We start from the raw sequence: 57,671 nt of genomic DNA, 5'->3' as shown, positions 1-57,671 counted from the left end.
CATCCGTGGCAATGAAGCCAAGCGTGGTACCCATATTGGGATGAATCATACCTGAGCCCTTGGCAAAACCAGTTATCGTGACTGTTTTTCCGTCAATGGTTAACGCATGACAAGTCTTTTTACTATGGGTATCAGTGGTAAGAATGGCTTCGGGGAGCTGCGATTGGGACGTTAGTGTGAGTTTTGCAAGGCCATCCTTAAACTTATCCATCGGCATTTGCTTACCAATAACACCAGTTGAGGCAACTCCCACTAAATCAGAACTGATATTGAGTTTTTCAGCGACTAAGTGACCACTTTGAGCCGCATTATCTAAACCAGGTTGCCCAGTAAAAGAATTAGCATTACCACTATTAATCACAAGAGCTTGTAAAGTTTGTCCTTTTTGAATCAGGCTCCTAGTATATTGAGTGGGTGCTGCTTGAAATTGGTTTTTAGTGTATACGCCAGCGGCGACTGCTGGGACATCAGAAACCAGCCAGCCAAAATCCAGTTGTTGGTCAGCTTTAAAGCCAGCATGGGTGGCACCAGATTGAAAGCCTTGTGGCCAAGTAAATTTAATTTCCATAATGTTTCTCCTAAAAAGTATTGGGATGGAGCGGTAATCCGCTTGTATCATTTAAATGAAAGAATTGGTTCATATTTTGAATAGCTTGGCCGGCGGCACCTTTGAGCATGTTATCAATGACTGAAACGGTTAAGAGGTAGCCGGTTTTTTCATTAAAAGCAAGGCCGATATTACAATTATTACTGCCAACCACGCTCTTAATATCTGGTAAATCTTCATCTAAAAGATTAATAAAAGGCGCTGCTTGATACTGCTTTTGATAGGCTTGCTGAATGTCTGCTTGGCCAATTCCGGGTTTTACCTTGGTATAAATTGAAGCCATAATGCCACGGTCAATGGGGATTAGGGAGGTCATAAATTGTAGGTGGGGAATTGTTGGATTCCAGGCTTGTAGTTGCGCTAAAATTTCAGGAATATGCTGGTGTTGATTAGCTTTATAGACCTGCATATTTTCATTGGCCCGCAAATAATGGGATGAAGTGCTTAAACTTTTACCAGCACCGGATAAGCCAGATTTAGCATCAACGATAATGCTATCGGGATAGATTAAATCGGCTTGGACCAAGGGGGCTAAGCCTAATAAAGTAGCTGTGGCATAGCAACCAGGATTAGCGATGTAGTGCTGTTGATGATTTTGATTTAAATCAGCCAAGCCGTAGTAGGAATGGGCCAAATTTTGGCTGGTTGGGCCGGTTTTGTGATACCACTTTTGATAAGTTTCAGGCTCTTTCAAACGAAAATCGCCGGATAGATCAATTACCGGAAAATCTTGGTCTAAAAAGGGCTGCGCTAATTGGGTGGCAATCCCGGCACTTGTTGCTAAAAATAGCACGTCATTATCAGCCATAATCTGCTGACTATCATAGGGGAGGGCCATAGCTAGGTGCTGGTGATCTAACCGATTGTTTACCTGCCACAGGGGTGTTTTTTGTGATAAGTCATGCTGATAAATGTTAATTTGGGTCACATTCGGATGATTTTGTAATAATTGGTAAAGTTGCATCCCGGCGTAGCCGGTGATGCCAACGAGGGCGATTTTCATCATGAGCTCCTTGTTTTATATGGATTAGTAGATTGTTTGTATATTGTTAAGTTATATCGGGGAAGCCCCGTCGTCGTTTGCTATACATCATGGATCCTTCGCTTTCTGAAAATAAAAAACGCCCTCTTGGATAATTCAATCCAAGAGGACGTCGATAACGTGGTACCACCTCAATTTCTAAAAGTAATCACACTTTTAGCTTATAAAGTTAAAAAACTTTTAGCATAACGGGCTAGTCACCGGAACCCCCTAATCGTTTCAGGGGTCAACTCATGGGCACGATCTAGTTAATTTGTTTGGCCGGTTCTCACGAGTTAACATCCAGCTTTTCTGTGAAAACAAATTTAACTAAAATTTCCAATCATAGTTTTTCATATTAAAAAAATCTAATATTTATTAGCTATTATGTTATGGTACAGATTTATTTTTGTCAAGTAAAATAACAATAAAATTAAAATATCATTAGTATTCCTTTATAGAACCCAATATACTATAATCTAATTATCTCATAAAACTCGTTTTCGATGGAGTAAGAGGACGATATGGTTGATAATTTAATTGTCAGAATACAAGCAAGAGGATAGAAAGATGCTAGGAGAAATTGGAAAGCTAATTTTAAATCAAGACTTAGAGGCGACCATGATGGATGTGCGAATGGGCCTGGAAGTCGAAATGCATCGGGTGGAAAAAGATGGGCGTCTAACAACCCATGATTTTCCAGAAGAACTGGGGGACCAAAAGCAAAACCGACATATTAAAAACGATTTTTTGAATAGTCAAAGTGAGTTGATTACCCCAACAGCGGATAATTCAGCTGAAGCGGTACGTGATTTGACGGCTTTAAATCATACTTTACGGGCTTCGTTGAGTCAAGATGATGACTTGCTTTGGCCGCTATCAATGCCACCGATTTTGCCCGAAGATTTAAGTACTTTGGAGATTTCACACGTTACCCCTGAAAAAGCCGAGTACTATCGGAACTGGTTGAGTCGTCATGATATCCGTCGTTCCGTACCGACTGGGGTACACATTAATCTAAGTTTTGATGATGCGCTGACCGAGTCTTTGTTTGCCTATTTGAAAGACGAATACGATACACCGGCTAAATTCAAAAATGCCATGTTTGATAAGGTGGTCCACGGCTTTGTCCAGTATCGTTGGCTATTGACCTATTTGTTTGGGGCCGCACCCATCACCGAAAAAAACTACTATACTGACACTCGACCGGATCATCCAGTCCGCTCTTTACGTTCCTCGCGTGATTTTGGCCTTTTTAGTGAATTTCGAGGCGATTATACCAGTGTCGCTGCTTATGAAAAGGCGATTTTGGCTGCGATTGAATCAGGACAGATTCAAGGGGAATCGGAATTTCATGGTCCGATTCGTTTAAAATCTGTTGGTGGACTAGCAGGAATGGCTGAGCGGGGCTTGGATTATTTGGAGCTAAGAATGTTGGATCTGGATCCAACTTCTTCAATTGGCATTCGTGATTCGACGATTCGTTTCGTACGGTTATTGGTGATGTACTTTATGATGACGGAAAGCACCTGGGATGCCCATTCTCAGCAATTAGCTGAAGAAATGAATGAACAAGTCGCTTTGGAACCTGCCACTTCGATGACTAGCTATCAGACCCAAGCCTTAGATTTCATGGATAAACTTCAAGAGTTTGTGGCCGATGTGGGGCTATCGGTTAATGTGCAAAGAACGTTAAAAGAGTTGTATCAGCGGGTTGTCAATCCAGCAACAACCCTTTCAGCTCAATTAGAGGCGATGATTGTCGATGATTCATTGGTTGATTATGCGATTCGACAGGCTCAAATGTATCAAGATGCTGCCATTAAAGAAATTCAAAGTCGTCGTATTTATAAATTATCTGTTGATGGTCAACATGTCTCAGATCAAAAATTACGGGAAATTCTTTTCGATCAACCTTGGCATCACGTTGAATATCCAGCTGAAATTCGATAATACTCGTAAAAACCAGGAATATTTTCCTGGTTTTTTTATGACCGATATTTGTTATTTTTGTAGCAAATATGCGTTATATTTGTAGCATAGTTGCGTTATAAAGGAAACTTCGGTAAGTTTAATTAGTCGGCATGTTTTCATACATAACGATAAATACTGTCTATGACACGAGGAGAGAAACAAATGACACAAACAGCAACATTGATCAGTATGGGCCTGGCAGAGCCAGATAACATTGTTTACACCAAGGATTTAGCCGAGCGTATGGGCGTTGATCCTAAGTGGGCAGAACGAGTTACTGGTATCCATTCACGGCGTCATACAACCGTGGAAGGGGTGAATGATGAAGGAATTCGCCTTGCCAAAGCCTCTTTAGATCAAGCGCTACAACGTGCTGATCTTAAGATTACTGACTTAGACGTTATTATCTGTGCTTCAGCGGTGCCTAGCCAAGCTATTCCGGCGACAGCACCGTTATTACAAGCAGCTTATGGAGAGGAAGCTGCTGGTATTCCAGCCTTTGATATTAACGCAACTTGCATTAGCTTTGTTACAGCTTTTGATTTGATGGCCAATATGATTAGTTTAGGTAAGTATCAACGAGTTGGTATCGTCAGCACCGATTTGCCCTCACTGTCATTAAATTTTGATGAACCTAAGAATGCTTTGCTATTTGGTGATGGTTCAGCGGCTGCTATTTTGGGCGTGGATGATCATCAGGCAGTTCATGTATTAGCCAATAAAATGGCAACTTATGGTAGCGGTGCCCACGACACTGAAATTCGTGGTGGTGGTAGTGCTATTCCACCTAAGGTTTATGCACAACAACCTAAGACTGATTTTATGTTCCACATGGATGGGCAAGCTACTTTCCGCTTAGCAATGCGTAAAGTGCCTGATTTTGTGGATGAATTACTTCAAGAAGCTGGCTTGGACTTAAAGGACATCGACATGGTTGTTCCTCATCAAGCAAGTGGTTTAGCCATGAAAATTATGAAAAAGCACCTTGGGATTCCAGACGATAAATTTTATTCAATTATTGAAGATCATGGAAATATGGTTTCCGCTTCAATTCCAACTACTTTAGCTACAGCCATTGACCGTGGTGATATCAAACGTGGGGATAAGGTTTTGTTGATTGGAACGGCTGCTGGTTTGACCATGCAAGGGTTAATTTTTGAGTACTAATATGAAAAAAATTCTACTAACAGGCGTAACTGGTTTATTAGGACGTCAATTTGTTGCCGATTTAGCACAAAAATATGAAATCTATGGAATTGGTCGAAACCAGACGATAGGGCAGCAATTAGTGGAGCAGTACGGGATTACTTTTTTACCAATGGATTTGGCGCAATTATCTTCAGCCCAAATTCAAACTTTGGTGGATATAGCGCCAGATGCCATCGTACATGGTGCGGCCCGCTCAGAATATTGGGGTCCCAAAGAATGGTTCTATGAAGCTAATGTGGTCGGGACGGCTAACATGTTGATGGTAGCTGATTTAGCTCAGGTTAAACGCTTTATCCAAATTTCATCGCCTTCAGTTTATTTTCATTACGAAACCGCTCATATGATTACTGAAGATTATCCCTTGCCTAAAAAGTTTGCGAATTACTATGCCCAAACTAAGGCCGAGGCCGACCAATTAGTCATGGCAAACCCCATCCCTTATATTATTATTCGTCCTCGAGCTATTTTCGGACCAAATGATGAGACGATTTTAAAGCCTCTTTTGGATCGTAATGCCCAGGGGGGAATTCCTTTACCCAACTATGGTAAGTCGCAATGGATTGATGTTACCAATGTTTCGAATGTGGTTGAATCGATTCGATTAGCCTTAGAAACCAATAATCCGGCCGCTTTAAATCAGATTTATAATATTACGGATGGTCAACCACGTAATATGCATGAAATATTAGTTTACTTAACTAACCGCTTGAATGTGCCCTTAAAAATTAAACCGATTCCCTTTGGTCTGCTTTTTACCGCTGGAGCGCTTGATGAAGCTATCCACCGGATGATTGCCACCCGAAAAGCGCCACAGATTACGCGGTATGTGGCCAGTGTTTTAGGCCATACGCAAACTTTGTCAATTAATAAGGCTCAAGAATTATTGAACTATCAGCCGATTAAGACAACTAATCAAGGAATTCAGGAGTTTGTCGATGCCCAGCAAAGTTAAATTAGTAGCTATTTTAGATACCGGTTTTACGATTGCTCCTAGTTTTGTGATTAACCGGCATCATAAAAGTTTAAAAATCAAAAAAATTCCAGCCTTAGCTTTTTTACTCCATCATGATGATTTGGGTTATATCATGGTTGATACCGGTTATAGTAAGGAATTTTTGACAGCAACACGGCATTTTCCAGCTCGTTTTTATCGGTGGGTTACGCCAGTGAAAATGCAAGAGAAGCAGAGTGTGATTGCTCAACTAAAAGAACATGGTATTGAACCGACTGATATTAAAATTATTATTTTGTCACATTTGCATGCCGATCATGTTGGTGATTTGCGAGCCTTTTCGCAGAGTCAAATTTTAATTGAACCAGCCGAATTGGATTACGCTCAAAAGCTCAAGGGGGCTACCCAAGTTCGTCACGGATACTTGAAGTATCTTCTGGAACCGGTTACTAAGCTTGGTGAAGCTATTCAAGTAGCTGCACCAGCCGGACTATTGGGACCCGATAGTTTGGAATTAGTTGAATTATCTGGTCATAGTCGGGCTATGTTTGGCTTGAAATTTAAGGATCAACAATCCCAACAGGAGATTTTACTAGCCGCTGATGCTGCATGGAGTCAAGCTGAGGTCCAAGACCCAGATAATGGCCCAGCTAAATTAGCACACATGATGATGTATTCATGGCCACTGTATCAAAAAAGTATTCAAAAGGTGCATGATTATCATCAGCAGGGGGTTAAAGTTTTATTAGCGCATGAAAGTAGGGAGAGTCAATGGTTTTAATTTTTGATTTTTTGGGTTCTTATACTAAAACGCGCTGGGATATGAAACATTTGCGTTCTCGAGCTCAACTAGAGAAGGTGCAACAGCGTCGTTTGCAACGTTTATTAAAGTGGTTACCTGCTGATCATTACTATTCGGCTTATAAAAATGGCCCCTGGTCACAAATTCCAATTAGTGATAAAGCGCATTGGATGGGCAACTTTAATCAAGTGAACACGCTGGGGTTGGATTTTGATCAGACTCGTAATTTTGCCCGCCATCAAGAAGATACGCGGCAGTTTGACGATGAAATCAGACCCGGGATTAGTGTCGGCTTGTCGACTGGGACCTCAGGTAATCAAGGCGTTTTTATTACTAGTCAACGGGAACGCGGACTGTGGGCCGGGGCTATTATTGGTAAATTGCTGCCTAAAATACCAAAGCAACAAGAGCGAGTAGCCTTTTTTATGCGGGCTAATAATAATTTATATGAGTCTACTGGTTCCCGTTTTTTAAAATTCAAATTTTTTGATTTAATGCGTGATCCACAAAAAAACTTGGTCGACTTAGTTCCTTTTGATGCCACGATCTTAATAGCGCCACCAACGATGTTGTTAGAAATTGTTCGTTACTATCAAGAGCACAAGCTTGACTTTAGCTTTAAAAAGATTATTTCAATTGCCGAAACCTTGGAACCAGAAGATAAAAACTGGTTGGAAAAAGAAACCGGTCAAATCATTCATCAAGTTTACCAAGCCACTGAGGGATTTTTAGGCGCAACCTGTCCTTATGGAACTTTGCATCTTAATGAAGATAATTTATTAGTTGAAAAAGATGTCATTGATGAAGAGCAGCATTTGTTTGCTCCAATCATTACTGATTTTTATCGACATTCACAACCTTTAATTCGTTACCGTTTAAATGATGTTTTACAAGAAAAAGTGACGCCCTGTCCTTGTGGATCGCCTTACTTAGCGCTAGAACGGATTATTGGGCGTGAAGATGATTTGTTGATTTTTGCTCAAGAAAATAGTCAAGGAAGCCAAAAAGTTTTTCCAGATTTCTTGCGAAAGGTTGTTTTGGAGGCTAATGCCAATATTCAAAACTATCAAATTATCCAGCAAGATCCACACCATTTAACAATTGCCCTTGAAGATGAAGCCTATCAAAAAGCAGTTATGGATAATTTGATTAAATTCTTGCAAACACATCATTTAGAGGTGCCGGCAGTGAATTTTGTCGCTTATCATTATGATTTTAAAAATGGTAAACGGCGTAAAATTATTCGGGAAAAACAGAAAGGGAAGGTGTAATGCGGGTCCAAGGATCACGAGTATTAGTAACGGGTGCGCGGGCGCCAATTGCGGTAGCCTTGATGGACCAATTGGTAGAAGCTGGTTTTAAGGTTTGGGCTACTGATAGTGTTGATTTTGCCTTAGGTCGTCATTTTCAAAAATTAGAAGGCTTTGAAACCACCGCACCTTGTCGCTTCCAAACTGATCAATATATTGCTGATATTAATGCGATTGTTAAAAAACATGATATTGATTGGATTTTACCTAGTAATGAAGAAACTTTTTGGCTTAGTCGCCAGCGCCAAGAGTTGATTGTGCCATTGTTTGCTGGTGATTTTTCCATTATTAGTCAATTACACCACAAACGTAAATATGGTGAATTATTACAGGAAGCAGGTTTACGGGTTCCTAAAAGTTTTAACGAACCAGGACCGAATCGAATTATTAAAAATGATTATTCACGATTTACCGGTGTTGGTGAAGCAGATCAAGCACAGCCTTATTTTTACCAGGAAAAAATTACGGGTAAGGAATGGTGTATAACTGTTGTCGCTCAAGATGGGGAAATCCAAGCGGGCATCGTCTACGATAAGGCCTTTAATTTCCGGGGATCATCCAGTGTCTATTTTGCTGACCAGCAACGGCCGGATATTCTAGCTGAATTTGCTAAATTAATGCGGTCAACTAATTATACGGGGTTGATTGGTGCTGATCTTATTGAAAGTGATGCAGATCAAGGATTATATTTCATTGACATTAATCCCCGCGGAACCAGTGGTTTAGTGCTGTTAAATGCCAATTTTTGGCGTGGAGAAGGGGTTTCTTTGAAATCTGATCGTCGCGCTAGCTTGGCCTTACTACCGCTGTTTTGGCGCCACCCAATTTTAACGAGGCGTGCTTTTAGCCGTTCTAAAGATATTTTTAATGGCATGGCAATTGCCCATCCTTATTATTTACAGTTTGTTCAGATGTATGATTGGTGGCGTTATGCCCACCATCAAGGTATTAATTTACGACAAGCGACGGTCTATGATATTGAATGGGACGGTCAATAGTAAAAAGTCAGGAATTTTTCCTGGCTTTTTTTACTAGAATCAGTTTGGTAAAGTTAACCTGTGAATAAGATTTTTTCAATACGTATCATAAGCTATCGGGCTTGAAAATTTAATTAAGTTCGATGACCAGGTAGTTACTGTACGATTTTTGACAGGTAATTGAGGCATAAGAATGGATAAAACAATTTATGGTTTAGATTTAGATCAACAGGGACGCTGTCACCATTATCATCAGGCTAATGATATTGCGGCTTTAAAATGTACGCAGTGTCAACAATATTATGCCTGCTATCAATGCCACAATGCCTTAGCAGATCATTTATTTGTTGCTTGTGATCCTAACGATTTACCAGTGTTATGCGGTGTTTGTCAGCAATTAATGAATTATAACCAATATGTCACTGGGGTTTGTCCGTCTTGTCAGAGCGCTTTTAATCCTAAATGTAGTTTACATCGCGATATTTATTTTAAGGAGTCAGCATGCAATTAAGTCATATTCAAAAGTTTGTTCATCAAAAAATGGATGGAGATGTTACGGGGCATGATTATTGGCATGCTCAGCGGGTGGTCAATTTGGCCCTTAGGCTATATCAACAAGAACAAACTCAAGACCAAGTAGATAATCGGGAAATACTAATTTTGGCGGCTTATTTGCATGATACTATCGATGATAAATTAGTCGTTGATCCAAATCAGGCTATTGTAGAAGTGAAAAGTTTACTGGATCAAGAGGGAATTAGCGAGGTAAACCAAGCTGAAATTTTATACATCATTGAGCACATGTCATTTTCGGCCAATCTAGGACAAAAGCAGCCCCTTTCTTTAATTGGACAATGTGTGCAGGATGCTGATCGATTAGATGCCATCGGAGCAATTGGGATTGCGCGCGCTTTTGCTTATGGTGGGGCGCATCAGCAAGTAATTTATGACCCTGAAATTTCCCCGATTGAGATTCAAGATAAAGCGGCTTATCGTAACCATCCCAGTACCAGTATTAATCACTTTTATGAAAAGCTTTTAAAATTAAAGGATTTGATGAATACGAAAGCTGGTTACCAAGAAGCCATCCGCCGGACTGATTACATGCAAAAATTTTTGCAAGAATTTAGAGATGAAATTGTATAATAATTACCATTTTAGTTGATTTATAATAGATTTATTAGAATTAAATTTTACTTTGTTCTAAGTCTGCTATAATTGATTTTAAAATGTGTGTTGGAGTAAGGAGAAAAATTACATATGAAACATTCAAAAAATACAAAGTGGCATTTAGCTAAAGCTGGAAAATACTTAGTTAATATCGGAGCAGCCTTCTCCGTCTTAGCTGCTGTAGCACCTTTAGGGGCCAATGTGGCCCAGGCGACCACTAAAGACAATCATGGGGAAGCTATGGTTAATAACCAATTTTGGCATGTTAATTCTACTGAGCAAATTCAAACGAGTATTGATGCTCAGGGGATGCGCCATGACATGGACCATTATGTGGTACAGTGGGGCGATACACTCAATGCCATTGCTTTGGCCTATGGAGTTGATACCAACACCTTAGTTACTCGCTATCACTTGACTAATCCAGATTTAATCTTTGCTGGTTATACTTTAGGACAACAGGCAGCCTTTCAAGCTAAGTTGACGCATACTAGTATGACAGTGGCAAATGCTACTAAGCCAGGGACTACTGTGGCGGTAGCATTACCACGGACAGTTGCTAATACTGGTAATCATGTGATGGGCAATACGGTTGTACCAACTGCCGACACGGTTAGCCCCCAAACAACCGTAAATAGCCAAGCTACCCAGCCTCAAGTAGAGTCGCAATCAACCACGACGAATACTAATAGTGTTCAAACATCAACTAGCGCACAGAGTGAAAGTACTCAGAGTAATCAATCTTCAACCAAGTCGCAAGAGTCTGTTAGTCAATCCTTAAAACCAGCGCAACCTGACCATTCTACAGAAAGCACACAGACATCAACTCAACCATCACAGGTTGTTTCAGATTCTTCTACTAAGGTTGATTCAAAATCACAAAGTACCGGTATTGTTGATTCCAATAGTCAAGCAGCCAATTCTCAAAGCGCTGCTGCTAGCCAACAGGCTTCTGAAAAGCAAACTCAAGCTGATTCAATGAACCAAAGTACTGCTGCTAGCCAACAGGCTTCTGAAAAGCAAACTCAAACTGATTCAATGAACCAGAGTGCTGCTGCTAGTCAACAGGCTTCTGAAAAGCAGACTCAAGCTGATTCAATGAATCAGAGTGCTGCTGCCAGCCAACAGGCTTCTGAAAAGCAAACTCAAGCTGATTCAATGAACCAAAGTACTGCTGCTAGTCAACAAGCCTCATTGAGTGTTAGTCAAAGTGCTAGCCAGCAACAATCACAATTAGATTCAATCAGTCAAAGTCAAGCTGATGTTAAGTGGGCTTCGCAAAAGAGTTCTGAAAGTACTAGTCTTAGTGCTGCTGATCAACAAAAGCATCAACAGGAATCCCAAGCAGCGGTCAATGATTATCGTAGTTCTGTTTCAGCCTCATTAGCTGATATTAAAAATCACCGTTCAACACCAGCCATTGATGTTGTTGATATTTCCTCCCATAACGGACATTTGAGTGTGCAAGACTTTACTCGAATGAAAGAGCAAGGGGTTAAGGCGGTCATTGTTAAGCTAACGGAAAGTACCAATTATCAAAATCCATATGCCCAAGAGCAAATTCAGAATGCCCAAGCTGCTGGTTTAGCAGTAGGGGCTTACCATTATTCGCATTACAATAGTGGTCAAATGGCTCACAATGAAGCCAGTTACTTTGCCGATGCAGCTGATAAATACGGTTTGAACAAAGACACCTTGATGATTAATGACTTGGAAGAAAATGACACTAAATCATCAACTGTGACAGCTGATGCTGCTAACTTTAACCAAACATTAAAGGACCGTGGCTATCACAATACCGCCATTTATCTAAATCCAACTTACCAAAAGGAAACGGGCATTAACTTGAGTTTCGTTGGTAATGACCGAGTATGGATGGCACAATACCCATACTATCCAAGCTCATCTGATTTACGTCATGGTGAAAACGGCATGTGGCAATGGACTAGTTCAGCCACTTTTGCCGGTGTAACTGGTCAATTTGACGGTTCAATTCTTTATAATCCGTCTCTCTTTAATGGTAGTGGCATTTCGACAACTGGTGGGAACTTGCACAAGGCAGTAACTACTAGCATTGAGAAATTCCAAGAGGCAGGCAATCACTATGTTTTGGAAGGAACTATGACTGTCAATGAAGTGCAAAATGTCAATGGACTGCAACAGGTTCGGATTAGTGAATTGACTGCCGATCCATTTGACTGGACTGACAATGGTATTCCAACCGTACTTTTGGAAAACACCAATGGTTCCAATAGTTTCAAGGTTGGTGATCAGGTTAAGTTTAAGGCTCAATATCAGCGTGGCAATATTATTAAGTATGACACCGCTAGCAATGCCATCGGGATTGACTACCCTCAAGGAGTGGGGATTGTCTGGTTTGATGCTAATAAAGCTTGGAATCACGCCTAAATTTTAAGAAACCCTTTTAGGGTTTTTTATTATGAAAATAAACTCATAAGTTTCTAAGTTATTTGAGTAAAATACCTGATTTTAAAGATGAAATTTAGTAGAATAAAACCATATGTAAATTAATAATTTAATCGTTATGGTATCAGTCATATCACAGGATTTGATTGACCTGACGCAATGGAGAACTAATGACAAAAAAACCGATGGGGTTAACCCAAGCAGAAGTACAGGCCCAGTTTGATGCAGGCCACCATAATTTACCTTTAAAACCGTTAACTCGGACAGTACGACAGATTATTCAAGATAATACTTTGACCTTGTTTAACGTCGTCAATTTTGTCATTGGTATTTTAATTATTACCACCGGACGTTTAAGTAATTTATTGTTTTTGTTCATTGCGGTAATTAATACTGTCATCGGTACTTTCCAAGAAATACGTAGTAAACACCAAATTGATAAGCTATCCTTAGTAGCGACAGCTAAAACCAAGGTTATCCGTGATGGTCAAGAAGATGAAATTGATCAATCACAAATTGTTTTAGGTGATGTGATTGTTCTCCGCCGAGGCGACCAGGTTCCAGTCGACGGAAAAATCACAATTACTGATGGCTTAAGCTGTGATGAAAGCCAGTTAACTGGTGAATCAATTCCAATTGAAAAAGGAGACGGTGACCAGGTATTTTCAGGTTCCTTTATCCTATCTGGAAAAGCTTTTATGGAAGTTACTGCGGTTGGAAAAGATACGTCGGTTTCTAAAATTGCGCTTTCCGTTAAAAAAGAGAAGAAAAACAATAGTCAATTACTCAAAACGATTAATCGGATTATCCAAGTATTAACCTATATTTTGATTCCTTTAGGAATTACGCTCTTTATGGTTTCGATGCTTAAACGGGGAGACTATAACCGTGCAATTTTGAGTGCCAGTGCCGCCATGTTAGGGATGATTCCCGAGGGATTGGTCCTATTGACCAATGTAGCTTTAGCAGTTTCTGCACGGAATTTAGCGCAAAAGCGGGTACTCGTTCGTTCGCTGCCAGCGATTGAATCCTTGGCCCGAGTAGATGTTTTGTGTCTAGATAAAACAGGAACCATTACCAGTGGTAAATTAAAATTGGCCGATATTATCACTGCTGATTCATTCACCAAAGATCAAGTTAAACAGGCTGCTGCGCAGATTGTTTATGCCCTAAACGATGATAATGAAACTGCGCTAGCTTTAAAAGATGCCGTACCTGATTTTAAAAGTCAACCGGTAGAAGCTTCATTTCCCTTTGATTCAGCCTATAAATGGTCTGGTATTGTCGTTGGCGGTCAGGGACTTGTTCTGGGAGCCCCAGAATTTGTTTTCCCAGATGGTTTGCCAGACCAGTTGGCCAAGCAGGCTGAAAATTATACTCACCAGGGTTATCGAGTTTTGGTAATTGCCAAAAGTGCAGCGGGATTGAGTCATCCTTTGCCAGCAATGACTTTAATGGGTTTGGTCTTAATTACTGATGAATTACGTCCCCGAGCCGTCGATACCTTTGCCTTTTTCAAGGATCAAGATGTAACCCTAAAAGTGATTTCTGGTGATAATCCAGCCACAGTTGCTAGTATTGCGCAACGAGCTAAAATTAAGAATGCTGATAGCTATGTCGATATGAGTAAAGTTGGCGAAAATGCTGATTTTGTCGCCTTAACTCGTGAAAACACTGTTTTTGGCCGAGTGACACCCGAGCAAAAGAAGCATTTGATTATGGCATTACAAGAGCAACACCACACGGTAGCCATGACCGGGGATGGGGTTAATGATGTGCCGGCGCTACGGCAAGCTGATTGTAGTGTGGCCATGGCTAGTGGTTCTGAAGCCGCTAGTTCGATTGCTGAGTTCGTCTTGTTAGATTCTAATTTTGAAGCAATGACTGGGGTTCTTAATGAAGGACGTCGGGTTATCAATAATATTCAGCGGGTTGCTTCGATGTACTTGGTTAAAACGATTTATTCGGTTTTGCTTTCCATCATCTATTTGTGTTTAATGTTGGATTACCCAATTATTCCAATTAATTTAACACCAATTTCGGCGGTCTTAGTTGCGATTCCATCGTTCTTCTTAGCTTTGGAACCTAATTTTCAACGGGTAAGTGGTAACTTTATGCACTCAACTTTGTCGGTGGCTGCGCCAGCAGCTATTAGTGTTGTTTTGTATAACCTCTTTTTGACGTTACTTTCAAAGTTAATGGGGTTAGACTATAACACTACTGCTACCATGTCCTCGATTCTGATTGCTGTGGTTTCCTTTAATGTCTTGTTATCGGTATCAAAACCATACAATTCATATAAAATTTTCATGTTGGCTGCCTGTGCGGTAGCGACTGTGGTGGTCTTCACGGTTTTGCATCGACCATTCTCATTTGTGAATATCTTCGATTGGCACTTGGCGTTAATTTACTGCCCACTGATTTTATCGACTTTCCCAGTTTATTGGTTAGTTGGCAAAACTGTACAAAGATTCTTACTATGGAATGAACACAGAAAACAAAATGGCTAAGTTGTTTTTTCACATAAAATAAATAAGCGGTTCGGTAGTGAATGCCGGGCTTTTTATTTGATAAAAAATATAAATTTAATGTTAAATAGTTGCTCTTATGATATTTTAATTGGTTTATCTTTGATTTTGGTTTAATATTGTTATGTTTTACTAGAAAGGAAACTGCATAATGAAAATCTTAAAGAAAATAGGAATTGGTATAGGGGCTTTAGTAGCTCTATTGATTATTCTTATTTTGCTTATGGCTGCTATATGCAGGCTAATTACTATCGAATTGCCGATCATAAACAGTTAACGGTTCATAACAATCAAAGTAGCCAGCTACAACTAGGAAAACAGTATACGGCTACAACTTATAATGTTGGCTTTGGTGCCTATAATCATGATTTTGATTTCTTCATGGATACAGGTGAGTTAAAAGATGGTACCAAAGTCAAGGGACATCGAGGAACCGCTATTTCTAAGCAGGCGGTCTTAGATTCGACCAATGGTGTTATTGATACCATGAAGGCGCAAAATGCAGATTTCATGTTTTTCCAGGAGATTGATACAAATTCAACTCGTAGTAAGCATGTCCCCCAGGTCAGCATGTTGGAACAGGCATTTAATCATTATGCCAGTACTTTTGCGGTGAACTTCCATACCGCCTTTATTGCGGTACCAATATACGATCCCCATGGGATTGCCAATTCTGGTTTACTTAGCCTGAGCCGTTATCAAATTGATAATGCTGAGCGACGTAAGTATCCGGTTAGCAGTTCATTTATTTCAAAGTTTGTTGATTTAGATCGCTGTTTTTCCGTAATGCGCATGCCAGTTAAAGATGGAAAAGATTTGGTCATGATCAACAGTCATATGTCGGCCTATGATAAGGGTGGCAAAATGCGTAAGGCTCAGATGAAGCTATTAAATGGCATCATGGAAAAAGAGTATCAAGCTGGTAATTATGTGATTGTGGGTGGTGATTTCAATTTTGCCCTTGGTCAAGATATGATTATGCATTTTGCTAACGGTGAAAAACGTCCCGAATGGGTTTCAGATATTGATCAGAGCATGTTACCAGAAGGCATTACCATGGTTAAAGCACAAAACCGCGAAACGGTACCAACCGTTCGTGGCGCTGAAATGAAGTATGATCCCAAGGTTAACTATATGACGATTTGTGATGGCTTCTTTGTTTCCAATAACGTTAAAGCAACGGCGACTGACATTGATACGGATTTCCGGTATGCTGATCATAATCCAGTTAAATTAGAATTTACTCTGGAATAAAAATGAATGCACGCTTTTTATTCAAAAGTATTTTGAACTTTGATTCGATCCCGATTGCTTTTACCTTTGTTAGTGGGTAATTGTTGGTACTTGGTTAAATGGGGTTGCTCGTCATAGGGGACAATCGAGTAGGTCAATAGTCGTTCGGGCGTTTGCTCGTCATTGATGGCAATCGTGACTTCAATTAGACTGGGATTCATAGCTGAAATTTTATAGTTCTTAAAGGTAATGCTGTCAATATCCTGAAAAGTATCAGCAACATTTGTGACGATTTGGTTTTCATAACGACCGGTATCGGGTTGATATTTAGCCTGCTTGGGCTCAGTAGAATGAACAAAAAGTCCCGTTAGAATAATGGTTATTAGAGCAATTAATATTAAGATGATTTTGAAAAAATATTTGTTTTTATATTTCATATAATTTTTGATAGGTACTTGTAGTATCATTTTGCTAGAGTTACTCGCAATTGGCGATATTTCCATTTTACAATGATTCAAAAGGACATGAAATCAAAATTAATAGATTCTCATTTTAACCTTTTTAATTATGTATTTATGGGGAATGCCAGCTAAAAACTTTCAAAAAATTTACATGATACGTCCAAACATGATCGACGTTAAAAGCTGACAAAGGAGCCTTCTTTTGATTGAATCATATCGGAGATTTTGGCAGAATATTTTGAACTTTTCGGGCACTGCATCCCGGAGTGATTTCTGGTGGCCTACCATTATTAACTATTTCCTCGGTGGTCTTTTAATCAGTATTGTCACGAAGACCTCTGGTCACTCCATTGAAACCATCTATAATTTGACTGATTTAAGTGTCAATTTAGTCGCCAAGGTAATTGCCCTAGTAGTTTGGTTGGGTAACTTATCGGTAATGGTCCGTCGTTTGCACGATTCTGATCATTCTGGCTGGTGGATTTTCATTCAATTCTTACCAATTTTTGGTGAAATTTGGTTGATTATATTGTTCTTGTTCTCATCCAAGCGTAATCGCTGGCAGTAAAAAATAGGGAGACTAGGTGTGCTAGTTTTCCTATTTTTATTTTCTTAAAAATTAATACTGCATCGTCTTAATTTTTAGCTATAATAAACACTAATGATTTTGAAGGGAAAATCCCCTCAATACCGTCCGTTGCTTCCGAACACGGGACGATAAAAACAATAAGGAGAAAATCATGTATAACACGAAATTTAAGCGAATTGCCGAGTCAAAATGGTTCGACTTGGTTGGAATTTTGATTATCCTAACAACAGTTGGGGTGATGGGCTACTATCGCACGCCACTCAGTGCTTCCTGGGTTTTTAAAGGGCAAACAGCCTGGTGGTATCAGCTCCCACTAATCGGGATTGTTTCAACTTGTTCATCAATTGCTTCAGTTATGTCGACCCGGCTGGTTGCCAAGGTTAATAATACTGGTAACCTGGTGGGTTGGATTAACACTATTTTTTCCGGGTTAATTGATTTTCTTTTAGGAAATGTTGGTGCGATTATTACCTATCCAGTCTCTGTTTACCTTAATTGGCAGGCGGGCCAGAATTGGGCTAAGAAGTATCAGGGAAGCTTTGGCCATCGAAAAAATTTTGGTGCCTTCTTGTTTGGCTTGATTTTAGCAGCCTTTGTGACGGGTTTTGGCTTAAATTGGATCGCCTATGTATGGTTGGCTCATTGACCGTTAAATCTTTTGTACTATTTTGCTTCAGTCACCTTTTCATTATCATTAGTGGCTAATGTTTTAAATGTACTTAAATTACCATCGCAATGGTCGTTTTGGGCCATTTATAATTTGGCACAATTGGGCAAAGCAATTACCCTTAAAAATTGGGCTAATGTGGCGAAATATGTCTACTACATTATTAACTCAGTGGTAGCGGGGATTTCCTGGCTCAGTCAAAAGCATTTACAATCTTCAGTCAATGAAAAATCAAAGCTAGCTAACTAACAGAGGGAAACGATGCGAATTTTAAAGGATAAAACTGTTTATCAAGGAGCAGTCTTTGAAGTTAAGGACCAAGTCATTGATTTAGAAAATCAGCGCGAACCAATTAAACGACAGAGTATTATTACTAGTGATTCAATTACTATCGCCTTAATTAATGAAGCTCGGCAAGTGCTAATTGTAAATGAATTCCGAGCGCCGATTGCCAGTTTTTCTTGGTCCTTACCGGCTGGTCGGGTGAATAGTCAAGAAGCGCCTGCCGTTACGGCTCAACGAGAATTAGCCGAAGAAACTGGTTATTTAATTGAATCAGAATTTTTGCATAGTGTTGACCGAGTAAGTTTGTCTAACGGCATCCTATCTGAATTTAGCAATATCTACCTAGCCCATTTGGTTGACGGACATTATCAACTGGTGGATCGGCACTTTGATCATGATGAAGATATCCGTGATCAAAAGTGGGTTAGCATTGATGATGCCCTAACGCGAACCGATGGGGCTGCATCTCATTTGGCCTTACTCTATTTAAAATTAGTATAAACGTTGAGAGACCCTGAATGAAGTTTTAGGGTCTCTTTTTATCTAAAAATAAGACTAGACCAATCTGATAAAATGATTAACTTTATGTGTGAATTACGAGTATAATTATTAGATAATTTAACATTGTGGAGATATGATTATGAATGAGCAGCGAACAGAAGTAAATCAGAAAACCTTTCTAGGACAGCCTTGGGGATTAAAGAATTTATTTCAAACTGAAATGTGGGAGCGTTTTAGTTACTACGGTATGCGGGCAATTTTGCTCTTTTACCTCTGGCATTTGATGGATACGGGCCAATTAGCGATTGATAAACCAACGGCTGCTTCGATCATGGCCATTTATGCCTCGTTAGTTTATCTTTCCTCAGTTGCCGGAGGCTTTATTGCTGATCGCTTTTTGGGTGAGTATCGAACGGTACTAATTGGTGGCGTGGCCATTATGGTGGGGCATATTTGCCTATCATTACCGGCTGGAGCTCTAGGATTATTTGGCTCGATGATTTTCATTATTGCCGGAACGGGCTTGTTAAAACCGAACGTTTCTTCGATGGTTGGTTCTTTGTATGCTAAAGATGATTCGCGGCGTGATGCTGGTTTTTCAATTTTTGTCTTCGGGATTAATCTAGGGGCTTTTATCGCACCAATTTTGGTCGGCTGGACGCAAAATCAATATGGTTTCCATTTGGCCTTTTCATTAGCAGCAATTGGTATGTTTGTTGGATTGGTGCAACTAGTTTTGGGGCACAAGAATTTAGCTCAGATATCAGATATTGCTCCTGATCCAGTGAAACCTGAAGAGGTTAAGCCCTTGGCGCTAAAAATTAGTGCTGGTGTGGCTGTGACGATTATGGTTGTCGTCTTGATGATTGTCAATAAGATGGATTCAATTACTGATTTTATTAATTTATTAACCTTGGTTAGCGTCTTGCTACCAATTTCGTATTTTGTTTGGATGATTACTAGTGCTAAGGTATCCAAAATTGAGCGGTCCCGAGTAATTGCCTACATTCCGCTGTTCATTGCGGCGACGCTCTTTTGGGCGATTGAAGAGCAGGGGTCAATTATTTTAGCAACCTTTGCAGCTGATCGAATTGATTATAGTCATACTTTTAGCCTGGTGACACCGGCGATGTTTCAATCCTTAAATCCTTTGTTTATTATGCTTTATAGTGCGCCCTTTGCCATTTTGTGGCAACGTTGGGGTAAAAAACAGCCCTCAACGCCGACTAAATTTTCGGTGGGATTGGTTTTTGCGGGCTTGTCATTTTTGTTAATGGCCCTGCCAGGGACTTTATATGGTACCGCCGTCAAAGTATCACCATTGTGGTTAATTGGCTCATGGGCTTTGGTCATTATCGGCGAGATGCTGATTTCTCCAGTTGGCTTGTCAGTGACAACAAAACTGGCACCTAAAGCCTTCATGGCACAAATGATGGCCATGTGGTTTTTGAGCAGTACCGCTGGTTCAGCCCTAAATGCCCAGTTTGTTAAACTGTACAGTCCACAACATGAGGTTGCTTACTTTAGTAGTTTTGGTGGATTATGTGTCCTACTAGCTGTTATCCTAGCGCTATTTATCCCTAAGATTAAGCAGTTAATGCTAGATGTGAATTGATTGAATAAAAAAAGTCGTGGTTAATTAACTGCGACTTTTTAGTTGCTTATGAATGAGGAAGAGGCCGACACTAACCTCAATAATTATATGAATCAGGGACCTAGTGATTCTAAAGGAATCATTTCCATTGTGATGATCGGATTACCAGAATCTAAGCTATCAAATTTTGAAATTAGGCCAAGATAGGCATCAATGAAAAAATGGTAGTATATTGCTAGAAAATATTATGGGTTCTAAGGTAGATAAAATCCAATAAAAATCCGATACCTGATACGGACGTGACTTGAAATAATGTTGATAGTGGATCTTGCCGGCTTAAATTCATAAAATGTGATAGTCCAAAAATTAGTGAGGAAATAATGATGGGCCACAGCAATTGCGCTTTTGGGTTGGAACTGTTTTTAAATAAAATTAATAGGGTAGCCAAAACAATACCACGGTCAAGTAGTTCCTCATTAATACCGGCATCTAGTGATTATAGATAAATTAAAAATAATGGTTGCTGACGGGGAATGGTCAACAAAATCAGGATAGCTGTTATTCTCCAAAGTTGTTTGCGGTATTATTTACCGTTAAAAACTATACCACATTGTGAGGAATAGAACTTGAAAAATAAATGGGTTGTATTTTGACTATTTTGCAATTTGATTTCCTTATTATTTTTTAGGTTGTTTTAAAACAATACTTAATATCGAAAAAATGATTGCCACGGTTAATGACCAACCCAATAGTCCTTGTGGACTGTTGTAAGCATAAATAGGCAATAAAGATAGTAGGTTATCTGTCAAGTATGCCTGGATTAGTGTAAACGAAGCCAATAACCAAGATGTAATAGCTAAAATGATGGTAATCTTTTTTATGATGATTCTCCAATTAGCGTGCTGTTTTATACTTTAATTATATCGTAGAATCATATTCTCAATAAAAAACGCTAGTCGTGTGTGACTAACGTTTCTCGTAATTAATGTTTATTTTTCTTAATACCAAAGAACAGGGCGGCATTAACTCCAGCTAGGGCTAACAAACCAGCAGTGTTAGTTGTTGAAGAAGGTTGACTTGTTTTAGGTAAAGCTGATTTAGTTTGGTTTGCTGAATTAACGGAACTATACTCAGTGTTGCTGCGCTGAGTTGAAGGCTTAGTAGCAGTACCAGTTGCTGACATGCTAGTTGAAATACTACCGGATGTGTCATCAGTTGAATCGGTATCTGGTCGATTTTTGCTAGGTGTCGAAGTTGCTGACTGGCTGGTAGCAGAGTGACTTTCAGATGCTGTGCTGGTTGAGTTACTACCTGATTGAGAATCAGTTGAATCGGCATCCGGACGAGCTTTATGAGATGTTGAACCGGTCGATTGACTAGTCGTGGAAGTGCTTGTCGAGCTGTTATTAGATGTGGAATCAGTTGAATCAGCATCTGGTCGATTTTTATTAGAAGTAGAATTGGTTGACTTACTAGTGGAAGTACTATCTGGTGTTGCACTAGTCGATTCGCTTTTAGTAGAAGTGCTGTCTGGTGCTGCACTAGTTGATTCGCTCTTAGTGGAAGTACTGTCCGGCGTCACACTAGACGATTCACTCTTAGTTGAAGTACTGTCCGGCGTCACACTAGACGATTCACTCTTAGTTGAAGTGCTGTTCGGCGTTACGCTGGTTGACTGACTTTTAGTCGAAGTACTATCTGGTGTTGCACTAGTCGATTCGCTCTTAGTTGAAGTACTGTCCGGCGTCACACTAGACGATTCACTCTTAGTTGAAGTACTGTTCGGCGTTACGCTGGTTGACTGACTTTTAGTCGAAGTACTATCTGGTGTTGCACTAGCCGATTCGCTCTTAGTGGAAGTACTGTCTGGTGTGGCGCTGGTTGATTCGCTCTTAGTGGAAGTACTGTCCGGCGTCACACTAGTCGATTGGCTGTTGGTCGAGGTACTATCTGGTGCGGCACTAGTCGATTCACTCTTGGTAGAAGTACTGTCTGGTGCGGCACTAGTAGATTCACTCGTAGTCGAAGTACTGTCAGGAGTCACACTAGTCGATTCACTCTTGGTAGAAGTACTATCTGGCGTTGCACTAGTTGACTCACTATTGGTGGAAGTACTATCTGGTGTGACACTAGTTGATTCGCTCTTAGTGGAAGTACTGTCAGGAGTCACACTAGTCGAAGTGCTGTCCGGTGCGGCACTAGTCGATTCACTCTTGGTGGAGGTACTATCTGGTGTGGCGCTAGTGGAAGTGCTGTCACTTGACGGGGTATCATCTGATCCAAGTTTGAAATAAACACCATATTCATGGTTATAACCGATACTTGTAATATTAACGTGCATATTTTCGTACAAGTTACTACTTTGGACATCCTGACTAGTTAGTGGGAAACGATAAACGATAATATATTGTTGCCCGACCTGGTTGGTTTGAATTTTTTCACCATTTTGGAAGGTGATGCTGTCAGTACCGTAACTTTCAGGGACAGTAACCGTAATATCCAATTGATACTTTTGATCGCCTAAATCAGTCAATTGAGCAAGAGGGCTAATAAAGTTACTGGCTACCGAAGTTTGGTTGCTGCCATCGCCCTTCAAAACAGCTAATTTGACCGTTTTAGTTTGATTATCCGAACTAGATTTTATTTGGATCGGTTGGGTAATTGTGCCAGTAAAACGTTGAGTTAGGCTATTTGCTCCTTTAGCATTAGTCCAAGAAAAGTGGGCATCTTGTGACTTAGCAATATTGTCGTAAATAATTTTATTATCTGGGCCAACAGTCGCTTTAGTATCATTGGCTGGTACTAAGGTAATAATTTGACCATTGATATCCTTAATGGGGATTGTTTGAATATGTTTTTGACCGTTTAACAGGGTGAATTCGGGCAAGGTTAGATTCTGATTACGAACGTTTAAACTTTGTAGCTGGTTTAGATTCTGTAAAGGACTCAAATCAGTTACTTGATTTTTTAAAAGATTTAAGGTTTGTAATTCGGTCAAGTTTTTCAACGGTGTTAAATCTTGGATCTGATTGTTACTGAGAGTTAGCTCTTGTAAATGGGTTAAATTAGCCAGTGGGTCTAATTTAATGATGCTATTTTTATCTAAATAAAGAACTTTTAGTTGAGATAGATTAGCTAGTGGTGTTAAATCTGAAATCTTGTAATTGAAGTCTAAAGCCAATGTGTCTAGTTTGGACAGCTGTCCAACAACCTTTAAACTCTCATTATCAACATTAGTCTGACTGAGTGATAAATTGGTTAAATTGGGCATGTTTTTCAAGGCGGAAACATCTTGAATTTGGTTTAAACCAATTCGAAGTTCTTGTAGGTTCGTTAAACTGGCCAGAGGATCAATACTTTTGAAAGTATTCTTGGAAACTTTTAGACTGGTAAGTTGCGTTAGCTGACTTAAAGGACTCAAATCAGCAATTTTGTTGGACATCAAACTTAAGCGATGTAACTGCGTTAGTTTTGTTAAATCAGGTACGGCGGTTAATTTTGTATCTTGGAGGTCGAGTGATTCTAGTCCGGTCAAATTACTAATAATTTGTAATTGTTCGGCTTGGCTACCATAGTTATTGCCAGCCAGAGATAAGTCTTTTAGATTGGTTAGATTTTTTAATACAGCTAAATCAGGTAAATGATCAGTTTTATTAAGGTTAAAGGCTAACTTTTCTAATTGATGTAAGTTAGTTAACGGAGTGAGATCGCTGATTTTATCAAAACTAATATCTAACGTCTTTAAATTCGTTGCATATTGTAAACCAGTTAAATTATTGATATCACTGGCTCGGAGATTCAAATCCGTCAGTTGTTGCATCTGTTCTTGGGTAAATTGCGAGCTTTTCAATTGGCGGGCAACTTCTTTTTGTAACTTGGTATCAGGCATCCACTGGTTGATATCGTTAGTTTGACTAGCAGCGTTGCTATCGGCAATACTAGTGGTTGATTGCGATGGCGTCGATTCAGAGCTAGCAGTACTGGTTTGGGTTGAATTGACCGATTGACTTTCAGTGATGGTAGCAGCAGTTGAAGTCGAAATATCTTGAGATTGTGGTTGAGACTCACTGCTTTGACTGTTATTGTTCTGAATTGTAGTGATGCTGTTATTTGACGTTACGTCCGCGGCTACCGGAGTTGGATTTAGGCTGATTAGTAAGGCAACATTGGCCAAACTAAGACCAGCAACCACCCATTGTTTGCCAGATTTATATAGTTTAAAGTGTTCCATTTGAGGTCCCTCATTTTCTTTTACGCAAAAACTAAATATTACAGTACTGCTTAAATCATAATTCTAAATTAGTAATATAACAAGTAGACCAATCTTAATTGTGTTTTTTATAATTAAAGAAACTATAATTATTAGTGTAAATACTGAATATTTTAAACGTCTAAATAGTTAGGAGCCACATGATGAAAATAGCAATAATTGGTGCAGGTCCCCGGGGGCTTTTGATTGCCCAACAGATTTTAGCTCAATTGCCAAAGGCTCAGGTTAAACTGTTTGATCCCTTTTCCATTGGCGGACAAACGTGGCAGACTGACCAATCAGCTAATTTAATAATGAATACGCCAGCTGAACAAGTGCAGGAATTTGATTTTGTGCCTAATTTGTTTGAATGGAGTCAAGAACAAGCCGAGGATTTTATTAAAAGTGAATCAGCTATTAGTGATGACTTAGTTCAAGATCTGCGCGGGTTAGTTGCTAATGGTTATCCAACTCGTCGTTTGTTTGGCGCTTATCTTCAATTTTGTTTTCAAACTTTACCAGTTACTGAGCAGCTAAAGGTAGAAAAAAACTTAGTTTCTAAAATTGAGCAACAAGACGGGCAGTGGCGGTTAAGCTGGGAATCGCATCAGGAAAATTTTGACCAGGTAGTTGTTACCATTAATAGCGGTCGAGAAAAATTGCGTGGTCAGACTAAGACTTTGCTTGAAGGTGCCCAACGAAATAACTTAGTTTATCAAGTACCAAATGTCCAAATGCCTACAGAATTAATTGCAAATATACCAGATGGGGAAAATGTGATTATACGTGGATTGGGATTAAATTTTTATGATATTTTGGCACAATTTTTAGCACATTGGCAAGGTGATTTTTACCGCGATCATGAAAATTTACTACAATACCAATCTAGTGGAAAAGAACAGCATTTGATTGTTGGTTCTCGCAATGGGTTACCTCATTACCCGCGTCCATTAAATCAGGACGGACCGGATAGTGAAAGACAGGGACGCTTTTTGTCGGTTGAAGGAGTTAAGAGCTGGGCAGCTACAAGAGGGTGTACTTATTATCAAGCCTTTGATCAACTAGTTCGTTTAGAAGTAGAGTTGGCTTATTATAAACGTCAACTTGAAATAAAAGGCGATTTTGACTGTGTCCAGTTTGAAAAAGATTTTATGGCCCAAGCTGGCCTGCCAACTATATATAATTTACAACCGTTAGACTGGTCGGCAGTTTTGAACCCATTGCAAAACGTTACCGATGGTAACTACCAATCTCAAGCTTTGAACTGGTTAGATCAGGTGACGTTCGATGCTAATCGTGGTAGTCGTCATGGACTTCTATTAACTGGGTTGGATGCGATTCGGGGTCTTTACAATACGATTCGTGATATCTATATTGATCCAGTTATTAGTGATGATAATTTTAAAAATCAATTTTTAACAGGTTTTGCCCGTCATTTTACTTTCTTAATTTCAGGAGCGCCCAGTTTTCGGCTGGAGCAATTATCAGCTTTAATTAGGGCTGGGGTCGTGGAATTATTACCACCTAAAATGGAAGTTGAAATAACTAGTGGAAAATTTCAGGCCTTCTCTAGTCTAACTGCCAATGACAAGTTTAGTGCTAATTACCTACTTGAAGCTCGGCAACCAAGTCGTAATTTAGCTGACAGTGACAATCCTTTAATTAAAAATTTGTTAGTAGAGGGATGGCTAACGCATCGAATACTAAAAGTGAATGGTCAAAAGATTGACCTGGCCTGTCCGCACATTAATGAACACTATCAGATTTTTAACAAAGATAATCAGTTAGTTGAGAGTTTATTTGTCTTCAGTCAGTTAAACGAAGGGGAACGTTGGTTAACTAATGTTTGTCCGCGGAGTGGGGATGATTATGATCGCCGAGCAGCTCAGATGATTGTGCAAACTATTCAGTTTAATCTGTCATAAAATATATTTACTTTAAGGTAATCAGTAGTGGCGCTGTGCTATGATAAATTCGGTTTAGCAGTAGAAGTATCTGCTAGGAGGCATGTTTATGTATACAGATTTAAATCAAAAAGTGGCGGTAATCACCGGTGGTTCCAGAGGAATTGGTCGGGCGATTGCCCATCGATATGCGCAAGAACACATGAAATTAGTCATTAACTATCATGATGATCCTCAGGGAGCCCATGATGCCGTGGCTGATATCCAAGCTAATGGTGGGCAAGCGGTCGCAGTTCAGGCTGATATTTCTAAAGAAGAGGGTGTACAGGCGTTACTAGATGCAGCCATCAAAAATTTTGGTGGACTCGATGTTTGGGTCAATAATGCAGGTATGGAAATTCAAAAGCCGACTCATGAAGTCAGTTTGGCTGAATGGAATAAGGTTTTGGATGTCAACCTGACCGGTGTTTTCATGGGCGCCAAGGCAGCTTTAAATTACTGGTTATCTAAAAAACAGACCGGTAACATTATTAATATGTCTTCGGTTCACCAACAAATTCCCTGGCCTACCTTTGCCAGTTATGCAACTGCTAAGGGTGGTGTGAAGTTGTTTACGGAAACAATTGCCATGGAATACGCCCCACAGCAAATTCGAGTTAATGCAATTGCTCCCGGCGCAATTAACACAGCAATTAATGCCGAAAAATTTGCTGATCCTAAACAATATGCACTAACTCAGTCGATGATTCCAATGGAAAAAATCGGAGATCCTGAGGATGTTGCTGATGCAGCTGCTTGGCTGGCTTCTGATCAAGCCAAGTACGTTACCGGAACGACCCTGTTTGTTGATGGTGGTATGACCCTTTATGCTAATTTTCAAGGCGGCCGCGGGTAATAGCGAATTAAAGCAAAGTAGACTGATATTGGTCTACTTTTTTTATTGTGAATTATTAAAATTGGTATCGTTGTAATGTTTATGGGTAGTGGTTTAATACTGTAAATATCAATATGAACAATGGTTTAATTTATGAAAATAAGAATGTAAATGTTTCGGTTATTAACATTTTTATTACAATTTGTTAAAAATACCATGGTATAATGGTTGCTAGTTAAAGCCCATTTAGAATTATTTTGGTCTAGGATTTATATGCACCTTGTGGGAGGTCTTAATGGAAAAACGATGGAAACTTATTAAAGTCGGTAGTTTGCTGGTCAACACCTTAGTTGCGGCGTCAGCAACTGGTGTTATCATGTCGGCGCAGGCTAGTGCCGCAACAAGTGGGACTAATTTAGCTCCTTTGCAGAGTTATGATAGCCATTATTGGCAAGCTAATTCTCTAAACCAGGTTCAGCAGCAAATTGCTAGCCAAAATAAGCAGACTGATATGGATAATTATGTGGTTTGCTGGGGAGATACCTTAACAACAATCGCTACAGCCTATCATCTTTCAGTTGATGATTTAGTACAGCGTTATCAAATCCCAAACCGAGATTTAATTTGGGCTGGTTATACTTTGGGGCAGCAGCATAAAGTATTGAGTTATAGCGATGGCCATAAGCGATCACTAATTCATCCTGATCAAAATTCGACAACCAATAGTTCAGCTTATGAAGGTAGGGTTGGCCAAGCCACTCCCTCAACTACGTTGTCGGGTATTAATCCGGTTAGTACAACCGTAACACCTAGTTATCCAACTAGTTTTAGTGCTTCAACCAACCCAATTGTAAGTGCTAGTCAATCGATCTCGAGACCCACAAGTCAACAGCCAAGTATTTCAGTCAGTCAAAGTGTGGCACCGATTGACAGTAGCAGCCAACAGCCAAGTATTTCGGTAAGTCAGAGCGTGGCACCGATTGACAGTACTAGCCAACAGCCAAGTATTTCAGTCAGTCAAAGCGTGGCACCGGCAGATAGTACTAGTCAACAGCCAAGTATTTCAGTCAGTCAAAGTGTGGCACCGGCAGACAGTACCAGCCAACAGCCAAGTACATCAACTAGTGCAATTAATCCAACGAGTCCATCGAATAGTCAAAACACGGTTGATTCGCAATCAATTAGTCTTAGTTTAGCTAATTCTACATTAGCCAGTGGGGCTGCTTCGACTAGCCAGGCTGATCGTTTTAGTACTCAAGAAAGTCAAAGTAATTCTGAATATAAGTCAGTAGAAACAAGCGTAGTTGATTCAGTTAGTGCCAGCTTAGTTTCTTCGACGTCTAATTCATACAGTTTGTCTCAAAGTCGGTTAGTAAGTGACAGTGAATCGCTATCAATCACTGATAGTAATAGTTTGTCGCAGAGCCAATTACAAAGTATTAATGTTTCAGAGTTGAAGCGTCTCAGTGATTCGAAAAGTATGGCAATTAGCCAGTCGCTGAGTGATAGTGTTAACTCTGCGGCAGTTAAGAGTGCCAGTGAGTCTGAGAGTTTAGTTGGTAGTCATTCTGTGAGTGCCAGTGTCGGGCGCAGTGATTCAGTAAACCGGAGCATTAGTGATTCTGGAAGTCTCATTACCAGTGAATCAATTAGTACTAGTGTTCAAAATTCGGATACTAAAAGTGCCAGTGATTCTGCAAGTACAACTCTGAGTGAATTAATCAGCGCTTCAGCAACGAAAAGCGCCAGTGACTCTCAAAGTTTAGTTGACCAAAGTGTCAGTGGTTCAACTAGCACTAGTTTTGTAAATTCGACCGTTAAAAGTACTAGTGATTCTCAAAGTGTGGCTGACCAGAGTGTTAGCGAGTCAACTAGCACTAGTCTTGTAAATTCGGAAGTTAAAAGCGCTAGTGAATCAAAAAGTAGTTCCACAGCTAAGAGTATCAGTGACGTTCAGAGTAAAAGTTTGAGTGAAAGTACTGAGGGTTCCGTAACTGAAAGTGCGAGTGATTCGGTAAGTCTTGTGACCAGTCAATCTACCAGTTTAAGTGCTACTCAAAGCATTTCACTAAGTCAGTGGACTAGTACGTCTACATCTGAAAGCACCAGTGACTCTGATAGCGCTGTGTCAACTAGCGTTTCTGCAACTAAAAGCACTAGCGAATCTGAAAGCTTGATTAACCAAAGTGTTAGCGGTTCAACTAGCATTAGTACTGTAAATTCTACAGTTAAAAGTACTAGTGAGTCTGATAGCAATGTACTAAGCGAGTCAACCAGTACTTCTGCAATCAAAAGCACTAGCGAATCTGAAAGCTTGACTAACCAAAGTGTTAGCAATTCAACTAGCACCAGTACTGCAAACTCCCTAGTTAAAAGCACCAGCGATTCTCAAAGTTTAGTTGACCAAAGTATTAGCGATTCAACTAGTACTAGTACTGCAAATTCGCTAGTTAAAAGCACCAGTGAATCTGAAAGCTTGATTAACCAAAGTGTTAGCGATTCAACTAGCACTAGTATTTTAAATTCGGTCGTTAAAAGTACTAGTGAATCTGATAGCACTGTACTAAGCGAATCAATCAGCATTTCTGCAACGAAGAGTATGAGCAGTTCAACCAGTGTTGTGCTTAGCGGATCAGTTAGTCAAAGTACTGCGTTGAGTGAATCAACCAGTACCTCTGCAACTAAAAGTACCAGCGATTCAACTAGCACCAGTACTGCAAGTTCCCTAGTTAAAAGTACTAGTGAGTCTGATAGCAATGTACTAAGTGAATCAACCAGCAACTCTGCAACGAAGAGCGCCAGTGACTCTCAAAGTTTAGTTGACCAAAGTGTTAGCAATTCGATTAGCACCAGTACTGCAAACTCCCTAACTCAAAGCACCAGTGAATCAGCAAGTGCAGTTGTTAGCCAGTCCACTAGTTTAAGTGTCGTTCAAAGCGCATCGTTGATCCAATCGGCCAGTGTGTCTACAGCAAAGAGTGCCAGCACATCAGCAAGCGTAGTTTTCAGTACCTCTACTAGTGTTAGTGGGCAAATGTCGGCAACTAACAGTACCAGTGATTCACAAAGTACTGTAGGAAGTCAGTCGATTAGTTTGATAATTTCAACTAGTCACTCCCAAAGTAATACACTTAGTCAATCAATCAGTACTAGTACCACTGCTAGCCAAAGTGCTTCTGAAAGTGAAAAAAATAAAATCAAGCAGCAGGATATCTTTAGTATTGTAAATCCAACTTGGGTTACCGATGCTGGAATTAGTAAGGGTCAAGATCATGATCGTCAGGATTTGGGTATTATTCTTGGTAAGGGTAATAGTATTCGTATTCGCCAAGTCGACCCAAACTTTAAAAACAAACTAACTTTGCGTCTCCTGGGTGATGACAGTGGAGTTGAGCAGCAGGCCAGCATTGGTAGTGATTGGGTAACAATAACAGCAAACGATAATTTTGTACCTTTCATTGAAACACCTTTGGGTGGTAACGGGGCCAAGATTGAATATGAAATTGTATCGCCAAGTAACCAGAAACCACTGCCAATCTATCAGCATGGCCAAGATTCAGCGGCATTCTTCCAAACATGGCAGCAAAATCAGGCTGAATATGGCTTGATTAAAAGTAAATCGTTCCAAATGATGGTACCCATGGTAAATTATGATCTACTAAAGAAAAGTGCCGGTTTCGACAGTTTAGATTCACTAATTGACTATTACGAAGGTATTTTTACCAAATATAATGAAATTGCAGGTTTTGATAACTCTTCAGCTGTAAATCGTAATAGTCAAAACCGTTACTTCATTAAAGCTGATGCTAGTGGTGTTGGTTTTGCCTACTATGGTCCTCGTTGGACTGCTCAACATGCCAAATTCATTGATATGTATTTGCATGGTCCTGCTGAAAAAACATGGGCCGGGGATGTTGCCCATTGGGGTACTTTGCACGAAATAGCGCACGGTTATCAAACTGGCTTTGATGACCAGGGGATGTATACTCGCGAAGTTTCTAACAATTTGTTCTGTGTGCAATATGAGTATGACAAGTATGGTAAAAAAGCTGATCAAGTCGGCTGGCTCTTTGATTTTGGAAATCGTGACAGAGTCGAAGCTGAGATGGATGCCAAGTGGTTGAATACTAGTCATCTCTATGACCCAATGGACTACCGTCAAAAATTAATCTTGCTAACCATGCTTCGTCAAAAGGCCGGTAATGGCGCCCATACCAAGCTTTATCAAGGCTATCGTGAATTAGCTGCTCAGCCTGGCTTTGATCCCCAACACTACCCACTGCCGGACTTACTTAATCAATACTATAGTGATTATAGTCAGCAAGATTTCACACCAGTCTTAGAAAACTGGGGGCTAAAATTAAACGCTGATCAAGCCGATCGTAATCGTGCTCAAGGTTATCATCCGGTGGCTCATTTGATTGATGTTGTTCCAGCTGCTAGTTTGAAGGCTGCTCGGGAACTTTTGGATCCGAATATCTTGATTAATTCTAACTTTGAATTAGTCCAAAATAAGGATATCCAAACACTTGGCCTGCATGGGAACCTAACGGTTAATTTAGTCGGTAATCAATTAACTGAACTCCAAGGACAAGAATTGGTGCTTAAAGATGGTGATCAAGTGGTCGCTAGTCAGACAATTACTGGCAATCAAGTCACCTTTAGCCAAGTCCCTAACGGTGTATATGCGGTGAGTCTAGTTGGCGATAAAACTGATCATATTTTTACGACGCAAAAGTATGTTGTGATCAAAGAAGCCAATAACAGCTTCAATTTGAATTTCCAAGTTCAATCGCGTAGCCAATTATTAAATCAAATGATTGACTTTAGAGGCTATGCTGATCGTACAGCAGCGACTTTGACGACTGATTTAAGTACTGGTGTAGCGCACTTTAATGTTGTTAATGATAAGCCACATGAGTATATTGATGGGGATTATATCAAGATAACTGTCAAGGATGCCCAGGGACAAGTTATTTATCAAACAACTCTAAAAGGCCAAAGTGCAACTGTTGGTGATAATGTCTTTAGGATTAATCCTGGGGACACGATTGAAATTTATCATCGTGAGACTCCAAAACGTTTGCAGTCCAGTGATGATATAATTATTAAGAGTGGCCGTACTAATGTATTGGTTGTGACCCGGTATGGCTTGGAAAATAAAGCCTTAAGTACAACGGCTAAAAGCATATTGTTACAAAAAATTGAAACCTTAGGAAATCAGTTGGAAGCGGATGCTAGCCATGGAAACTTAACCGGTTCAGATCGGGTTAAGAATTTAAAACTAGCCATTCAAGAGTTGGATGCAGAATCGCAAAAAACGATGATGACCAAGTTTGGTAACCTATTTCAATAATTAAGCTAGAAAAAAGCATGAATTCGAAAAATAATTCGAGTTCATGCTTTTTAGTGCACATTGTTTACTATTAAAGTAACTTAGATGTCTTTAATTTGATGTTGTTAGAATAGTCAACTGGAATGTCAATTACGACTGGGCCGTCAATTTCAAAGGCTCGATCTAAAGCATCCTTGAATTCCATTAAACTGTTGACCCGAATGCCGGTAGCGCCATAGCCATCTGCAATTTTGGCATAGTTAATATTGTTGAAGTCAACTCCAGAATCTTTACCATATTTGGCAATTTCTTGGAAACGAACCATGTCGTAGTGTGAATCGTTCCAAATCAATTGGACAATATTTGATTTCAATCGAACGGCCGTCTCTAAATCCTGTCCAGAAAATAGGAAACCACCATCACCTGCAATTGAAACAATCTTTTGCTCTGGCCGGATCAATGAGGCGCTAATCGCCCAAGGAAGGGCCACGCCCAGTGTTTGCATCCCATTACTAAAAAGTAATGTCCGGGGGTTATATGATTCGAAATACCGCGCCATCCAAATATAGTGACTACCAATATCAACAGTTACAGTGGTATCATCGTTGACCTTGTTTTGGAGGGTTTCCAAAATTTGAAGGGGATTTAGCTTATCTTGTTCGGCAGGCTTAGCTAAATAGTCGCGGTAATTGTCATCATCAATAGCGGCATACTTAGCCCGCAAATCATCTAATTCCGCTTGTCGGCTGGTATCAAAATCAGGCTTCGTTGGTAGCGATTCTTTAATGGCGATTAAGGTTTCAGCAATACTACTTTGAATTTTTAGTTTGGGCTGGAAATCATTGGACAATTCGGCCTGAACTTCATCAATACAGATGATTGGGGTAGCATCATTATTCCAATTGCGAGGCTCATACTCAACTGGATCGTAACCAACAGTCAAAATTAAATCACTATCACGGAGGACTGAATCACCTAATTGGTTTTTGAAGAGCCCAATTCGGCCAAAGAACTTGTTGAGTTGGGTTTTAGATACGGCACCGGCCCCTTGGAAAGTCTCAACGACAGGAAGGGCAAATTGGTCAATTAAAGCGCGTAAAGCCGCTGTATTTTCAGGACTGGAAGCACGCATTCCCGCTAAAATTACAGGAGCTTTGGCGGCCTTAATTTTTTCGGTGATGTTATTTAAAATACTTGGACTAGGTTGACCGTAATCGACTTCAGTTAAGGGGTTCAATACCGGCCGGTTGACTTCTTGAGCGAGAACATTTTGCGGTAGGGAAATGAACGTGGCGCCTTGCTTGGGTGAAATCGCAGTTTGGTAAGCATTCGTGAAGACTTCAGAAACGTTATTAGCATCTTCAACTTCGACACTGCTTTTGGTGACTTCTTTTAGCAAGTTAGCACTGTTAACGGCTTGGTGGGTTGCCCGGTTTAAATCATCTTGAGGAACCTGTCCACCTAAGGCAATTAGTGGATCACCTTCACTGGTAGCAGTGAGTAGACCGGTTGTTAAGTTTGTCACACCAGGGCCTGAAGTAACAAGGGCTACACCAGGTTTACCAGTTAGCCGACCGATCGCCGCTGCCATAAAGATAGCATTTTGCTCGTGGCGTGTTACAATCAACTCAGGAGCTCGTGGATCCTTGTGGTATTGCAGTGTTTCAAACAATAAATCCACCTTGGCACCTGGAATACCAAAACAGTATTGGATTCCTTGGTTAATCATTGATTGTACGAGTGCTTCGGCACCGTTCATTTCTTTATTTTCCAAAATTAGTCCTCCTAATTATTTTAAGAAAGTGACGCAACAACAATGGATACAACGACATTATACCAGCATTCAACCCTCGCGGACTTGACTGCTGGTTTATTTTCTGGTACGCTACCTGTTTCACAATTACTACAGCATGGTAATACTGGTATTGGTACCGGAGATGGCTTAGATGGTGAATTAATTATTTTGGATGGCATCGTTTACCAAGTAACATCTTCTGGGAAAGTAAATAAATTACAACCTACTGATAAAGTGCCTTTTGCGACAGTTCATTTCGCAAATTATGACAAAGTAGCGACTTATTCAGGTTTAGATAAGGATCAAACTTTAGAAAGAATTTCTAAGGAAAAACCTTGGCAAAATATTTTTTACTCATTTGCGTTAGAAGGAACTTTCAAATATTTAAAAGTTCGTGCCGTATGTAAACAAGAAAAACCATATTCGACGCTCCTTGAAGCTTCTAAGGAACAGGCAATTTTTGTCGCCCAAAATATTTCCGGCAAGATGATTGGCCATTACAGTCCCAAGCTATACCATGGTGTTGCTGTGGGAGGTTTTCATTACCATTTTATTAGTGATGATCATTCATTTGGCGGACATGTACTTGATTTTCAGATTAATCAGGCCGAATTAGGCTTACAGGCCTTTGAAACTTTCCAAGAACATTTTCCGGTGGATTCTAAGGATTTCATGGATTTTGACTATAATAATCTTGATAATATTGCCGAACAGATTAATAGTGCTGAAAAATAACTAAGTGTTATCTCGTAACGCCTTTGGGCGTTATTTTTTATGATTTAAAAATAGTATTATTGATGGCTTAAGTTTACATAATATTATTATACTCAAAAAATTAATCCTCTTAATTACTGATATAAAGCGATTTTTTAATTTTTAGAGGGCTTGACAAAGTATTAATATCCAAGTAGAATGTTAAAAGTAATTAAAGTAGGTCGCGGACTTTCTGTTTGCGGCCTTTGTTTTTAGATGGGGGCAACTGATATGGCACAACGTATTCCGCAGACTGTCATTGATGAAGTTCGGCAAAAGACGAATATTGTTGATTTAATTGGGCAGTATACCCAATTAGTTAAACGTGGTAAGGAGTGGAATGGATCGTGCCCATTTCATGAGGACCGACGGCCTTCTTTGTTCGTCGACGAGAAGAAGCAGGTGTTTCACTGCTTTTCTTGCGGTCGGTCAGGGACGATTTTTTCCTTCCTAATGGAAAAGGAAAATTTAACTTATCCTGCTGCGATTGAGTCTTTGGCCCAAGCGGCGGGGATAACCCTCGATCCACGTTATCAGAGTCAGGCTGAAAGTCCGCGAGAACAACGTTTCACGGCGATTTATCAGTTGTACTCAGCAGCTCAGCGTCTGTATCAGCATATTTTGCTCAACACCACGGCGGGCGAACAAGCCTTAGCCTACCTGCATGAGCAACGTGGAGTGGACGACGAACTAATCCGTCAATATGGGATTGGCTTTGTTCCTGGTGATAATGTTTTGCTTTCTTATGCAAAGGAACAAGAACTTAGTCCACAACTACAAAACGATTCGAATCTGTTTTTAACTAACGAGGCTGGTCAAAGTCGCGATCGTTTTGCCAATCGAATTGTCTGGCCGATTGCTAATGCCAGCGGTCAGGTAGTTGGTTTTTCCGGACGAGCCTTAGACGCTAAGAATCCGATTAAGTATATGAACAGTCCTGAAAGTGAATTTTTCAATAAAGGACAGCTTTTATATAACTTTGATCAAGTTAAAAACAATATTCGCCAAGCTAGCACGGCCATGATTTTAGAGGGTTTCATGGATGTCATGTCCGTCAATATGCTTGACCCAGCAATTGGGGTGGCCACAATGGGGACTGCGCTAACCAGTGACCATGTTCGCCAAATTAAGCGCTTGGCTAAAAAAGTTTTACTAGTTTACGATGGTGATCAAGCTGGTCAGAATGCAGCTAAGCGCAGCATTACCCTAATTGATCAAGAAGCACCTGAAATCGAAGTGGGTGTTATTGTTTTACCGGATAATTTGGATCCGGACGAAATGCGGCTACAACGAGGTTTGCCTGCGCTACAAAATTCGCTCCAGCAAGGAGTCCTAACGCCCGTTGAATTCTTAGTTAGTGCTGCTCGGACGGGACGAAATCTTTCCAACCAAGCTCAATATTTAGACTTCTTAAAGGAAGTCATGGTGATTTTAAAACAGGCTAGTCCGGTTGAACAGGATATTCAACTTAGTCGCTTGAGTGAGGAATTTGGTACGGATAAAGGTGCCTTGCAGCAACAGTTAGCGACCACAACAATCCCTAAAATTCGCCAAGAAACCCAAGGATCTGGCTTAATTCCGCCACCTCATATACCGGTTGAACCTGATTTAAATGCTTATCTACCGGGTTCTTCCCTTAGTCGGATTGAACTAGCCGAACGGGGATTAATCATGGCGATGATTAAATCGCCGGCGATGATGAGCTACGTGAAATCTCAAGCCGGTTTTGCCTTTGTACATTCCGATTATCAATTAATTATGATGTTGATTGAAGTTTATCAGCAAAATGTTGGTTCGGAATTTGATTTAGCAAAGTTTATGGACTTTATTCAAAAACCGGCATTAAATCAAAAAATCATGGCTATTGAACGAGAATTTGGTGATTTAGCGGTGGAACGGGATGCTGTTCAGGACTACCTTCGGGTGGTAATGCGAGAAGCCCCTTATGAACATAAGGTAAATGAGTTGACGCAAGCGATTCGCTTAGCTAAACAGCAGCATGATGATAGCAAGTTAATTCAGCTTTCAACCGAGTTAATTAACCTAAAGCGTCAGATGCAACAGGATAGGAGATAGTATGGCAAAAATTTCAAGTTCAAGTAAAATTTCAGAAATTAAAGACTACCTAAATGAGCAGGGAATCGCCTTTAATGGCCGCGCCCGGAAAGCTGAACTTTTAGCCTTAGCTGAAGGGAAGTCGCCAGAAGAGGCTGCTGAAGCGGGTCGTAAGGTTAGTCATCATACCGCAAAAAAGTCTGGCCCCATTAAAAGTGCGGCCTATGAAAAGCAAGTGCGAGAATTATTGAAAGAATTCAAGCCAGCTAAGCAGATTGTATATAAGGAACTTTCGCAACGAATTGCTGAACCTTTCCATTTGGATGGGGAAAACATTGAACGTTTGATGGAAAAGGTGGAAGATGCCGGAGTCGCCATTGTTGATGAGTCTGGTGATCCTGCTCCAGAAGTGCTGAAAGCCAAGCAAAATAAGCCATCCAAGGAAGAATTAGAGTCCGCTGAAAATACGGCTGGGATTAAGATTAATGACCCAGTGCGGATGTATTTAAAAGAAATTGGTCGAGTTAGCCTGTTAAAAGGTGACGAAGAAATTGAACTGTCCAAGCGAATTGAAGCTGGCGATCTAGAAGCTAAACAAGAATTAGCCGAAGCCAACTTACGTTTGGTGGTGTCGATTGCTAAGCGTTATGTTGGGCGTGGCATGCAGTTCTTGGATTTGATTCAAGAAGGAAACATGGGCTTGATGAAGGCCGTTGATAAGTTCGACTATACTAAGGGATTTAAGTTTTCAACATATGCCACTTGGTGGATTCGTCAAGCCATCACTCGTGCCATTGCTGATCAAGCCCGGACCATCCGTGTGCCGGTCCATATGGTCGAAACAATTAACAAGTTAATCCGAATCCAGCGTCAATTACTGCAGGATTTGGGTCGTGAACCGATGCCAGAAGAAATTGGTGCCGAAATGGATTTGACCGCTGACAAGGTTCGGGAAATTCTTAAAATTGCGCAAGAACCTGTTTCTCTAGAAACCCCAATCGGTGAAGAGGATGATTCACATTTGGGTGATTTTATTGAAGATAATGAAGCCGTTTCGCCGGCCGATTCAGCCGCCTACGAAATGTTGCGCGAACAATTAGAATCAGTCCTAGATACTTTAACAGACCGAGAAGAAAACGTTTTGCGTCTTCGTTTTGGTTTGGAAGATGGTCGGACGCGTACTTTGGAAGAAGTCGGCCGAGTATTTGGTGTTACCCGTGAGCGTATTCGCCAAATTGAAGCAAAAGCTTTGCGGAAGTTACGCCACCCAAGTCGTTCTAAGCACTTAAAGGACTTTATGGACGAAGATTAATAGTAATTTTAGAAAACCACGCCAATCCGTGGTTTTTCTTATGGGCCTATGCTAGACTAAAATTCAGCGGTTCATCAACCATCCCGCTCTAAAAAAACTAGGAGAGAAAAGTATGAATTCTCAGGAACAGGGTCGTTCACAGACCTATAATTTAACAGTAACAGCAATTGTGGCCGCTTTATACGTAGCCATTACCACCGTAGTAGCGCCGTTTAGCTTTGGCCCCGTTCAACTCCGTTTATCAGAGGGATTAAACCATTTGGCAGCTTGGAATAAGCGCTATATAGTAGCTTTGGGACTGGGGGTATTAATTTCTAACTTCCTATCACCCCTTGGTTGGATTGACTGGGTCTTTGGTACCTTGGGAACAGTTATCATGACTAGTTTAACTTATTATTTTAGCCGTTCAGTTAAAGGTACCTTAGCCAAGTTAGCCATTAGTACCCTGATTGTTTCGACGATTGGTATGGCTATTTTGGCCGCCGAATTTACCTTTGCATTTAATATCCATGCGGCCGGTGCCAGTGCCCCAGCAGATGTACATGCTAACATTTTAGGGCAGTGGTTATCCTTTTACTTGATGGTCCTTCCCGGTGAATTGGCTTCCCTAATCGTTGGTGGTATTGTTATCTTCGCCTTGAGCAAAGTGGTAAATCTTAGCAAATGATCGAACAAAATTATCAAAATCAAAATATTTTATTAACCGGTGCCGCATCTGGCATCGGTTTTTCTCAATTAAAGACTTATTTATCGGCTGGGGCTCAGGTTTGGGCATTAGATCAGCAGCCGATTGCGCTCAGTCACCCCAACCTACATGTGATTCAAATTGATTTACGTAACCATCAGCAGTTGCAGTCTTTAGGGGCTGAATTGGTGGCGGAACGCACCTTTGATATTCTCTTAAATACTGCCGGAATATTAGATGGTTTTCAACCGACTTTAGCCACTGATTGGCAGTTATGGCAGGACGTCTGGGCAACGAATGTTACCCCTATGTATTTACTGACCAATGCCTGTCTACCAGGAATGTTAGCTCAGCAGCGCGGTCATATTATCAATATGGCTTCTATTGCTGGTTTGATTGCTGGCGGTGGTGGGGCAGCCTACACTACCAGTAAACATGCCATTGTCGGTTATACTAAACAGCTGGCGCTCGACTATGCTAGTCAGGGGATTCATGCCAATGCGATCGCCCCAGGAGCCATTGAAACTCCGATGAATGCGGCCGATTTTGCGGGTACGGGTGATATGGCTCGCCAAGTTGCTGCTCAAACGCCTGCTCGTCGTTGGGCCAAGCCTCAAGAGGTAGCCGATTTGACCTTATATCTAACGAGTCCACAAGCTGACTATTTAAATGGGGTCGTCGTACCCATTGACGGTGGTTGGTCACTGGGACATTAGGAAATAGTTTGAAAGTCGGTCATTCATGTCTTATACTGAACGTAACGTTTGATGCAGTGAAAGGATGGTAATTATGGTAGAACGCGTATTAAACCAAACAATGACACTTAGCAATGGTGTGGAAATTCCGGTCTTAGGATTGGGCGTTTGGAAGAGTTCCAACACGGAAGCTTCTAATGCGGTTCAAAGTGCAATCAGCAATGGTTATCGTTTAATTGATACCGCCAAACAGTATGGAAATCAGCCAGGTGTTGGCGCTGGTATTCAAAAAGCGTTAAAAGACAATCACCTTAATCGCAAGGATTTGTTTATTACGACTAAAGTTTACAATGGCGACCAGGGTTATGAATCAACCTTACGTGCTTTTGAGGAGCAGTTAAAAGAATTACGCCTAACTTATTTGGATTTGTATCTAATTCATTGGCCAGTCGATGGTAAATATATTGATACTTGGCGGGCTATGGAAAAGCTTTACCGTGAAGGTCGGGTGCGGGCAATTGGGGTTTCTAATTTTGATATTAGTCGCTTGCAAGACTTGTTGGATCATACTGATATTATGCCCCAGGTCAACCAAATGGAGTTCAATCCTTTGGTACAAGAAGCGGAATTAATAAGCTACATGAATGCTATTGGTATGTCCATGGAAGCCTGGTCACCACTGGGTGGTGGGCAAGCCCTCAACGATCCAACCATTCTAGAAATTGCTCAAAAGCATGATAAGACGAGTGCTCAAGTAATTTTGCGTTTTGACTATCAAATGGGCTTAATTACTATTCCAAAATCAGTCCACGAAGAGCGGATTATCGCTAATACCATGCTGGATGAATTTGAATTATCTGAGGCTGAAATGTTGGCTATTCAACGACTCAACCAAGAAAAACGTAGCCTTTGGTATGAAGACTTTGCCTGGCATACGCCACATCGTCAACAGGCTTTTGCCGATAGTGTGGATAGCTGGGATGACCGTTCTGAATACTTACCTAAATAATGAATCTTTAAAAGTCCTGCAAAGGGCTTTTTTATATCGGTTAAACATGTCAAGAAAGTAACAAGATATGCCTGTTTAAGTTGACTTTCTGGTTGGTTGTACGTATAGTAGCAGACATATGGACAGCACCTTTCAGGTCTGTTAAGACGCGGATTTTTAGCCAATAGGAGGCGAAATATACATGGCATTTTTGGAGCTTCAAGACATATATAAATCATATTTTTTGGGTCGTGAAGAATTTCCAGTTTTAAAGGGAATCAATCTATCCTTTAATAAAGGTGAATTTGTTTCGATTCTAGGTGAATCGGGTGGTGGTAAAACTACTTTAATGAATATCATCGGTGGGCTAGATCGTCGTTTTAGTGGCACGGTGACGGTTGACGGAAAAGTCCTTGATCATGAGCAAGAAAAAGCCTTAGACCTTTATCGTCGCAAGACAATTGGTTATATTTTTCAAAGTTTCAACTTGATTAACTACCAAACTAATCTAGAAAATGTCGAAACATCGTTGAACATGACCACCATGTCACGTAGCCAACGTAAGCAACAAGCGATTGAACTTTTGAAAAAGGTTGGCTTAGAAGAACATATCAATAAGTATCCATCGCAACTATCAGGGGGGCAAAAGCAACGAGTAGCGATTGCCCGAGCCTTGGCAGGTGATCCAGATATTATGATTGCTGATGAACCAACGGGTGCTTTGGATTCCGGTAATACCAATGAAGTTTTGGAATTACTGGACCAAATTGCTCGTGAGGGTAAGTTAGTGATTGTTGTTACCCATTCACAAGATGTAGCCAATTATGGTACTCGGATTGTGCATATGGAAGATGGCCATATTGATCAGATTGAAGATCTTAAGCAACCATATTCTTCCCATCAATATGAACGTAATCGCGGGGTTAAGTCCCGGCCACTATCCCGTCGGACCCTTTGGGACATGGCCTTTGACCACTTGAAATTCAAAAAGCTCCAAAACTTCTTAATTATTTTAGGATCGGCCATTGGCCTAGGGGCGGTGATTCTCTTCTTAGGCCTTGGTAGTGGGGTGAAGGGATATATTAGTAAACAGGTTACAGACACTATTAATCCCAATTATCCAACTGTTACCAAACGAATTTCAACCGACAATAATGCATCTGATGAAGATGAGCAAAATGCACTTTCACAAGCCCTACAAGACGACTATAATGCCACGGTCATCAGTGATGAAAATATCGCTAAGCTTTCCAAGATTAATCATGTGAGCAAGGTTTACCCTGGCTATCAGTTTAGCGGGGTTAGCTTTGCGGTCGGCGAACAAAAGAAGAGTGGTTCGATTTTGACTTGGACACCAGCCTTTCAAGATAACATGATTAAAGCTGGACATAAGCCAACTAAGGACGGTGAGATCGTGATTGACCAGTCCTTTGCTAAAAAAATTAATAGCAATTGGAAGTCAGTCATTGGTCAAACAGTAACTATCAATTATTCCGTAACCGATAAAGTGGGTAACGCCGTTGCTGTTACTGGAACTGCTAAGGTGGTCGGCATCACTAAGGCTAACAGTGGTATTAATGCTACCACGGCCGAAACTATCAAGAATCAATTAGTTAACGCTGGTGGACAAACGGCTTACAATTCGGTGCCCGTCCATGTTGATGCGACAACAAATGTTAAACAGGTAACGCAAGACATTAAGAAGTTACAGGATGCTAATAAGCACCAAATCTTTAATGTTCAATCGGTTGGCGATACTTTGACGCAAATTAATACGATTACGAGTTTAGCCTCAAAGGTTTTGGCAGCGATTGCTGGTATTTCCTTGATTGTTTCAGCCATCATGATTATTGTGACGACCTATATGTCAGTGGCTGAACGTACCCAAGAAATTGGGGTACTACGAGCACTGGGTGCTCGGGCCAAAGACATTCGTTCACTCTTTACTAATGAAGCCCTCCTAATGGGGATAATCGCCGCTGTTTTGGCAATTGTCATGGCCTTGTTAATTCAAGTAGCGATGAACGCAGCCTTGTACAGTATGATTAGTTACAATATCGTCCAGATTTCAACTGGAGATATTATTCTAGCGGCAATCATGAGCATCTTGATTGCTTGGATTGCTAGTTATGTACCTTCTCGACAAGCAGCGCATTTAAACACCATTGATGCCTTAGCATCTAACTAAGTTAAAAGGACTTACCATTATTTGGTAGGTCCTTTTATTGTGCGTTGATATTATTTAAAATTGTTTTTTTCATCGCTGCTACAGCTGGTACGGCTAATTGACTGTGGTTAATAATTAGGCCCAATTCTCGATAATAAGATTTTTCAAAGGGGTAGACGCGAACATTTCCAGACAATTTTTTCAGGGCTAATTTTGGTAAAATCCCCAATCCTAAACCAGCTTCGACTAGGGCAATAATCGATTGATCATCAATCGAGAAATTAATAGCATTTAAATGAACATTGTAATAATCCAAAGCCGCCTTGGTATCTTGATCATAATCGCTTTTTTGCAAAATAAAATGCTGATTGATTAAATCTTGCTTACTAATTGAGTGGCCATTGAGTGGCGTAAAATCTTCTTGCGTGACACATTGAATTTCGTCTTTTATTAGTGGGAAAACGGCCAATGAGTCGGTCACCGGTAGGGTAGTAAAGCCGATATCAATTTTTCCCAACCGAACATCTCGTTGGATTTCGGCAAAACTAGCTTGTACAATGGCAATTTCAATATCGGGATATTCTTGCGAGAAATCACGAATAATGCCGGGAAGCCAATTAATGCAGACACTGCTAAAGGCTCCGATTGTAATTTTACCGCCTCGCAGGCCGCTCAAATGATCCGCTAAATTTAGTATCTGGCGTTCCTCATTTAACAGACGCTCGACAATTGGTAAAAGCGCCTGAGCATCTTGTGTCAGTGACATTTCCGAGCGATTACGAATAATCAAAGCTAAACCCAGTCGACTTTCTAACTGACTGATAGCGTGGCTAACCGCACTGGGCGTGACATTTAAACGTTGAGCGGCCTTTTGAAAGGAGGATAACTCGGCGACTGCCGCAAAAATTTCATAAGAAGAAGTTTTCATAAAAATCCTTTACTTGAAAAATATTCACTTTAAATTGAAAAAAATGAGTTTTACTTATTGTATCTAGCAGTATAAGCTAAAAAGAGTAATAAATACAAATATTGGAGAGTACTTATGGCTGAACAACAATTAGCCCGAAATTTATCAAAACGACATGTCAGTATGATTGCCCTGGGTGGGACAATCGGAACTGGCCTTTTCTTGGGAGCTGGTGATTCCATCCAAAAGGCGGGCCCAGCAATCCTTTTGATCTATATCATCACTGGTTTCTTTATTTTTGCCATGATGCGTGCTTTGGGAGAGCTCTTAGTATCGGATTCCTCAAAACCAGTTTTCATTGATTTTATGGAGGAGTACCTAGGACCCCGAGCGGGCTTTATTTTAGGCTGGACCTACTGGCTAGGCTGGATTATTATCGCCATGGCGGAGTTAACGGCCATTGGTAATTATATGCATTTTTGGTTTCCTAATACGCCCATCTGGATTTGGGAATTGGCCTTTTTAGCAATTTTGTATTTCATTAATGTCACAGCGGTTGAGGCTTTTGGTGAAACTGAATTTTGGTTTTCAATGATTAAGATCACGGCCATTATTGCCATGATTGTGGTCGGTTTTGTAATGGCGACCTTCCAGGTTAAAACCTCAGTTGGCGTAACTCATTTTTCTACGCTATGGAGTCATGGGTTAATTGCCCATCATGGTCATGAACTCTTAGCAGCCTTTCAGATGGCCTTCTTCGCCTTTTTAGGGGTTGAATTTGTCGGTATTACTGCGGCCGAAACTAAAGATCCTTTGGAAACGATTCCTAAGGCCGTTAATTCAATTGTGGTTCGAATCTTGATTTTCTATATTGGTGCTTTAGCCGCGATTATGACAATTCAACCTTGGAGTGACTACAGTGGTAATATGTCCCCTTTCGTCCAGGTGTTTTCCGGAATTGGCATTACTAGTGCCGCTGGAATTATTAATTTTGTGGTCTTAACGGCTGCGGCTTCGTCTTTAAATAGTTCGCTCTTTACGACTGGTCGGATGTTATATTCTCTGTCAGAGGGGCAGGGGCCTTTCTCTAAGTTAAATAAACATGCCATTCCGATGCGGGCGATTAATTTTTCAGCCCTATTAATCGGTTTAGTTATTATTCTGAACTATATTTTCCCTAACGATGCCTTTAGTTTGGTGACGGCCACGGCTTCAGCCACTTTCTTGGTCATCTATGGTAGTCTGATGATTACCCACCTCAAGTTCCGTCAATCTAAAAATTACCAAAAGGGTAAGCACTACTTCCGTTTACCTTTTGCCCCTTATTTAAACTGGCTAACTATTGCCTTTTTGTTCATGATTTTCATGATTTTACTCTTTACCCCGGCAACCACAATTACTACTTTGTTAGCGGTGGTTTGGTTTGTGGTGCTATATATCATCAGCCTAATGAAAATCAAAAAATAAAAATGTCATAAAAGCTAACTTGTTTTTGAGATGTCCCGATTAAGGAGCGTATAATATCTGACAACCAAGGAGATATTATATGCGCATTGAAACGGATTCACTGGGCTCGTTAGCCGTTCCGGATGAGGCTCGATACGGTATTCATACCCAGCGGGCTTTGAATAACTTTCCTATTTCTCAGACAACTACTAAGCCAGCTTTAATAGCGGCCTTGATTGAAATCAAGCAGGCTGCGGCTAAGACTAATGTCGCGGGTGGTACTTTAGCTAGTGATATTGGTCAGGTAATTCAACACGCCTGTCAAAAATTGTTAGATCAGCCAATTGATTCAGCTGATTTTCCAATTGGTGATATTCAAGGTGGTGCGGGTACTAGCACTAACATGAATGCCAATGAGGTAGTTGCTAACGTAGCTTTATCCTTACTAGATGAACCTAAGGGTGCCTACCAGCGGATACATCCTAATGATCATGTGAATATGGGTCAGAGTACTAATGATACTTATCCGAGTGCGGGTAAAATTGCCTTAATTCGTAATTTACAGCCCTTGTTGACTGAATTAGAGGCTTTAATCGACGCTTTGGCACAACAGGCTGAGCTGAATGCCCAAAACTATAAAATGGGCCGGACACAGCTACAAGATGCTGTGCCAATGACTTTAGGTAATACCTTCCACGCCTGGTTGGTTGCTTTAAAGCGAGATTTACAACGGCTTGGCCAGGCACAAGCCGGCCTTTATACCTTAAACTTAGGTGGTTCGGCGATTGGATCAGGAATTAATGTCAGTCAATATTATCAAGAACATATGATTGATAATTTGGTTGAAATTACTGGTCTACCGCTACGGCAAGCTGAAGATTTATTTGATGCCACTTCTAATTTAGATAGTTTTTTGGCCCTGTCGGCGGCCTTGAAAAGCTTAGCTACTAATTTATCTAAGTTCGCTGCTGATTTGCGCTTAATGAGTTCTGGTCCCCGGTCCGGGTTACATGAGATTAATCTACCGGCCAAACAGGCAGGGTCGTCAATCATGCCAGGTAAGGTTAATCCAGTGATTCCAGAAGTTGTTAGTCAAGTGGCCTTTGAGGTAATCGGCTTTGATGCAACGATTACTGCTGCTGTGGCGGGCGGACAGTTAGAACTAAATGCCTTTGAACCAATTATTTTTAAGAGTTTATTTACGGGAATTGAACATTTAACTGCTGTCATGGCAACTTTTAGGGTGAATGCCATCGAAGGCCTGGTAGCTAATAAGGAACAGCTTCAGGCTGATATTCATTTTTCGATTAGCTTTGCAACTGCCATGGTACCCTTGGTTGGATATCAAAAGGCTGCTGAATTGGCTAAACAATCACTAAAAAATGGGCAGTCGCTACATGAGTTAGCTGAAAATTCAGGTTGGTTTAGTCCCAACCAAATGAAAGAAATTTTTAATGTTGAACGTTTAGTTAAAAATGGCCGTCAAAGAGGTCATGGATTAGTTTTTGATAAGTAATCTAGAAAACGTGTTGAGGCACGTTTTTTTATTTTTTTCGTAAAAAATTTCTATATAGTGAATATGCTATTATATGAAGGTAAACTTTCATTGAAAAGGAGGATTTTGATGACTAAATTAGCCGTTGTCGGTGCTGGAGTAGGTGGATTATCGGCTGCTATATATTTGCAAGCAGCCGGCTATCAGGTCGATTTATTTGAAAAAAATAGCTACATTGGTGGTAAAATGGGGCGCATTGATACAGGTAAATACCGTTTTGATGTCGGACCCACAATTGTTATGATGCCAGAAATATATCGTCAGGTTTTTAGTGATAGTGGGGTTAATCCAGACGATTATTTTCAAATGAGTCGTTTGAATCCCTTTATGGACGTCTATTTGGCGGGTAAAAAGGACCGTCCCTTATCTTCAGATTTAGTTGATATTACCAAAACTTATGAAGGCGTTTCTAGTCAAGATATGGCCGGATTCTTAGCCTATTTAAGTGATATTTATCAGCGCTATGATTTAGCCAAAGATCATTTTATTGCCCGCTCCTTTCGGAGTCCTTGGGATTTTTGGAATCCTAAAACACTGATTCAGGCCTTTCGCTTAAAAACTTTTTCATCGTCCTATCAATCGTTGAAAAAATATCTAGAATCTGAAGATTTGGTGAAATTACTAGCCTTTCAAACCCTTTATATTGGGATTTCTCCCTTTAATGGACCATCAATTTATAACATCATTCCTATGATCGAGCTCCTATATGGGGTTTGGTACATTCAGGGTGGTATGTATTCCTATGCGCAGGCGCTGGAACGCCGATTTAAAGAATTAGGCGGTCAAATTCATCTTAATACAGCGATTGAATCAGTGACCTTTACCAATAAAAATGCGGATGGGGTCATGATTGGCGGGGTTAAGCATGATTATGATGCCGTCGTGATGAATGCTGATTTTCCATATGCGATGAATCATCTAATTCCAGATAAAGCCGGGGTTAAGCCACGGCGCTATCAAGTTGAAAAGATTAATCAAATGGATTATGCCATCTCTTGCATGGTGATTTATCTAGGGCTTGATCGTCAATATGAGCATTTAAATGTTCATAATTTGCGGATGGCTGAGGATTTCTTTAAAAATATTGATGAATTAGAAAAGGGTATTTTACCTGATGATCCTTCATTCTATGCCTATTATCCAAGTAAGATTGACGACTCCATGGCACCTAATGGTCATTCCTCTCTTTATGTTTTGGCACCGGTCCCTAATTTGAAGGATTTTGATGATTGGAATGAACAGCAGACTAAAGACTTTATTCAGAAAGTCTTTAGCCGTCTTGCCAGTGAGCTAGATCTGCCTGACTTGCTTGAACATATCGACTATCAACAAATTTATACCCCCAATGATTTTAAGTCCGAGTTTAATTCGGCTTATGGGGCAACGTTTGGATTGAAGCCAACCTTGCTGCAAAGCAATTATTTCCGGCCACATAATAAGTATCCCTATGCTCAAAAACTCTATTTTGCTGGCGCAAGTGCGCATCCGGGTGCCGGGGTACCGATTGTCTTAACTTCAGGTGAATTGGCGGCCAAAGAAGTCATGCGTGATTTACCATTACCAGCGGGGAAGTCGAGGTCACTTAGTGAATAGTACGGACCGAGCGCAAGTAATTTTACAACATGCTAATCTTTTTGAACCCAGTCGGACTAGTATTCAAAAAACTTCCAGTTCTTTTTATTTTGCCTTCTCGCGATTACCCAAACATCAAGCCTTAAGTGTCTATGTGCTTTATCATTTTTTGCGTGAATTAGATGATGCCGTCGATGCCCATGATGAGCAGGCTTACCAAATATTAACCCAAGAATGGGGCGCTTTTAAAAAGGGAGATACTCCGAAAAAGCCCCTCTGGCAGGCATTGCGTTTAATTTTTGATTTGTATGAGATTAAATTTAGCTGGTTAGACGATATGTGGGCTGGCCAGCAGCACGACTGGGCGTGTTTGCCAATCAATACCCAGGCAGATTTAGATCAGTATTGCTACCAGGTTGCTGGGACGGTCGGTTTGATGTTAATGCCAATTTTAACGGAAAACCAATTGACCTATGATTCGAAAGTGGTCATTAAGATTGGACAGGCCATGCAATTAACTAATATTTTGCGGGATGTAAAAGAAGATGCACAAGCCGGCCGAGTTTACCTACCCAATGATTTATTAGCGCAGTACCATGTCAAACCAAAAGATCTATTGGCTCGGGATGTTACACCAAATTTGCGCAAATTATTAGCTGATGAAGCTCAGCGAGCCCAAAATGACTACGACCAATTACCCATTTTGATAGCACAATTACACGACGCGCAAACCGGTAAAGTCTTGGCCTTAGCCAGTAACATCTATCGCGGTATCTTAGATAAAATCATGGCTAATGATTACCAAGTATTGAAAAAACGCACCTACCTTAATCAATGGGAAAAATTACAGATTTTAAAACAAACTCAGAGCGCGTTTGACTAGTTTTTAATTTTGATTTCATTTTCACTTAATCGTTTTTTTACTTTAAATTTTTATTATAAATACATGCCCAAGATAATTAATCAAGTGGCAATTAAAAATAAAAAATTAAAAAAGCGAGGACGATTAAATGACATCATCCCTAAACACTAATTCAAAGACACGTAATTACAAAATGTACAAGGCTGGTAAGCAGTGGTTATTTGCGGCTGCAACAGTAGCAGTTATCGGTGGCTTAAGTCAGTTAGATCTCCAGGCCAATGCCGATACTAGTACGCCGAGCGTAAAAATGACAAGGACCGCAAATAGTAGCACAGCCACTAGTCAAACTGATCAAAGTACGACTAGTCAAAACCAAACTAGCACCAGCCAAAGCGAGCTTAACCAGGTACAAAGTACCAGTAGTCAGGTGGCAATAAACGGACTTGATTCAACCAGTCAACAGTCCCTAACAGTAAGTTCAACTGAATCAACCGTGACACAAATAGCTTCTGAAGCTAGCACTGCTACATCGAATTCAACTACTATAAATGCCGATTCAATAAGTAATCAAACTAATATTACGTTCAACCAAGGTCAAACCCAAGTTGATACTAATCAGGCCAGCGTTCAAGACCATACCGTTACGATTAACCAGGCAGGTACTTATCAGGTATCTGGCAGTGCTGCCGATGCTCAGATTGTGGTCAATGCCCCTGTGGATGCCGCTGTTACGATAGTTTTGAATAACGTGGACTTAACTAATCAGTTAGGTGCAGTTATCAATGCTAAACAATTTGGTAATTTGACGATTACCTCGCTTGGCACTAATACAATTACAACTTCTGTGCCAGTAGAAAACGAAGAGAGTTTAGATACAATTAATCCAAATGGGGCCATTTATGCCAATGGTAATCTTATCTCAAACGGGGATGGCACTTTGAACATCAGTTCAACCATGAATGGGATTTCTGCCGATGGCACCTTAACCGTTGATTCTGGTAATTTAAATGTGACTAAGTCATATGAAGCGTTAGAGGGTGAAATTGTTACCATCAATGGTGGCAACTTAAACTTGAATGCTAGTGATGATATTATTAATGCCCAACTTGATCAGACCAAGTACGATGCGGGTTCGACGGACCCGCAGGCCATTAATATTAATGGTGGTAACTTGATTTTGCATGGTGGTGGGGATGGCTTGGATTCCAATGGTGATATTAATATTGCTGGTGGAAACGTAATTTCCATGATTGATTCAACCCCAGATAATGGTGCAATTGATGGCGATGGGACGATTAGTTTTACTGGTGGCACAGTGCTTTGGGGTGGTACTGGTACAGAAGGGACACCCAATGCCCAGACATCTAGCCAAAGTTATGTCAAAATTGGTCAGGTAAGTGCTGGCGATACCATCACTGTTGCTCAAAATGGTCAGACCCTTAAACAACTTTCGGCCCCGCAAGCAGCTACTTATCTCAATCTATCAATGCCGGGATTAACTGCTGGGCAAACTTATCAGGTATCTGTGAATGGCACTACGACTGATGTAGTTGCCGGTCAAGGTGGCGGTTCAGGTATGACTGGAGAAGGTGGTCCCATGGCTGGTTTAGGTAATGGTAGGCCACCGATGGGCGGTCAGGGACAGGGTGGCGGCCCAAACCGGACTGGAACTCAGCAAGAACCAATGACTGGGACGAGTGGTACAAACGTTGAACCTAATCAAATCGGTAATCAGCTATCACATGCCAATTCGAAAAATAATAACCGGGCTGGATTAACTAGTACAAGTGCTCAAATGACCAGCTTGAATGATGATAATCGGTTTAGTCAGGCAGGTACTTATGATCAGTCGGAATCTTTGACAAATCAGCAAGCAGCAAGTACGCCAACAATAACGACCAGTGGTCAGAGTACTTTGCCAAAAACTGGTAATAATGATGCTAGTACTAATTTGGGTATTGCGGGAATCATTGCTGCACTTGCCGCCCAAGCTGCTGTTATTCTAGCCTTTTGGAAGGTTAAACAACCAAAAAAATAAATAAAATCGATTCAACGTAAATTAAAGACCAATTGTTGGTCTTTTTTTGTGAAAAAGTGTTCTTATTGGAACAGCTATAGTAAAATGTTTATTGATTGTGAAAAAAATAAAAGTGTTCACTAAGGAGAGAAGATGCAGCACCTTCCAAAATCAATTAAACGTATTTGGTTTATGATGAGTATCATTCATTTGATAGTTAATCTATTAATTCTAGGAGCCTATCTGCTCGCTCAGCATTTGTGGTGGCCGTGGTTACCCGACTGGGGGATCGTATTTTGGGTCGTGCTATCGCTAGTAATTTTTGTGGTGGAATTAGCCTTAATTCCTTATCGTTATGCGGTTTATCAATATGCTGTTTATCCCACTGAAGTTGAAATTAAAAAAGGATTTTTCTGGCGTCGCTTTAGTGCGATTCCAATTGCCCGAGTGCAAAATGTTGATTTACAGCAAGGTCCTTTGTTACGTTTTCAACAGTTATACCGTATAACGGTGGCCACGGGTGGTTCCAACCACACTATTGAGGCCTTGAGTCACGAGCAAGCGCTGACTTTAAAAGATCAAGTTATGACCCTAGCACGGGAGGCCCGTAATGATCAATAAGCAACATCTACATCCGTTTGCTTTATTAATCAAAGTAGGCTTTTTGTTTCGTGATTTCTTACCGGCTGTGTTGGGTTTCGTATTTTTGCGCCAGTACTGGCAAATATGGCTTATATTGCCGGTAGTGCTGATTTTATGGGCTTGCTTAGACTATTATTGCTTCACTTACGAAATGACCGATAAGGAATTAATTGTGAATTCTGGGGTCATCATCAAACAGCAACGGCACATTCCATACCAACAAATTCAAAATTTACAACGGCGTCAGTGGTTTTTCTTAGAACCATTTGGGGTGGAAACTTTGATTGTTGATACCGGAGCGAAAGAAAAGGATCAAGGGGAGGTGACGCTTTTAGCTGTATCGAATGTAGTTCGGATGTTATTAGATTTTAACAGTTCTGAACCAACTGATTTAGCCCAGTTGCCTGCAGAACCAGTTGAAGAAGAAGTAAAAAAGGCAGCCGAGTATAAGATTGGTTTTAAAGAGTTAGCACTTTATGCCATGACAAATCCCGACATTTTGGGCCAATTTTTATTTGTTTTAGTTATATCTAACCATTTAGGCTTGATGGACATTCTCAGCAATGCTAGTGATACGGTTGTTGACCATGTGAATCATTATGGATTAGTGCCAATTTTAATCGTCTTAAATGTCATTATATTGGGCTTAATGGTTGTTAATTTGGCCCGAGTATTGTTGCGTTTGTATGGTTTCACGGTTATTCGTCAAGATAATTTGTTAACTGTGAAAAGAGGTTTGATTCAAAAAAGTATTCTCCATGTATCCATTAATCGGATTCAATCAATTCATATTCGTCAAAATATTTTCCGTCAAATTTTTGGTTTAGTGACCGTTGAATTAGATTTGATCGCTGATGCAACTAAAAGTGATGAACAAAAGCGGGTGACTTTGATTCCGGTTATTAGTCAAGATAAGGTCTATTCAGTGTTAAAAGAATTCTTAGACTATACGCCTGAACAAGCACCAACTATTAAAACGGGTGATTGGTATACTTCTTGGTTGTTTGTTCGTAATGCCTTAGTCGGGGTGGGGATTGTAGCTATGGCTGTGGCAATTTTTTATCACGGCTTTTGGTACTGGATAGCCTTGATGCCATTGATCATCTTAGCGATTATCTTTGGTTGGTATAAGGGCTACTATACTGGGATTAATCGGTATGATGATGGCCATTTAGCTTTGAGAACAGCTCGTCAATTAACCAATGATACTGTCCTGATTGGCTGGCATGAGATTCAAAGTATGTCAGTCGATGCTTCATTATTAATGGTTTGGACTAAACGAGCCAATTTGATTGTCAGTGTTCGGAGCGGTAATCAGGTTTTGCGGTTACGATATCGTTATTTACCAACTCAGGAAGTTGAAGATATTTTTAAGTGGTATCGGGAATATGTTTGATGCGTGAGGCTGAAAGGTTTATAATCTGGTTATAGAAAGCGCTTTCAGGAGGTTTACTATGAACAGGGAGAAATTCAGTCACTATTTGCAAAGAGATGATCGATACTTTGATTTGAAATTCTTTGGCTTGACTTGGTTAACCTTACTTTCGTATCAAGTAATCATGAATATTGCCACGCGAGATACGCTTTTAAATCAGTTTGATAATAATTTTTGGGTAGCACTCTTGGTTACCTGGGCTTGGACTAGTCAGTTAAAAGGAAAAGTATTAATTAATTGGCATTCAGCCAGAAAGTTTTTGCTAATCTTATTGGCCATTTGGTTTGTAACGCAGGCCTATTATCATAGTGACCAAATTATAGACGGTTGGCGGGCTGCTCAAAGTGCTGGTTTTTACTAAATATTACAAAGCGATTAAAGGATCGCTTTTTTTATGCCTTTTATTTGACTATTATATTCATATTGTTTATATTAATAATATTAATATAAAAGGAGCATAATCAAATGAAAAAGGGAATTTTGATTACACTTTGTGTCCTCGGTATTTTTATTTGTATGCTGGATACCACCATTATGAATGTGAGTTTGCCCAATATCAGTCAGCATCTGGGTGTTGGTTTAGATGATTTATCCTGGGCTTTGAATGTTTATCTTATTATTTTTGCGGCTTTAACGATTCCTTTAACTCGTTTGGCGGAAATTTTTGGGACCCATCGGGGTTTTCTAATTGGCGTGGCCTTATTTGGTCTTGGTTCAACCCTTTCGGCTTTAGCAAATAGTTTAACTGTTTTATTAGTTGAACGAGCAATTCAGAGTATGGGGGCAGCTTTAGTATTTCCTTTATCAATGACTTTGGGTATTAAGTTAGTTGATGTGAAGCAGCGGACTGCTATCATTGCTTTACTTGGTATCACGCAGGGCTTGGCGGCGGCTTTAGGCCCAACTGTTGGTGGCTTGGTTACCCAGTTTCTTTCGTGGCGGTGGATTTTCTTAATCAATGTGCCCATTACGATTGTGATGTTGATTCTGGGTCTACTAAATTTGAATTTGCACCAAGCTAAAGAGCCCCGGCAATCCTTAGATGCCACTGGGGCAATTTTGAGTATTATTACCTTGACAACTTTATCGTTAGGAATGATGCAAGGAAGTAGTTGGGGTTGGTTATCAGTGCCAACAGTGACCTGTTTTGCAATTTGTCTACTAGCTTTTGCACTCTTTTTACTGGTTGAGAGTAAGAGCAGTAATCCGATGGTACCGCTGTCATTATTCAAGGATCGTAATTTTTCAATTGCGGCAGTCGTTGTGGTCTTGAGCAATCTGTTTTTGGTAGCAACAACTGTTATTTTGCCAACTTATTTTACTAATATTACTGGCTATGATTCCTTACACGCAGCCTTATTAGTCGCACCGATTTCACTGGCTATTTTTATCTTTTCACCCATTGCCGGTTTTGCTTTGAATCGTATTTCTGGTAAATATATATTAGTGTTTGGTTTTATTATGATGGCAACCGGTTTTTATTGGTTAGGACACACCGCTTTGACCAGTCAGAGTCAGTCAATTTGGGCTGGGTTTACGGTTGGCATGGGTTATGGAATCGTAACTGGCCCGATTCTAGTGATTGCGGCCGGACATTTACAAGGTCGATTATTGACTGCTTCTCAAAGTGTTACTGGTGTATTACGACAGGTAGGGATTATGTTAGCTGTAGCAATCTTTGTGACCGGATTATACGCCAATTTAGATACTGCCCGGACCAACAGTCGCCATTATGCTCAAGTATCTGTGGCCCAACTAGCGCTTCCTACAGCGGCAAGTCAACATATATTAGCTGAAGTCGAGCATAAATTAGAAGCAACAAAATTTACCAAAAGTGATACTAGCCAATTACCCAATCCCTTAGCTAATTGCATAACTGCTATCGAAGAGCATACGCAAACTTATTTACGGCAGGCTTTTGAAAAATTGTATTTGGTTTCCTTACCATTTGCACTCTCGGGTGGGCTAGTTGCGCTCTTTTTAAAAAGAAAATAGTGTATAATTTTTTAGAAAGTTCAGGGGGGGGTAAAAAATGGCACTAAAGGGACGCGAAATAATTTTGGGGATTTTAGCTGGTGGTCCACATACTGGTTATGAAATAAACGACATCTTACAAAATCAGTTGGCCCATTTTTTCGATGGTAGTTATGGTATGATTTATCCAACTTTGAAGAAATTAAGTCAGGATGGTTTGGTAACTAGCCAGCAAATTACTCAAACTGGTAAGCCCAATAAAAACATTTTTGCCATCACGCCTGCTGGACAAACTGCTTTTCAAAAGGCCGTTGTAATGCCGACTGATGATGAAACCTTTAAATCCGATTTCTTAATGCGCCTTTACTTTAGCCAATACCTTAGTGATGCTGATATTCATGCTTTTATTCAAGAAGAAATTCAGCGCAAAGAGGCAAAAATGGCTCGGTTAACTTCCCAACTAGCGCTGTGGCAAGAGCAGGGGATGACGCCGGTTCAAAAAATAACTTATGATTACGGTGTGGCGTATTACACATCCACCTTACAAGTCTTAAAGGAAGCTTTAATACAATATCCAGCAACCACTGACTAATTCAGTGGTTTTTATTATCAAAAATTAGCAACTTGTGTTCTTAATTGCTAATTTGTTATTCTAGAATTTATTAGATAAAAATTCGGGAGCATCAAATGCAAAAATCTAAAAATATTCAATCGATGGTAGTAACCGCCATTTTTGCGGCGATTATTATTTTATTGAGTTTTACCCCCTTGGGACTAGTGCCGGTGGGGCCTATTAATGCGACCACTATTCACATTCCGGTTATTATTGGTGGGATTTTACTGGGACCTAAGCGAGGCGCTTTTTTGGGCTTGGTTTTTGGCCTAGCTAGTTTAATTCATTCCACCGTGGCACCGACTATTTTGGGCTTTATTTTTTCACCCTTTGTGCCAGTTATTGGTACAAATCACGGGAGCTGGTTGGCGGTCATTATCGCCATTGTGCCTCGGGTTATTATTGGGGTTGTGCCTGCTTATATCTTTAAAGGCCTCGGGCGTATTTTCGGTCAGCAAAAGCAAACGCTGTCTTTGGTTCTGACTGGTTTTATTGCCTCTTTTATGGATACCATCATGGTCATGGGCTTGATTGAACTGCTTTTCCGGCACCAATATGCCCAAGCCTTAGGGCAAACTTTACAACATATTGATCAATTTATTTTGGGAATTGTCTTTACTAACGGTCTGGCGGAAGGCGTCTTGGCGGCCGTCGTTACGGCGGCGGTGACGGGTCTTTTGATGAAGATTGTGCAGCAATCAAATCGTTAATCATCTTTGTTTACATTGTCACATAAAAAGCCTATAATGAGCTTGTAAAAAATGTAAAGGAAGAGGTATTTAGACATGAAGGCAGCTGTAGTAAGAAGTAAAAATGACGGTTACGTTGACTTAATTGATGACTGGCAACCCCGAGCTTTAGGCTTTGGAGATGCCTTAGTTGATCTTGAATACGTAGGTTTGTGTCACACAGATTTGCATTGTGCCGCAGGTGATTTTGGGGATCCAAACACACTAGGACAGCGCAATGGTAACTTCCGCCGCGTAATTGGCCATGAGGGTGTTGGAATTGTTTCTAAGCTGGGTGAAGGTGCTGATCAGTACTTGAAGATTGGCGATCGGGTATCGATTGCCTGGTTCTATTCTGGTTGTGGTGTTTGTGATTACTGTGTAACCGGTAATGAAACTTTCTGTCGTAAAGCTTTGAACTCAGGCTATACCATTGATGGGGCTATGTCTCAGCAAGCCGTTGTCGACGCTAAATATGCCGTTAAGGTACCTGAAGGCTTAGATCCAGTCGAAGCTACTTCAATCACTTGTGCCGGCGTAACCATGTATAAGGCCTTAAAGGTTGGGGAAACCAAGCCTGGTCAGTGGGTATCAGTTCACGGTGCTGGTGGTTTGGGAAACTTGGCTGTCCAGTATGCACATAATGTCTTTAATGCCCATGTAGCCGTAGCTGATGGTAATCCTGATAAGTTAGCAGCGGCCAAGGCTGCTGGAGCTGAAGTTTTGGCTAATTACCATACTGATGATGTGGTAGCTAAGATTAACGAAGCAACTGGTGGGGTCCACAACGCCCAAGTTACT

Annotated in this window: 45 protein-coding genes (2 of these 45 cut by a window edge); 38 read left to right on the top strand and 7 right to left on the bottom strand. The window is 40.5% G+C overall.

The genetic code is table 11. The features are described from left to right. Positions 1-595 carry the 5' end (the start) of a bifunctional glutamate N-acetyltransferase/amino-acid acetyltransferase ArgJ gene (argJ, locus tag C7384_RS01380; RefSeq protein ID WP_420838704.1) on the bottom strand. The gene continues 617 nt to the left of window position 1, outside the view, so 595 of the gene's 1,212 nt are visible here — the first part of the coding sequence; it begins with the start codon at positions 593-595; the stop codon falls past the left edge of the window. Next, positions 579-1,610 carry an N-acetyl-gamma-glutamyl-phosphate reductase gene (gene argC, locus C7384_RS01375; RefSeq protein ID WP_089937700.1) on the bottom strand — a complete coding sequence of 344 codons (1,032 nt, stop codon included), beginning with the start codon at positions 1,608-1,610 and terminating at the stop codon, positions 579-581. The genes argJ and argC overlap by 17 nt, the downstream gene beginning before the upstream one ends. Positions 1,611-2,198: 588 nt before the next feature. Here argC and C7384_RS01370 point away from each other — a divergent pair. From C7384_RS01370 to C7384_RS01320, 11 genes are all read left to right on the top strand, one after another. Further along, positions 2,199-3,581, top strand: a complete 1,383-nt coding sequence (locus tag C7384_RS01370) for a hypothetical protein (protein ID WP_089937698.1) — start codon at positions 2,199-2,201, stop codon at positions 3,579-3,581. 183 nt (positions 3,582-3,764) lie between these two features. Beyond that, complete coding sequence (locus C7384_RS01365) at positions 3,765-4,769, top strand: 3-oxoacyl-[acyl-carrier-protein] synthase III C-terminal domain-containing protein (protein WP_165806755.1); 1,005 nt, start codon at positions 3,765-3,767, stop codon at positions 4,767-4,769. Between the two features lies 1 nt (position 4,770). Further along, positions 4,771-5,763: an NAD-dependent epimerase/dehydratase family protein gene (locus tag C7384_RS01360; RefSeq protein WP_089937695.1), complete on the top strand. Its 993-nt coding sequence runs from the start codon at positions 4,771-4,773 to the stop codon at positions 5,761-5,763. Next, entirely contained in the window at positions 5,747-6,544 is a 798-nt protein-coding gene (locus tag C7384_RS01355) for an MBL fold metallo-hydrolase (RefSeq protein ID WP_089937693.1), read from the top strand. Before C7384_RS01360 ends, C7384_RS01355 begins: the two co-directional genes overlap by 17 nt. Beyond that, on the top strand, positions 6,535-7,836 hold the full coding sequence (locus tag C7384_RS01350) for a F390 synthetase-related protein (protein ID WP_089937691.1): 1,302 nt from the start codon (positions 6,535-6,537) through the stop codon (positions 7,834-7,836). The genes C7384_RS01355 and C7384_RS01350 overlap by 10 nt, the downstream gene beginning before the upstream one ends. Then, positions 7,836-8,873 (top strand): ATP-grasp domain-containing protein, encoded by a 1,038-nt coding sequence (locus C7384_RS01345; RefSeq protein ID WP_089937689.1) that lies wholly within the window; start codon positions 7,836-7,838, stop codon positions 8,871-8,873. The genes C7384_RS01350 and C7384_RS01345 overlap by 1 nt, the downstream gene beginning before the upstream one ends. Before the next feature lie 172 nt (positions 8,874-9,045). Continuing rightward, on the top strand, positions 9,046-9,363 hold the full coding sequence (locus C7384_RS01340; RefSeq protein ID WP_089937687.1) for a CHY zinc finger protein: 318 nt from the start codon (positions 9,046-9,048) through the stop codon (positions 9,361-9,363). Next, the gene (locus tag C7384_RS01335; protein WP_089937685.1) at positions 9,354-9,998 is read left to right on the top strand and encodes an HD domain-containing protein; all 645 of its coding nucleotides are present in this window, start codon (positions 9,354-9,356) and stop codon (positions 9,996-9,998) included. Before C7384_RS01340 ends, C7384_RS01335 begins: the two co-directional genes overlap by 10 nt. Positions 9,999-10,112: 114 nt before the next feature. Next, positions 10,113-12,431, top strand: coding sequence for a GH25 family lysozyme (locus C7384_RS01330; RefSeq protein ID WP_089937681.1), 2,319 nt, complete (start codon positions 10,113-10,115; stop codon positions 12,429-12,431). 188 nt (positions 12,432-12,619) lie between these two features. Further along, the gene (locus tag C7384_RS01325) at positions 12,620-14,959 is read left to right on the top strand and encodes a cation-translocating P-type ATPase (RefSeq protein ID WP_089937679.1); all 2,340 of its coding nucleotides are present in this window, start codon (positions 12,620-12,622) and stop codon (positions 14,957-14,959) included. Between the two features lie 252 nt (positions 14,960-15,211). Continuing rightward, on the top strand, positions 15,212-16,231 hold the full coding sequence (locus C7384_RS01320) for an endonuclease/exonuclease/phosphatase family protein (protein WP_116585370.1): 1,020 nt from the start codon (positions 15,212-15,214) through the stop codon (positions 16,229-16,231). A 17-nt stretch (positions 16,232-16,248) separates the two neighbouring features. Here the strand turns inward: C7384_RS01320 and C7384_RS01315 are convergent, their stop codons facing one another. Then, positions 16,249-16,647, bottom strand: a complete 399-nt coding sequence (locus tag C7384_RS01315; RefSeq protein ID WP_089937677.1) for a hypothetical protein — start codon at positions 16,645-16,647, stop codon at positions 16,249-16,251. A gap of 226 nt (positions 16,648-16,873) precedes the next feature. Here C7384_RS01315 and C7384_RS01310 point away from each other — a divergent pair, with 226 nt between their 5' ends. The 5 genes from C7384_RS01310 to C7384_RS01290 all read left to right on the top strand — a co-directional run bounded on the left by C7384_RS01310 (position 16,874) and on the right by C7384_RS01290 (position 20,328). Next, complete coding sequence (locus C7384_RS01310) at positions 16,874-17,239, top strand: DUF805 domain-containing protein (protein WP_089937675.1); 366 nt, start codon at positions 16,874-16,876, stop codon at positions 17,237-17,239. Between the two features lie 172 nt (positions 17,240-17,411). Further along, positions 17,412-17,906, top strand: a complete 495-nt coding sequence (locus tag C7384_RS01305) for a hypothetical protein (RefSeq protein WP_089937673.1) — start codon at positions 17,412-17,414, stop codon at positions 17,904-17,906. Between the two features lie 12 nt (positions 17,907-17,918). Next, positions 17,919-18,176 (top strand): nicotinamide mononucleotide transporter, encoded by a 258-nt coding sequence (locus C7384_RS01300; protein ID WP_089937671.1) that lies wholly within the window; start codon positions 17,919-17,921, stop codon positions 18,174-18,176. 12 nt (positions 18,177-18,188) lie between these two features. Then, positions 18,189-18,713 (top strand): NUDIX hydrolase, encoded by a 525-nt coding sequence (locus C7384_RS01295; protein ID WP_089937669.1) that lies wholly within the window; start codon positions 18,189-18,191, stop codon positions 18,711-18,713. A gap of 139 nt (positions 18,714-18,852) precedes the next feature. Continuing rightward, positions 18,853-20,328 (top strand): peptide MFS transporter, encoded by a 1,476-nt coding sequence (locus C7384_RS01290; RefSeq protein WP_089937667.1) that lies wholly within the window; start codon positions 18,853-18,855, stop codon positions 20,326-20,328. 214 nt (positions 20,329-20,542) lie between these two features. Here C7384_RS01290 and C7384_RS08380 read toward each other — a convergent pair whose 3' ends face one another. Then, the gene (locus tag C7384_RS08380; RefSeq protein WP_089937665.1) at positions 20,543-20,788 is read right to left on the bottom strand and encodes a CPBP family intramembrane glutamic endopeptidase; all 246 of its coding nucleotides are present in this window, start codon (positions 20,786-20,788) and stop codon (positions 20,543-20,545) included. A 501-nt stretch (positions 20,789-21,289) separates the two neighbouring features. Then, positions 21,290-24,538, bottom strand: coding sequence for a leucine-rich repeat domain-containing protein (locus tag C7384_RS01280; protein WP_089937932.1), 3,249 nt, complete (start codon positions 24,536-24,538; stop codon positions 21,290-21,292). Between the two features lie 182 nt (positions 24,539-24,720). Between C7384_RS01280 and C7384_RS01275 the strand changes: the two genes are divergently transcribed. The 3 genes from C7384_RS01275 to C7384_RS01265 all read left to right on the top strand — a co-directional run bounded on the left by C7384_RS01275 (position 24,721) and on the right by C7384_RS01265 (position 32,690). Then, positions 24,721-26,481: an FAD/NAD(P)-binding protein gene (locus tag C7384_RS01275; protein WP_165806752.1), complete on the top strand. Its 1,761-nt coding sequence runs from the start codon at positions 24,721-24,723 to the stop codon at positions 26,479-26,481. Between the two features lie 88 nt (positions 26,482-26,569). Continuing rightward, entirely contained in the window at positions 26,570-27,355 is a 786-nt protein-coding gene (locus C7384_RS01270; protein ID WP_089937661.1) for a glucose-1-dehydrogenase, read from the top strand. Between the two features lie 274 nt (positions 27,356-27,629). Further along, entirely contained in the window at positions 27,630-32,690 is a 5,061-nt protein-coding gene (locus C7384_RS01265) for a putative mucin/carbohydrate-binding domain-containing protein (RefSeq protein WP_089937659.1), read from the top strand. Positions 32,691-32,760: 70 nt separating this feature from the next. On the opposite strand, the gene alsS is transcribed toward C7384_RS01265, so the two are convergent. Further along, positions 32,761-34,428, bottom strand: a complete 1,668-nt coding sequence (gene alsS, locus C7384_RS01260) for an acetolactate synthase AlsS (RefSeq protein WP_089937930.1) — start codon at positions 34,426-34,428, stop codon at positions 32,761-32,763. A gap of 57 nt (positions 34,429-34,485) precedes the next feature. Between alsS and budA the strand changes: the two genes are divergently transcribed. The 7 genes from budA to C7384_RS01225 all read left to right on the top strand — a co-directional run bounded on the left by budA (position 34,486) and on the right by C7384_RS01225 (position 43,140). Then, complete coding sequence (gene budA / locus C7384_RS01255; RefSeq protein ID WP_089937657.1) at positions 34,486-35,199, top strand: acetolactate decarboxylase; 714 nt, start codon at positions 34,486-34,488, stop codon at positions 35,197-35,199. A gap of 249 nt (positions 35,200-35,448) precedes the next feature. Then, a complete protein-coding gene (dnaG, locus tag C7384_RS01250) occupies positions 35,449-37,293 on the top strand; it encodes a DNA primase (RefSeq protein WP_089937655.1) in 1,845 nt (614 codons plus the stop codon). Position 37,294: 1 nt separating this feature from the next. Next, the gene (gene rpoD, locus C7384_RS01245; RefSeq protein WP_176760683.1) at positions 37,295-38,584 is read left to right on the top strand and encodes an RNA polymerase sigma factor RpoD; all 1,290 of its coding nucleotides are present in this window, start codon (positions 37,295-37,297) and stop codon (positions 38,582-38,584) included. A 112-nt stretch (positions 38,585-38,696) separates the two neighbouring features. Beyond that, positions 38,697-39,251 carry a QueT transporter family protein gene (locus C7384_RS01240; protein ID WP_089937653.1) on the top strand — a complete coding sequence of 185 codons (555 nt, stop codon included), beginning with the start codon at positions 38,697-38,699 and terminating at the stop codon, positions 39,249-39,251. Next, the gene (locus C7384_RS01235; RefSeq protein WP_089937651.1) at positions 39,248-39,985 is read left to right on the top strand and encodes a 3-oxoacyl-ACP reductase; all 738 of its coding nucleotides are present in this window, start codon (positions 39,248-39,250) and stop codon (positions 39,983-39,985) included. The genes C7384_RS01240 and C7384_RS01235 overlap by 4 nt, the downstream gene beginning before the upstream one ends. Before the next feature lie 73 nt (positions 39,986-40,058). Continuing rightward, complete coding sequence (locus C7384_RS01230; RefSeq protein ID WP_089937649.1) at positions 40,059-40,973, top strand: aldo/keto reductase; 915 nt, start codon at positions 40,059-40,061, stop codon at positions 40,971-40,973. Positions 40,974-41,154: 181 nt separating this feature from the next. Next, a complete protein-coding gene (locus C7384_RS01225; RefSeq protein WP_089937647.1) occupies positions 41,155-43,140 on the top strand; it encodes an ABC transporter ATP-binding protein/permease in 1,986 nt (661 codons plus the stop codon). A 34-nt stretch (positions 43,141-43,174) separates the two neighbouring features. Here C7384_RS01225 and C7384_RS01220 read toward each other — a convergent pair whose 3' ends face one another. After that, positions 43,175-44,047, bottom strand: a complete 873-nt coding sequence (locus C7384_RS01220; RefSeq protein WP_089937644.1) for a LysR family transcriptional regulator — start codon at positions 44,045-44,047, stop codon at positions 43,175-43,177. Positions 44,048-44,161: 114 nt separating this feature from the next. Between C7384_RS01220 and C7384_RS01215 the strand changes: the two genes are divergently transcribed. The 12 genes from C7384_RS01215 to adhP form a co-directional block, all read left to right on the top strand. Next, positions 44,162-45,493: an amino acid permease gene (locus tag C7384_RS01215; protein WP_089937642.1), complete on the top strand. Its 1,332-nt coding sequence runs from the start codon at positions 44,162-44,164 to the stop codon at positions 45,491-45,493. A gap of 79 nt (positions 45,494-45,572) precedes the next feature. Then, on the top strand, positions 45,573-46,988 hold the full coding sequence (locus tag C7384_RS01210) for an aspartate ammonia-lyase (RefSeq protein WP_089937640.1): 1,416 nt from the start codon (positions 45,573-45,575) through the stop codon (positions 46,986-46,988). A 108-nt stretch (positions 46,989-47,096) separates the two neighbouring features. Continuing rightward, the gene (locus C7384_RS01205) at positions 47,097-48,620 is read left to right on the top strand and encodes a phytoene desaturase family protein (protein ID WP_089937637.1); all 1,524 of its coding nucleotides are present in this window, start codon (positions 47,097-47,099) and stop codon (positions 48,618-48,620) included. After that, on the top strand, positions 48,613-49,482 hold the full coding sequence (locus tag C7384_RS01200; RefSeq protein ID WP_165806751.1) for a phytoene/squalene synthase family protein: 870 nt from the start codon (positions 48,613-48,615) through the stop codon (positions 49,480-49,482). The genes C7384_RS01205 and C7384_RS01200 overlap by 8 nt, the downstream gene beginning before the upstream one ends. A gap of 127 nt (positions 49,483-49,609) precedes the next feature. Next, positions 49,610-51,499, top strand: a complete 1,890-nt coding sequence (locus C7384_RS01195; protein WP_089937633.1) for a carbohydrate-binding domain-containing protein — start codon at positions 49,610-49,612, stop codon at positions 51,497-51,499. 132 nt (positions 51,500-51,631) lie between these two features. After that, a complete protein-coding gene (locus C7384_RS01190; RefSeq protein WP_089937631.1) occupies positions 51,632-52,099 on the top strand; it encodes a PH domain-containing protein in 468 nt (155 codons plus the stop codon). After that, entirely contained in the window at positions 52,089-53,516 is a 1,428-nt protein-coding gene (locus C7384_RS01185) for a PH domain-containing protein (RefSeq protein WP_089937629.1), read from the top strand. The genes C7384_RS01190 and C7384_RS01185 overlap by 11 nt, the downstream gene beginning before the upstream one ends. A gap of 58 nt (positions 53,517-53,574) precedes the next feature. Further along, positions 53,575-53,916 (top strand): hypothetical protein, encoded by a 342-nt coding sequence (locus tag C7384_RS01180; RefSeq protein WP_089937627.1) that lies wholly within the window; start codon positions 53,575-53,577, stop codon positions 53,914-53,916. A 104-nt stretch (positions 53,917-54,020) separates the two neighbouring features. After that, on the top strand, positions 54,021-55,550 hold the full coding sequence (locus C7384_RS01175; protein WP_089937625.1) for a DHA2 family efflux MFS transporter permease subunit: 1,530 nt from the start codon (positions 54,021-54,023) through the stop codon (positions 55,548-55,550). Between the two features lie 37 nt (positions 55,551-55,587). Next, a complete protein-coding gene (locus C7384_RS01170) occupies positions 55,588-56,121 on the top strand; it encodes a PadR family transcriptional regulator (RefSeq protein WP_089937623.1) in 534 nt (177 codons plus the stop codon). 95 nt (positions 56,122-56,216) lie between these two features. Then, complete coding sequence (locus C7384_RS01165) at positions 56,217-56,852, top strand: ECF transporter S component (protein ID WP_089937620.1); 636 nt, start codon at positions 56,217-56,219, stop codon at positions 56,850-56,852. 75 nt (positions 56,853-56,927) lie between these two features. Continuing rightward, positions 56,928-57,671, top strand: partial view of an alcohol dehydrogenase AdhP gene (adhP, locus tag C7384_RS01160; RefSeq protein ID WP_089937618.1) — the 5' portion only. It continues 309 nt past the right edge of the window; the window shows 744 of its 1,053 coding nt (coding positions 1-744); its start codon is at positions 56,928-56,930; its stop codon lies beyond the right edge, outside the window.

The organism is Convivina intestini (assembly GCF_003096575.1).
GTDB classification, from domain to species: domain Bacteria; phylum Bacillota; class Bacilli; order Lactobacillales; family Lactobacillaceae; genus Convivina; species Convivina intestini.
The sequence above is the reverse complement of the archived record's forward strand: the minus strand, read 5'-3'. Positions and strand labels throughout refer to the sequence as shown.

Bases quoted from the DNA above. Each gene is read 5' to 3' on its own strand.
- argC (WP_089937700.1), bottom strand. From the start codon at position 1,610: ATGAAAATCGCCCTCGTTGGCATCACCGGCTACGCCGGGATGCAACTT.
- C7384_RS01370 (WP_089937698.1), top strand. From the start codon at position 2,199: ATGCTAGGAGAAATTGGAAAGCTAATTTTAAATCAAGACTTAGAGGCG.
- C7384_RS01365 (WP_165806755.1), top strand. From the start codon at position 3,765: ATGACACAAACAGCAACATTGATCAGTATGGGCCTGGCAGAGCCAGAT.
- C7384_RS01360 (WP_089937695.1), top strand. From the start codon at position 4,771: ATGAAAAAAATTCTACTAACAGGCGTAACTGGTTTATTAGGACGTCAA.
- C7384_RS01355 (WP_089937693.1), top strand. From the start codon at position 5,747: ATGCCCAGCAAAGTTAAATTAGTAGCTATTTTAGATACCGGTTTTACG.
- C7384_RS01350 (WP_089937691.1), top strand. From the start codon at position 6,535: ATGGTTTTAATTTTTGATTTTTTGGGTTCTTATACTAAAACGCGCTGG.
- C7384_RS01345 (WP_089937689.1), top strand. From the start codon at position 7,836: ATGCGGGTCCAAGGATCACGAGTATTAGTAACGGGTGCGCGGGCGCCA.
- C7384_RS01340 (WP_089937687.1), top strand. From the start codon at position 9,046: ATGGATAAAACAATTTATGGTTTAGATTTAGATCAACAGGGACGCTGT.
- C7384_RS01335 (WP_089937685.1), top strand. From the start codon at position 9,354: ATGCAATTAAGTCATATTCAAAAGTTTGTTCATCAAAAAATGGATGGA.
- C7384_RS01330 (WP_089937681.1), top strand. From the start codon at position 10,113: ATGAAACATTCAAAAAATACAAAGTGGCATTTAGCTAAAGCTGGAAAA.
- C7384_RS01325 (WP_089937679.1), top strand. From the start codon at position 12,620: ATGACAAAAAAACCGATGGGGTTAACCCAAGCAGAAGTACAGGCCCAG.
- C7384_RS01320 (WP_116585370.1), top strand. From the start codon at position 15,212: ATGCAGGCTAATTACTATCGAATTGCCGATCATAAACAGTTAACGGTT.
- C7384_RS01315 (WP_089937677.1), bottom strand. From the start codon at position 16,647: ATGAAATATAAAAACAAATATTTTTTCAAAATCATCTTAATATTAATT.
- C7384_RS01305 (WP_089937673.1), top strand. From the start codon at position 17,412: ATGTATAACACGAAATTTAAGCGAATTGCCGAGTCAAAATGGTTCGAC.
- C7384_RS01295 (WP_089937669.1), top strand. From the start codon at position 18,189: ATGCGAATTTTAAAGGATAAAACTGTTTATCAAGGAGCAGTCTTTGAA.
- C7384_RS01290 (WP_089937667.1), top strand. From the start codon at position 18,853: ATGAATGAGCAGCGAACAGAAGTAAATCAGAAAACCTTTCTAGGACAG.
- C7384_RS01280 (WP_089937932.1), bottom strand. From the start codon at position 24,538: ATGGAACACTTTAAACTATATAAATCTGGCAAACAATGGGTGGTTGCT.
- C7384_RS01275 (WP_165806752.1), top strand. From the start codon at position 24,721: ATGAAAATAGCAATAATTGGTGCAGGTCCCCGGGGGCTTTTGATTGCC.
- C7384_RS01270 (WP_089937661.1), top strand. From the start codon at position 26,570: ATGTATACAGATTTAAATCAAAAAGTGGCGGTAATCACCGGTGGTTCC.
- C7384_RS01265 (WP_089937659.1), top strand. From the start codon at position 27,630: ATGGAAAAACGATGGAAACTTATTAAAGTCGGTAGTTTGCTGGTCAAC.
- alsS (WP_089937930.1), bottom strand. From the start codon at position 34,428: ATGAACGGTGCCGAAGCACTCGTACAATCAATGATTAACCAAGGAATC.
- budA (WP_089937657.1), top strand. From the start codon at position 34,486: ATGGATACAACGACATTATACCAGCATTCAACCCTCGCGGACTTGACT.
- dnaG (WP_089937655.1), top strand. From the start codon at position 35,449: ATGGCACAACGTATTCCGCAGACTGTCATTGATGAAGTTCGGCAAAAG.
- rpoD (WP_176760683.1), top strand. From the start codon at position 37,295: ATGGCAAAAATTTCAAGTTCAAGTAAAATTTCAGAAATTAAAGACTAC.
- C7384_RS01240 (WP_089937653.1), top strand. From the start codon at position 38,697: ATGAATTCTCAGGAACAGGGTCGTTCACAGACCTATAATTTAACAGTA.
- C7384_RS01235 (WP_089937651.1), top strand. From the start codon at position 39,248: ATGATCGAACAAAATTATCAAAATCAAAATATTTTATTAACCGGTGCC.
- C7384_RS01230 (WP_089937649.1), top strand. From the start codon at position 40,059: ATGGTAGAACGCGTATTAAACCAAACAATGACACTTAGCAATGGTGTG.
- C7384_RS01225 (WP_089937647.1), top strand. From the start codon at position 41,155: ATGGCATTTTTGGAGCTTCAAGACATATATAAATCATATTTTTTGGGT.
- C7384_RS01220 (WP_089937644.1), bottom strand. From the start codon at position 44,047: ATGAAAACTTCTTCTTATGAAATTTTTGCGGCAGTCGCCGAGTTATCC.
- C7384_RS01215 (WP_089937642.1), top strand. From the start codon at position 44,162: ATGGCTGAACAACAATTAGCCCGAAATTTATCAAAACGACATGTCAGT.
- C7384_RS01210 (WP_089937640.1), top strand. From the start codon at position 45,573: ATGCGCATTGAAACGGATTCACTGGGCTCGTTAGCCGTTCCGGATGAG.
- C7384_RS01205 (WP_089937637.1), top strand. From the start codon at position 47,097: ATGACTAAATTAGCCGTTGTCGGTGCTGGAGTAGGTGGATTATCGGCT.
- C7384_RS01195 (WP_089937633.1), top strand. From the start codon at position 49,610: ATGACATCATCCCTAAACACTAATTCAAAGACACGTAATTACAAAATG.
- C7384_RS01190 (WP_089937631.1), top strand. From the start codon at position 51,632: ATGCAGCACCTTCCAAAATCAATTAAACGTATTTGGTTTATGATGAGT.
- C7384_RS01185 (WP_089937629.1), top strand. From the start codon at position 52,089: ATGATCAATAAGCAACATCTACATCCGTTTGCTTTATTAATCAAAGTA.
- C7384_RS01180 (WP_089937627.1), top strand. From the start codon at position 53,575: ATGAACAGGGAGAAATTCAGTCACTATTTGCAAAGAGATGATCGATAC.
- C7384_RS01175 (WP_089937625.1), top strand. From the start codon at position 54,021: ATGAAAAAGGGAATTTTGATTACACTTTGTGTCCTCGGTATTTTTATT.
- C7384_RS01170 (WP_089937623.1), top strand. From the start codon at position 55,588: ATGGCACTAAAGGGACGCGAAATAATTTTGGGGATTTTAGCTGGTGGT.
- C7384_RS01165 (WP_089937620.1), top strand. From the start codon at position 56,217: ATGCAAAAATCTAAAAATATTCAATCGATGGTAGTAACCGCCATTTTT.